Annotated in this window: 26 protein-coding genes and 9 pseudogenes; 21 read left to right on the top strand and 14 right to left on the bottom strand. The window is 73.5% G+C overall.

Annotated features, from left to right (window positions below):
* The coding region (locus tag KYY02_RS30150; protein ID WP_371243502.1) for a non-ribosomal peptide synthetase at nt 1–14,521 on the bottom strand (14,521 nt) is incomplete at its 3' end.
* Nucleotides 14,522–15,049: 528 nt separating this feature from the next.
* Between KYY02_RS30150 and KYY02_RS30145 the strand changes: the two genes are divergently transcribed.
* Nucleotides 15,050–16,666 (top strand): MFS transporter, encoded by a 1,617-nt coding sequence (locus KYY02_RS30145; protein ID WP_371243500.1) that lies wholly within the window; start codon nt 15,050–15,052, stop codon nt 16,664–16,666.
* A gap of 187 nt (nt 16,667–16,853) precedes the next feature.
* Here KYY02_RS30145 and KYY02_RS30140 read toward each other — a convergent pair whose 3' ends face one another.
* Both KYY02_RS30140 and KYY02_RS30135 read right to left on the bottom strand, forming a co-directional pair.
* Nucleotides 16,854–19,022 (bottom strand): MMPL family transporter, encoded by a 2,169-nt coding sequence (locus KYY02_RS30140; protein ID WP_371243498.1) that lies wholly within the window; start codon nt 19,020–19,022, stop codon nt 16,854–16,856.
* Nucleotides 19,023–19,048: 26 nt separating this feature from the next.
* Nucleotides 19,049–19,597, bottom strand: coding sequence for a TetR/AcrR family transcriptional regulator (locus tag KYY02_RS30135; protein ID WP_371243496.1), 549 nt, complete (start codon nt 19,595–19,597; stop codon nt 19,049–19,051).
* Nucleotides 19,598–20,035: 438 nt separating this feature from the next.
* Here KYY02_RS30135 and KYY02_RS30130 point away from each other — a divergent pair.
* Nucleotides 20,036–20,385: pseudogene (locus tag KYY02_RS30130) on the top strand (hypothetical protein); the annotation flags it as partial.
* An 80-nt stretch (nt 20,386–20,465) separates the two neighbouring features.
* Here KYY02_RS30130 and KYY02_RS30125 read toward each other — a convergent pair.
* Nucleotides 20,466–20,564 (bottom strand): annotated as a pseudogene (locus KYY02_RS30125) (TetR/AcrR family transcriptional regulator); the annotation flags it as partial.
* A 264-nt stretch (nt 20,565–20,828) separates the two neighbouring features.
* Here KYY02_RS30125 and KYY02_RS30120 point away from each other — a divergent pair.
* Complete coding sequence (locus tag KYY02_RS30120; protein WP_371243494.1) at nt 20,829–21,701, top strand: SGNH/GDSL hydrolase family protein; 873 nt, start codon at nt 20,829–20,831, stop codon at nt 21,699–21,701.
* Nucleotides 21,702–21,833: 132 nt separating this feature from the next.
* Here the strand turns inward: KYY02_RS30120 and nadE are convergent, their stop codons facing one another.
* A complete protein-coding gene (gene nadE / locus KYY02_RS30115; protein ID WP_371243492.1) occupies nt 21,834–22,664 on the bottom strand; it encodes an NAD(+) synthase in 831 nt (276 codons plus the stop codon).
* Between the two features lie 176 nt (nt 22,665–22,840).
* Between nadE and KYY02_RS30110 the strand changes: the two genes are divergently transcribed.
* The 6 genes and pseudogenes from KYY02_RS30110 to KYY02_RS30085 form a co-directional block, all read left to right on the top strand.
* Nucleotides 22,841–23,044 carry a hypothetical protein gene (locus tag KYY02_RS30110; protein WP_371243490.1) on the top strand — a complete coding sequence of 68 codons (204 nt, stop codon included), beginning with the start codon at nt 22,841–22,843 and terminating at the stop codon, nt 23,042–23,044.
* A 490-nt stretch (nt 23,045–23,534) separates the two neighbouring features.
* On the top strand, nt 23,535–24,107 hold the full coding sequence (locus KYY02_RS30105) for a hypothetical protein (protein WP_371243488.1): 573 nt from the start codon (nt 23,535–23,537) through the stop codon (nt 24,105–24,107).
* A 135-nt stretch (nt 24,108–24,242) separates the two neighbouring features.
* Nucleotides 24,243–24,767 (top strand): SigE family RNA polymerase sigma factor, encoded by a 525-nt coding sequence (locus tag KYY02_RS30100; RefSeq protein WP_371243486.1) that lies wholly within the window; start codon nt 24,243–24,245, stop codon nt 24,765–24,767.
* Nucleotides 24,767–25,477, top strand: a complete 711-nt coding sequence (locus KYY02_RS30095) for a hypothetical protein (protein WP_371243484.1) — start codon at nt 24,767–24,769, stop codon at nt 25,475–25,477. Before KYY02_RS30100 ends, KYY02_RS30095 begins: the two co-directional genes overlap by 1 nt.
* A 449-nt stretch (nt 25,478–25,926) precedes the next feature.
* Nucleotides 25,927–26,292 (top strand): annotated as a pseudogene (locus tag KYY02_RS30090) (oxygenase MpaB family protein); the annotation flags it as partial.
* Nucleotides 26,287–26,502, top strand: a pseudogene (locus KYY02_RS30085) (aldehyde dehydrogenase family protein); the annotation flags it as partial. The pseudogenes KYY02_RS30090 and KYY02_RS30085, both read left to right, overlap by 6 nt.
* Before the next feature lie 32 nt (nt 26,503–26,534).
* On the opposite strand, the gene KYY02_RS30080 reads toward KYY02_RS30085, so the two are convergent.
* Entirely contained in the window at nt 26,535–27,161 is a 627-nt protein-coding gene (locus KYY02_RS30080) for a TetR/AcrR family transcriptional regulator (protein WP_371243482.1), read from the bottom strand.
* Nucleotides 27,162–27,289: 128 nt separating this feature from the next.
* Here KYY02_RS30080 and KYY02_RS30075 point away from each other — a divergent pair.
* The 3 pseudogenes from KYY02_RS30075 to KYY02_RS30065 all read left to right on the top strand — a co-directional run.
* Nucleotides 27,290–27,685: pseudogene (locus tag KYY02_RS30075) on the top strand (acyl-CoA dehydrogenase family protein); the annotation flags it as partial.
* Nucleotides 27,686–27,901: pseudogene (locus KYY02_RS30070) on the top strand (NAD(P)-dependent alcohol dehydrogenase); the annotation flags it as partial.
* A 168-nt stretch (nt 27,902–28,069) separates the two neighbouring features.
* Nucleotides 28,070–28,276, top strand: a pseudogene (locus KYY02_RS30065) (helix-turn-helix domain-containing protein); the annotation flags it as partial.
* A gap of 189 nt (nt 28,277–28,465) precedes the next feature.
* On the opposite strand, the gene KYY02_RS30060 reads toward KYY02_RS30065, so the two are convergent.
* From KYY02_RS30060 to KYY02_RS30050, 3 genes and pseudogenes are all read right to left on the bottom strand, one after another.
* On the bottom strand, nt 28,466–30,679 hold the full coding sequence (locus KYY02_RS30060) for a S9 family peptidase (RefSeq protein WP_371243480.1): 2,214 nt from the start codon (nt 30,677–30,679) through the stop codon (nt 28,466–28,468).
* Nucleotides 30,680–30,777: 98 nt separating this feature from the next.
* A pseudogene (locus KYY02_RS30055) lies at nt 30,778–31,774 on the bottom strand (Tn3 family transposase).
* A gap of 280 nt (nt 31,775–32,054) precedes the next feature.
* The gene (locus tag KYY02_RS30050; RefSeq protein ID WP_371243478.1) at nt 32,055–33,248 is read right to left on the bottom strand and encodes a PP2C family protein-serine/threonine phosphatase; all 1,194 of its coding nucleotides are present in this window, start codon (nt 33,246–33,248) and stop codon (nt 32,055–32,057) included.
* A 554-nt stretch (nt 33,249–33,802) separates the two neighbouring features.
* On the opposite strand from KYY02_RS30050, the gene KYY02_RS30045 reads away from it, so the two are divergent.
* From KYY02_RS30045 to KYY02_RS30035, 3 genes are all read left to right on the top strand, one after another.
* The gene (locus tag KYY02_RS30045; protein ID WP_371243476.1) at nt 33,803–34,435 is read left to right on the top strand and encodes an ABC transporter ATP-binding protein; all 633 of its coding nucleotides are present in this window, start codon (nt 33,803–33,805) and stop codon (nt 34,433–34,435) included.
* Nucleotides 34,432–35,205 carry a hypothetical protein gene (locus KYY02_RS30040; RefSeq protein WP_371243474.1) on the top strand — a complete coding sequence of 258 codons (774 nt, stop codon included), beginning with the start codon at nt 34,432–34,434 and terminating at the stop codon, nt 35,203–35,205. The genes KYY02_RS30045 and KYY02_RS30040 overlap by 4 nt, the downstream gene beginning before the upstream one ends.
* A 287-nt stretch (nt 35,206–35,492) precedes the next feature.
* Nucleotides 35,493–36,071 carry a hypothetical protein gene (locus KYY02_RS30035; protein WP_371243472.1) on the top strand — a complete coding sequence of 193 codons (579 nt, stop codon included), beginning with the start codon at nt 35,493–35,495 and terminating at the stop codon, nt 36,069–36,071.
* A 183-nt stretch (nt 36,072–36,254) separates the two neighbouring features.
* Here KYY02_RS30035 and KYY02_RS30030 read toward each other — a convergent pair whose 3' ends face one another.
* Genes KYY02_RS30030 through rpmG form a run of 3 tightly spaced genes read right to left on the bottom strand, consistent with a single transcriptional unit; the run spans nt 36,255 to nt 36,889 of the window.
* Nucleotides 36,255–36,380 carry a ribosomal protein bL36 gene (locus KYY02_RS30030; protein WP_371243470.1) on the bottom strand — a complete coding sequence of 42 codons (126 nt, stop codon included), beginning with the start codon at nt 36,378–36,380 and terminating at the stop codon, nt 36,255–36,257.
* A 7-nt stretch (nt 36,381–36,387) separates the two neighbouring features.
* Nucleotides 36,388–36,675 (bottom strand): type B 50S ribosomal protein L31, encoded by a 288-nt coding sequence (locus KYY02_RS30025; RefSeq protein WP_371243468.1) that lies wholly within the window; start codon nt 36,673–36,675, stop codon nt 36,388–36,390.
* A 49-nt stretch (nt 36,676–36,724) separates the two neighbouring features.
* Entirely contained in the window at nt 36,725–36,889 is a 165-nt protein-coding gene (gene rpmG / locus KYY02_RS30020; RefSeq protein ID WP_371243466.1) for a 50S ribosomal protein L33, read from the bottom strand.
* 289 nt (nt 36,890–37,178) lie between these two features.
* Here rpmG and KYY02_RS30015 point away from each other — a divergent pair, with 289 nt between their 5' ends.
* From KYY02_RS30015 to KYY02_RS30005, 3 genes are all read left to right on the top strand, one after another.
* On the top strand, nt 37,179–37,490 hold the full coding sequence (locus tag KYY02_RS30015; RefSeq protein ID WP_371243464.1) for a hypothetical protein: 312 nt from the start codon (nt 37,179–37,181) through the stop codon (nt 37,488–37,490).
* 140 nt (nt 37,491–37,630) lie between these two features.
* Nucleotides 37,631–38,911, top strand: a complete 1,281-nt coding sequence (locus KYY02_RS30010) for a cytochrome P450 family protein (protein ID WP_371243462.1) — start codon at nt 37,631–37,633, stop codon at nt 38,909–38,911.
* A gap of 379 nt (nt 38,912–39,290) precedes the next feature.
* On the top strand, nt 39,291–39,782 hold the full coding sequence (locus KYY02_RS30005; RefSeq protein WP_371243460.1) for a hemerythrin domain-containing protein: 492 nt from the start codon (nt 39,291–39,293) through the stop codon (nt 39,780–39,782).
* Between the two features lie 436 nt (nt 39,783–40,218).
* Here KYY02_RS30005 and KYY02_RS30000 read toward each other — a convergent pair whose 3' ends face one another.
* Nucleotides 40,219–40,302: a hypothetical protein gene (locus KYY02_RS30000; protein WP_371243504.1), complete on the bottom strand. Its 84-nt coding sequence runs from the start codon at nt 40,300–40,302 to the stop codon at nt 40,219–40,221.
* Nucleotides 40,303–40,320: 18 nt separating this feature from the next.
* Between KYY02_RS30000 and KYY02_RS29995 the strand changes: the two are divergent.
* Nucleotides 40,321–40,692: pseudogene (locus tag KYY02_RS29995) on the top strand (hypothetical protein); the annotation flags it as partial.
* Nucleotides 40,693–40,843: 151 nt separating this feature from the next.
* Here KYY02_RS29995 and KYY02_RS29990 read toward each other — a convergent pair.
* Nucleotides 40,844–41,908, bottom strand: coding sequence for an MGDG synthase family glycosyltransferase (locus KYY02_RS29990; RefSeq protein ID WP_371243458.1), 1,065 nt, complete (start codon nt 41,906–41,908; stop codon nt 40,844–40,846).
* Nucleotides 41,909–42,271: 363 nt separating this feature from the next.
* Here KYY02_RS29990 and KYY02_RS29985 point away from each other — a divergent pair, with 363 nt between their 5' ends.
* Together KYY02_RS29985 and KYY02_RS29980 are read left to right on the top strand one after the other, a co-directional pair.
* Nucleotides 42,272–43,174 (top strand): DMT family transporter, encoded by a 903-nt coding sequence (locus tag KYY02_RS29985; protein WP_371243456.1) that lies wholly within the window; start codon nt 42,272–42,274, stop codon nt 43,172–43,174.
* Between the two features lie 49 nt (nt 43,175–43,223).
* The gene (locus KYY02_RS29980; RefSeq protein ID WP_371243454.1) at nt 43,224–44,015 is read left to right on the top strand and encodes a polysaccharide deacetylase family protein; all 792 of its coding nucleotides are present in this window, start codon (nt 43,224–43,226) and stop codon (nt 44,013–44,015) included.
* The last annotated feature ends 10 nt before the right edge of the window (nt 44,016–44,025 follow it).

Genomic DNA, 44,025 nt, shown 5'->3' with positions numbered 1-44,025 from the left:
CCCAGACCAGTCCGCCCGCCGTCCGGGTCAGCCGCAGCCGCAGGGCGTCGTGATGGTCCAGCAGCGCCTGCACCGCCGCCGTCAGCCGCTCCTCCCCCAGCCCGGCCGGGACCTGGAGCAGCACCGACTGGTGGAAGGCGTCGACGGGTCCGCGGCGCTCGCGCAGCCTGTGGACGATCGGGGTGAGTTCGACGGGTCCCGTCCCGTCGTCCTCGGCGCGGACGTCGGGCCGGTCGTCCGCGCGCCCGCTGATCCGGGCGAGTTCGGCCACCGTCTGGTGGGTGAAGACGTCGCGCGGGGTGAGGACCAGACCGGCCCGCCGTGCCCGGCTGACCAGCTGGATCGACATGATGCTGTCCCCGCCCAGCGCGAAGAACCCGTCGTCCCTCCCCACGCTCCCGGCACCGACCCCGAGCAGTTCGGCGAAGATGCGGCAGAGGATCTCCTCGGCCGGGGTGCGCGGCGTGCGTCCTCCGTCCGCCGTGCCGGCGGGGTCGGGCACGGGCAGGGCCGCGCGGTCCAGCTTGCCGTTGGGGGTGACGGGGAGGGCGTCGAGCACCACGATCTCGGCGGGGACCAGGTACTCGGGCAGGGTGTCGGCGGCCCGGCGGCGCACCTGTGCGCCGTCCAGGGTGCGGCCCCGCTCGGGCACGACGTAGCCGACCAGGCGCCGGCCGCCAAAGGGAGCGTCGTGGGGCACGACCGCTGCGGTGCTCACCCCCTCCTGCTCGCCGAGTGCGGCCGCGGCCTCACCCGGCTCGACGCGCACACCGCCGACCTTGACCTGGTCGTCGACACGGCCCAGGTACTCCAGTTCGCCGTTGCCCGTCCAGCGGGCGAGGTCGCCGCTGCGGTACATCCGGGCGCCGGGCGGGCCGAAGGGGTCGGCGACGAAGCTCTCCGCCGTGGCGCCCGGGCGGCCCAGGTAGCCGCGGGCCAGCTGGGCGCCGGCGATCCACAGCTCGCCGGAGGCGCCCGGCGGCACCGGCTCCAGGGCCGCGTCGAGGACGTACAGGCGAGTGTTGGCGACCGGGCGGCCGAGCGGCGGCGGGCCCTCGGGGTCCGCGGGGCAGCGCCACCAGGTGACGTCGATGGTGGCCTCGGTGGGACCGTACTGGTTGAACAGGGCCACGCCCGAGACGCCGAGCACGTCGTGGAAGCGCCGTACGAGGTCGGCGGGCAGGGCCTCGCCGCCAGAGAACACCCGGCGCAGCCCGGTGCAGCCGACGGCGGCCGGCTGGTCCAGGAAGGCGCGCAGGACGGTCGGCACGAAGTGCGCGGTGGTGACGGAGCGGTCCCGTATCAGCTCGGCGAGCCGGGCGGGGTCGCGGTGCGCCTCGGGCCCGGCGACGACCACGGCGGCGCCGGCGAGCACCGGCCAGAACAGCTCCCACACGGAGACGTCGAAGCCGGTGGAGGCCTTGTGCAGCACCCGGTCGTCGGACCGCAGACCGTACTGCTCCTGCATGCCCCACAGGCGGTTGACGACGGCCCGGTGCGGGACGGCGACGCCCTTGGGGCGCCCCGTCGAGCCGGAGGTGTGGATGACGTAGGCGGCGCTGTCGGGGTGCGGCGCCGCGAACCCGGCGGAGGGCCCGCGGACGTCCTGCGGTCCGGGGGGCCCGTCGAGCGGCAGGACCGGGGCCCGCACGGCGGAGGGCAGCAGACCGCGCGTCTCCTGAGCGGTCACCACGCACACCGGGTCGGTGTCGGCGAGCAGCAGGGCGATGCGTCCGGCCGGGAGGTCGGGGTCCACGGGCACGTACGCGGCACCGGTGCGCAGCACCGCGTGCAGGGCCACGGGCAGGCCGGTCGAGCGCGGGACGAGCACCGCGACGCGGCGCTCCGGCCGGGCCCCGAGCGCGCGCAGACGGCGGGCGAGGGCGTCGACGCGGGTGTCCAGCTGCGCGTAGGTGAGCCGGTCGGCCCCGCAGACGACGGCCTCGGCGTGCGGGGTGCGCGCGACGCGGTCGGCGAGGAGTTCGGGCACGGTGGCGGACGGGACGTGCATGGCGGTGTCGTTCCAGTCGGTGAGTACGCGTCGGCGTTCGTCGTCGGCGGTGGTGGCGGCCCGGGACACGGTGAGGTCCGGGTCGCCGGCGAAGGACTCCAGGAGCCGGGTCCAGCGCCGGGTGAGGAGCCGTACCGTCTCGGGGGTGAAGCGGTCCGCTCGGTATTCGACACGGCAGTCGATCCCGTCCGGAGCGCCCTCGGGGGTGCGGTGTTCGGCCGCGTTGAAGGAGAGGTCGAAGCGGGCGGTGGCGGCGCCGACGCGGATCGGCTCGGCAGTGAGACCGGGGAGCTCGACGGCGTCACGGGTGAGCTCGGGCTGGGCGGCCAGCATCACCTGGAACAGCGGGTTGCGGTCCAGTGAGCGGGGCACGCCCAGGTGGTCGACGAGACGGTCGAAGGGCACGTCCTGGTGGGCGTAGGCGGTGAGGTCGGTCTCCCTCACCCGCCGCAGCAGCTCGCGGAAGTCCGGGTCGCCGCTGGTGTCGGTGCGCAGGACGAGCGTGTTGACGAAACAGCCGACGAGGTCCTCCAGCACCTCGTCACCGCGCCCGGCCACGGCCGTGCCGAGCGGGATGTCCGTACCGGCGCCGAGGCGGGTCAGCAGCGCGGCGAGGGCGGCCTGGAGCGTCATGAAGACGGTGGCGGAGTGCTCGCGGGCCAGCTCCGTCAGGCGGGCGTGGAGCGGCGCCGGGATGCGGAAGAGGTACGAGCCTCCGGGTGCGGTGCCGGTGGTGTCACCGGGCGCGGCGGCGATGGGGTCCACGGGCAGGTCGATGCGGTCCGGCAGGTCCGCGAGCCGCTGCCGCCAGTACGCGAGCTGGCGGCCCGTCGGCCCGTCCGTGCCGTCGTCGGCGAGCAGGTCGTGCTGCCACAGGCTGTAGTCGGCGTACTGGACGGGCAGCGGAGCCCAGTCGGGCGCCCGCCCCCGCGTACGGCTGCGGTAGGCGGTGGACAAGTCGGCCGCCAGCGGTCCGAACGACCAGCCGTCGGCGGCGATGTGGTGCAGCACCAGTGCGAGGACGTGGTCGTCCTCCCCCAGTTCGAACAGGGCCGCCCGCAGTGGGATCTCGGCGGCCAGGTCGAAGGGCCGGCGGACGGTCCGCTCCAGTTCGGTGGTCAGGTCCGCCTCCGTGACGCGGACCACCTCCGGTTCCGGGCGGGCCCGCTCGGCGTCGGCGTCCAGGATCTCCTGGCGGGGACGGCCGTCGACGTCGGGGAAGACGGTGCGCAGCGCCTCGTGGCGGGCGGTCAGGTCGGCGAGCGCGAGGCGCAGCGCGGGGAGGTCGAGGGGGCCGCGCAGTCGCAGTGCCACCCGCATGTGGTAGCCGTCCGCGGCGCCCTCGGCGAAGCGGTGCAGGAACCACAGGCGGCGCTGGGCGGAGGACAGCGGGATGTCGTCGGGCCTGGTGCCGGCGGCGGGGCGGGGCCGGGGCGGGGCGCCTGCGGCGGCGGTGACGCGTTCGGCGAGTTCCGCGACCGTGGGGGCCTCGAAGACGGCGCGGACCGGCAGGTCGGCACCGAGCGTGTTGCGTATGTGGGCGACGAGACGGGTGGCGAGCAGCGAGTGTCCGCCCAGGTCGAAGAAGCTCTCGTCGATGCCGGTCCGGTCGGCGCCGAGGAGCCGTGCGTACAGGCCGCACAGCACTTCCTCGAGCGGTGTGCGCGCCTCGCGGCCGCCGTCCGCCGCGCAGCCGTCCGCGGCGCCGGGGTCGGGCAGGGCGCGTCGGTCGACCTTGCCGTTGGGGGTGAGCGGCAACCGGTCCAGGACGACGAACGCGGAGGGCACCATGTAGCCGGGCAGGCCGGCCGCGGCGTGGCGGCGCAGCTCGGCCGGGGCGGGGGCGTTCCCGGGCCCTGCCACGGCTCCGGTCCCGGTCTCCGGGACGACGTAGGCCACCAGTCGCAACTCGCCCTCGGGCGTGTCCCGGCGTGCGTCCGCGACGGCGCGGGCGACCGCCCCGTGGCTCTCCAGGACCGCCTCGATCTCGCCGAGTTCGACGCGGTGGCCGCGCACCTTGACCTGGTGGTCGGCGCGGCCGAGGTGGTCCAGGCGGCCGTCCGCGGTCCAGCGGGCCAGGTCGCCGGTGCGGTACATGCGGGTGCCGGGCCCGCCGTACGGGTCGGCGAGGAAGCGCTCGGCGGACGCGCCGGGTCGGCCCGCGTAGCCCCGGGTGACGCCGGGACCGGCCAGGTAGAGCTCGCCGGGTGTTCCGGCGGGGACCGGGCGCAGCCGGTGGTCCAGGACGTAGGCGCGGACGCCCGGGCGGGGGCGGCCGATCAGGAAGCGCCCGCCGGACCGCCGCGCCCCGGGCTCGCCCACCGCCTGGAAGGTGCTGCTCATGGTCGCCTCGGTGGGCCCGTACTGGTTGACGACCAGCGGGTTCCCGAGGGCGGCCGTCTGCTGGAGGTGGCTTTCGGTGAGCGCCTCGCCGCAGGTCATCACCGACCGCGGGGAGGGGCGTTCGCCGACGGGCAGCTGCGCCGCCTCCTCGTTCAGGGCGGCCAGCAGGGAGGGCACGACGGAGAGCAGCACGGTGACCCGGTGGCGGCACATGGCGCGGACGAGGGCGCGTGCGTCGTTGGCCTCGTCGGGCGGCACCATGACGACGCGTCCGCCGGCGGCCAGGGTGCCGAGGATGTCGCGCACCGAGGGGTCGAAGGAGACGGACGCCAGGTTGAGCACGGCGTCGTCGGGGCCGAGCCGGGCGATCCCGGACGTCAGGTACGAGAAGTAGGCGGCGACCCCCCGGTGCGGCACCACGACCGCCTTGGGCCGCCCGGTGGAACCCGAGGTGTGGATGACGTAGGCCGGGTGGTCGGGCCTCAGCGGCGCGGTGCGCTCGTCGTCGGCGGGGTCGCCGTCCGGCAGGGCGCGCAGCGCGTGTCCGGTGTCCGGGTCATCGAGCCGCACGGCGCCGGAGCGGACGTCCTCGGGGAGCGACGCGGCCGCCCCGGTGGTGGTCAGCACCGTCACCGGCCGGGCGTCGTCGAGCATGTACGCGATGCGGTCCGCCGGGTAGCCGGGGTCCACCGGGAGGTACGCCGCGCCGGCCTTGAGGACCGCCAGCAGGGCCACCACCAGGTCCGGGGAGCGGGGCACCGCGACGGCGACGGTCCGTTCGGGCCCGGCGCCCCGGGCGATGAGCAGGCGGGCGAGGCGGTTGGCGCGGGTGTGCAGTTCGCGGTGGGTGAGCCGTTCGTCCCCGAAGAGGACCGCCGGGGCGTCGGGGGCGGTGGCCGCCCGCTCCTCGAGGACGCCGGTGACGGTGCCGGCCGCCGCGGTCCCGTCCTGTGCCCCCTGCCAGGCGGTCGACAGGTGGCCGCGTTCGCGCGGGGTGAGGACCCCGGCGCGGCCCGCGGGCCGCTCCAGGCCCTCGCCGAGCTCCTCGAAGAGGCGCACCAGCCGGTCCATGAGCGTTTCGGCGGCGGCCCGGTCGTAGGCGGAGGTGTGGTGGCCGAGGGTGAGGTGCAGCCGCTCGCCGGGGGTGGCGAGCAGCCGCAGCGGGTAGCTCGTGGCCACTCCGCCGTCGACGGCGGAGACACGTATGCCGTCCGCCGGCCGGAACGCGTCCGGGTCCAGCGGGAAGTTGAGGAACACCACCATCGTGTCGGCGAGCGCTCCGGCACCGGTCTGCCGGAGGATCTCCGGCAGACCGAGGTGCTGGTGTGCGGCGAGACGGGACTGCTCGTCCTGCAGCCGGCGCAGAACGGCGGCCATCGGCCGCACCGGGTCGAGGCGCACCCGCACCGGAACGGTGCTGATGAACAGACCGATGACGGACTCCACGTCCTCGACGTCGGCCGGGCGGCCCGCGTGCGGGGCGTCGAGGACGACGTCGTCGCGGCCCGTCAGCGCGCCGATCAGGGTGGCCCACGCGCCCTGCACCAGGGTGGCGGGTGTCAGGCCGTGGCGGCGGCAGTGCGCGGTCAGGCGGGACGTCAGGTCCGGGGACAGCAGGCGCTCCACGGCCCCGTGCCCGGGCGCGTGCGCCGGGCCGCCGGTGGCGTCGTCCGCCCGGCTGCGGGTCACCGGCGCCACGAGGGTCGGTTCGGCGCCGTCGAGCGCCTGCCGCCATGCCTGCCGTGCCGCGTCCTTGTCCTGCCGGGCGAGCCAGGCCAGGTAGCGCTCGAACTGGGGCGGCGCCGGGGAGAGGGAGTCCGGCTCGGCGTAGGCGGTCAGCAGTTCGTTCAGCAGCAGCGGCTGCGACCAGCCGTCGAGCAGGATGTGGTGGTAGGTCACGATCATCGTGTACCGGTGCGGGGCCAGCCGGGCCAGCGCCACGCGCAGCAGCGGCGGCCGCGCCGGGTCGAACGGGGTCTGTCGCTCCGCGGTCCGCAGCTCGGCGAGCCGCGCCTCCCGCTCCGGCCCGTCGGCCGTGGACAGGTCCGTCTCCCGCCAGGGCGGTGCCGCCTCGCCGGAGACGATCTGCACCGGGCCCGCGTCCGCGTCGTGCACGAAGGCCGCCCGCAGGCTGCCGTGCCGGGCCAGCAGCCGGGTCCAGGCGGTGCGCAGCCGGACCGGGTCGAGAGGGCCGTCCAGCGTGAGCGCCAGCTGGACGGTGTAGTCGTCTTCCCGGGCCCGGGCGTCCTCCCCGTCCCGCGGAGCCTGCGCGGCGGCCAGGGACTCGAAGAGCAGCCCCTCCTGCAGCGGTGTCAGCGGGAGGATCGGCATGTCCGCCGGACCCGGGTACGGGGCGGTCAGCCGCTCCCGCACCGGCGCCGGTACCGGCAGCAGGGGTCCCTCGCACGCCCCCTGCGGCGGTCCGGTGACGTCGGTGTCCCCGGCCTCCCGCGCCAGGGGGGCGAGGGCCGCGACGGTGGGGTGCGCGAAGACGTCACGGACGGCCAGGTCGATGCCCGCCCGGCGTACGGCGCCCACCAGCCGCATGGCCAGCACGCTGTCGCCGCCCAGTGCGAAGAAACTGTCGTCGATGCCCACGTGCGGGACGCCCAGCAACTGGGCGAAGGCGGTGCACAGGGCCTGCTCGGTCGCGTCGCGCGGCGCCCGGCTGTCCGGTGCGGCCGCGAAGTCCGGCGCCGGAAGGGCGGCGCGGTCCAGTTTGCCGTTCGCGGTCAGCGGCAGCTCCGCCAGCACCACGAAGGCGGCGGGCACGAGGGCCTCCGGCAGGGCGCGTTCGGCGAGGGTCCGCAGTTCGGCCGGGAGCCCGGCGATCCTGCGGGCGAGGCCCGGGTCGTTGGTGTTCCGCGCCGAGGCGGGGACGGACTCCGCGGCGGGCCGGTAGGCGCACAGCACTTCACCGGTCGGGGAGTCCGAGGCGTCCGTGCGCCGGAAGACGGCGTCCACCGCGCCGGGGCCGGCCGCCGACGGTGCCACGGCCACGCGGTAGCCCAGTTCCTCGGCGAGGGCGTACAGGTCCTCGGGGTCCACCGCGCCGGGCACCGGGACGTCGTCCGCGAGGAGGCGCGCGGCACGGGCGGGTTCGGCGCCCTCGTCCAGCCGCCGGACCGCCAGGACCTGCCGGGCGGTGCGCTCGTCGGGGAGCCCCGGCACGCGCAGTCGCGCCGGGCGCGCCGTGGACAGGGTGTGCCGCAGTCCGTCCAGGTCCGTTCCGTCGCCGGCGGCGTCGCCGTCGGCCGGCGACGCCGCCGCCGGGGCCGTGTGCAGGACGACGTCGTAGCGGTAGCGGCTCAGTTCGTTGCGGTACCCGCCCCGCTTCACCTGGACGTCCGCGACGGCGAAGGGGCCGCCGGGGCCGGTCCGGCCGGTGAACCAGGCGGGGTCGACGAGGAGTTCGTTCTCGTTCAGCAGGGCCCGGCCTATGGACCGGCGCAGTGCCGCGGTGCCGGTGTGCCGGCCCGGGGGGAGGCGGACGAGGTGCTTCTCCGTCTCGAGGACGCGGGCGGCCCGCAGGTCCCGTACGTCACCGACGAAGACCCGCCCGCCGGGTGCCAGCAGCGGCACGACGGCGCGGATCACCCGGTCCAGGTAGCCGGCGTCCGGGAAGTACTGGATCACCGAGTTCAGCACGACGGTGTCGAAGAATCCGGTGGGCAGGCCCCCGGTGTCGTCCGCCGCCTGGTGACGCAGGGTGACACGGTCGGCGAGGTGGCCGGGCATCCGGTCACGCAGCGTGCCGACCACCGCGGCGGAGAAGTCGGTCGCCCAGTAGGTCTCGGTGTCCCCGGCGAGCCGCGACAGCAGCAGGCCCGCGCCGACGCCGATCTCCAGCAGGCGTACGGGACGCAGGGCGCGGATCCGCTCCACGGTCGCGTCGCGCCAGCGGCTCATCTCCCGGTGCGGGAGGGGCCGGCCGTCGTAGCTGCTGTCCCAGCTGGAGAAGTCGTCGCCGAAGGCGGGGGCTTCGTCGGTGGCGGACGGTGCGGACGGCCCTGGGGCGGCGGGCGCGTAGACCGACTCCCAGACGGCGTTCCACTCCCGCACCTGTGTCCGCTCGGATCCGGACGCGTCCGCGTCGCGCCCGTGGAGGGCCGGCACCACGTAGGCGGTGAGCTGCCGTCGGCCCGGCTCGTCCTCCCGGACGACCACTGCGGCCCGGCTCACCGCCGGGTGCCCGACGAGCGCGGCCTCGATCTCGGTGGGCTCGGCGCGCACCCCCCGGATCTTGATCTGGTGGTCGGTGCGGCCCAGGTACTCCAGCGTGCCGTCGCCGCGCCACCGCGCCAGGTCGCCGGTGCGGTACATGCGGCTGCCCGCGGGACCGAAGGGGTCGGCCACGAAGCGGAGCGCGGTCGTCCCGGGCAGGGCCGGGTAACCGCGGGCGAGCTGGCGCCCCGCCAGGTACAGCTCACCCGCGACGCCCGGGGCGACCGGCCGGAGCGCCGCGTCGAGCACGTACACCCGGGTGTTGTCCACCGGACCCCCGATGGGGACCGTGCCCGCCCCGGCGTGCGCCGCGGTGTCCGTCCCCGCCGGGACGCAACGCCACCGGGTGACGTCGATGGCCGCCTCGGTCGGCCCGTAGAGGTTGAACAGCGGAACGCCGAGGAGGCCGAGGCAGGCGTCGGCGAGTTCGGCCGTCAGCGCCTCGCCGCTGCAGATCACGCGCCGCAGCCCGGTCCCGGCCGCGACCGGCTCGTCGAGGGCGTCGAGGAACACCCGGAGCATCGACGGGACGAAGTGCACCGTCGTCACCCGGCGGGTCCCGACGACCGCCGCCAGGTACTCCGGGTCGCGGTGCCCGCCGGGGCGTGCCACCACCACCGTGGCGCCCGTGGTCAGCGGCCACAGCAGCTCCCACACGGACACGTCGAACCCGACGGGCGTCTTGTGCAGCACCCGGTCGTCGGCGGTCAGGGCGAACTCGCGCTGCATGCCCAGCACCCGGTTGGCGATGGCCTCGTGGGAGACGACGACGCCCTTCGGGCGGCCGGTCGAGCCCGAGGTGAAGATCATGTACGCGGCCGAGCCGGACGCCACGGGGACCGGCGAGGACAGGGCCGCGCCGTCACCGGCGGGTGTGCCGTCCCCGAGGAGCACCGTGTCCGGGCCGCCCAGGCGGGGGAACCGCTCGACGAAGCCGCGCGTGGTGAGGACGCAGGCCGGTGCCGCGTCGTCCAGCAGCAGCCCGATCCGCTCCGCCGGCAGGTCCGGGTCCACCGGCACGTACACCGCGCCCGCGCGCAGCACGGCGTGGACGGCGACGAGCAGGTCCGCCGAACGCGGCACGGCGACCGCCACGCGGGTCTCGGGCACGGCCCCGCGCTCGCGCAGCAGCGCCGCGAGCGCCGCCACCCGGGCGTCGAACTCGGCGTACGTCAGCTCCTCGGTGCCGTCCCCGCCGTCCCCGTACACCACGGCGGTCGCGTCGGGCGTGGCCGCGGTCTGTGCCGCGACCAGTTCGGGCACGGTGACGGGCGGCACCGGCACGGCGGTGTCGTTCCACTCCGTCAGCACCTGCCGCCGCTCCCCGGGGAGGAGCACGTCGACGGAGCCGACGGTCCGGACGGGGTCGGCGACCGGCCCCTGGAGCAGCCGCACCAGCCGTTCGCCCACGAGGGCGATGTCCTCCGGTGAGAAGGCGCCGGTCCGGTAGCCGAACCGCAGGCTGAGTCCGGCGGCCTCCGGCACCACCAGCAGGGTCAGCGCGTAGTGGGTGCCCGCGTGGACGTGCGGACCGGTGATGCCGAGGCCGGGGCCCGGCCGGAAGGCGGCCGGGTCGACGGGGAAGTTCTCGAAGGTCAGGACGGTGTCGAAGAGCCGGTCGAGCCCGGTCGGGCGGGTGATGTCCGGCAGGCCCAGGTGCGCGGCGGCCGTGAGGCGCGACTGCCGGCGCTGCATCCCGCGCAGGACGCCGAGCAGGTCGTCCGCCGGACGCAGCCGTACGCGCACGGGGACGGTGTCGACGAACAGTCCGACCATGGACTCGGACCCGTCGATCTCGGCGGGGCGGCTGGCGACGGTGGTGCCGAACACGACGTCGTCGCGCCCGGTCAGTCCGGCCAGGAGGAGGGCCCAGGCGCCCTGGACGACGGTGTTGAGGGTGAGGCCGTGCGCGGCGGCCAGGTCCCGCAGGGCCTCGGTGGTACGGGCCGGCAGGTCGACGGTGTACCGGCCCTGCGCCGGTCCCGCCGTTCCGGCGGCGTCCGGCACGAGGAGCGTCGGTGCGTCGAGCCCGTCGAGCGCGGCGCTCCACTCGGCGCGGGCCGCGTCACGGTCCTGCCTTCCGAGCCAGGACAGGTACGCGCGTGGCGGGGTCGCCGGCGGCAGGGGCTCGTCGTGGTACAGCGCGAACAGCTCACGGCCCAGCAGGGGCAGCGACCAGCCGTCGAGCAGCATGTGGTGGTGGGTGAAGAGCACGGTGTGCCGCTCGGGGGCGAGCCGCACCAGGGCGATCCGCAGCAGCGGGGGGCGCGCCAGGTCGAAGCGGCCGGCCCGCTCCTCGGCGGCGGTCTGCCGCAGTCGCCGGTCCCGTTCCCGGTCGTCGGTGTCCGTGGGCGGCTGTGCGAGGTCCACGTCGCGCCAGGGCAGCTCGACGTCGTCGAGCACCACCTGCGCCGGCACGTCGGCGGCGTCGGCGACGAACGCGGAGCGCAGCACGGGGTGCCGGCGCAGCAGGGCGTGCCAGGCCGCGCGCAGCCGGTGCCCGTCCAGCGGGCCCTCGACCGTGAAGCCGAGCTGCACGGTGTAGTCGTCGTCCCCGGCGGCCTGCGCGTCGTGCAGGGACTGGAACAGCAGGCCCTGTTGCACGGGGGTCAGTGGCAGGGCGTCGCAGAGCCGCGGGTAGCGGGCGCGCAGGCGCCGGAGTTCCGCCTCGGCGAACGGGGCGGCGGGCGAGGGCTCCGGCGCCGGGGAGGCGTCGCCCGTGGCGTCCTCCCGCGGGGCCGCGCGGGTGGCGAGGTCCGCCACGGTCGGGTGCTCGAACACGTCGCGCAGGGCGATGGTCAGCCCCTCGCGGCGTGCGGCGGCGACCAGACGCATCGCCGAGACGCTGTCGCCGCCGAGGGCGAAGAAGTCGTCGTCGATGCTCACGTCCGGTGCGTCGAGCAGGTCGGCGCAGAGCCGGCCGAGGGTCTCCTCGACCTCGTTCCGAGGCGTCCGGCCGCCCTCGCGGACGGCCGCCGCCGGCGCGGGCAGCGCGGCCCGGTCGAGCTTGCCGTTCGCCGTCAGGGGCAGCTCCGGGAGGGTCACGAAGGCGGCGGGCACCATGTACGGGGGGAGGCTCCGCGCCAGCGCCGCGGCCAGCTCGTGTCCGTCCGCCACCGGCTCCGTGCCCGGGACGAGGTACGCCGTCAGCTGCCGCCGGCCCGGCGTGTCCTCCCGGAGCACGACCGCGGCACGGTCAACGCCCGGCTGCCGCGCGAGCACGGCCTCGATCTCGCCCGGCTCGATGCGGTGTCCGCGCACCTTGACCTGCTGGTCCGCCCGGCCCGCGTAGGCGAGCCGGCCGTCCCGCGTCCACCGTACGAGGTCGCCGGTCCGGTACATGCGGGTGCCGGGGGCGCCGAAGGGGTCGGCCACGAAGCGCTCGGCCGTCGGGCCGGGCCGTCCCGCGTACCCGCGCGCCAGTCCGGCGCCGGCGATGTACAGCTCGCCCACCACGCCGGGCGGCACGGGCCGCGCCGCTGCGTCCAGCACGTACACCGCGGTGCCGGCGATCGGCCGTCCGATGGTGACCGTCGCCGCTTCGGCGTCCTCGGCCGACAGGCCGGCCGCGGTCGACCAGACCGTCGTCTCCGTAGGTCCGTAGACGTTGGTCACCGACGCGGCGGACGCGACGAGTTCGCGCGCCAGTGCGGCCGGCAGCGCCTCGCCGCCGACGAGGACCCGGACGCCCCCGAGGACGGGGGCGACCTCCGCGGACACCGCCTGCCACAGGCTCGGCGTCGCCTGCATCACCGAGACGCCCTCGGTCAGCAGCAGTCGCCGCAGCCGTGCCGGGTCGCGCGTCTCGTCGGGTCCGGCCACCACCACCGCGGCACCGGCCACCAGGGGCGCGAGCAGCTCCAGGTTGGCGATGTCGAAGCCCAGTGTGGTCACGGCGAGCAGACGGTCGCCGCCGCCGAGGCCGGCCCGCCCGGCCATGTCCAGCAGCAGGTTGGCGAGGCCCGACCGGGGGACGACCACGCCCTTGGGCCGTCCTGTCGACCCCGAGGTGAAGACGACGTACGCCGCGGCCGAACCGGGCACCGCGGCGGGCGGCGCCACGGCGTCGGCCTCCGCGGGGGCGTGGGCACGGGCATCGGCGGGGGCGGCGTCCCACGGCCCGTCGGCCAGCACGTGCCGCGGGCCCCGCGGCACCCGCCCGGCCAGCTCGGCCGTCGTCAGGACGACGGCCGGCCGTGCCTCGGCCACCATGAGCTCCAGCCGCTCCGCCGGGTGCGACAGGTCCAGCGGCAGATAGGCGGCGCCGGAACGCAGGCAGGCCAGCACACCGGTCACCAGGTCCACCGAGCGTGGCAGCGCCAGCGCCACGCGGTCCTCCGGTCCCACTCCGTGACCGGCCAGGACGCCGGCCAGCCGGGACGCCCGGCCGACCAGTTCGCCGTACGTCAGAGACGCTCCCTTGGCGGTCACCGCGACGGCGTCCGGGGTGCGGGCCGCCTGTGCCGCGACCAGCCGCCACGGGTCGCCCTCCGGGGCGCTTTCCAGGCCGCCCTCCGAAGAAGTCCTCGCCGGAGCGCCTTCCGCGTCGCTCCCCCCGGTGGGGGCGACATCGCCGGTGCCGCCGGACCAGCCTCCCAGCACGCGCCGGCGCTCGTCCTCGTCGAGCAGGTCACCGTGGCCGACCGGCCGCGCGGCGGCGTCGTCCCCCGCGGTGAGCCGCTCCAGCAGCCGCAGGAACCGCTCGTGGTGTCCGGCCAGTTCACCGGCCGAGTACAGCTCGGGGTTCCCGTCGACGACGACCTCGATCGCGCCGCGCTGCCCCGGGCGTCCGCCGTAGCAGGCGACCGACAGGTCGGCCACCGGCCCCACGGCCAGACTGCGCAGGGTGCCGTGGAGGCCGCCGAAGGCGAAGTCCTGGCCGAACGGCATGACGTTGACGACCGGCCCGTAGAGCCGGCCACCCGCGGAGAGGCCGAGGTCGCGGGCGAGGTCCGCCTCCGGATAGCGCTGGTGGCGCACCGCGTTCCTCATCTCGGCCGCGACCCGGGCGGTCAGCTCGCCGTACGTCAGGCCGGGGTCCACGCCCAGCCGCAGCGGGACGACGTTGGACACCATGCCGGGGACGGCCTCCGCGACGGAACCGACGCGCGCGGTGACCGGGAAGCCCAGCACCAGGTCGTCCGCCCCGGTCATCCGGTGCAGATAGGCGGCGACGCCCGCGATGAAGGCGGCCGGCCAGCTCGACCGGCCGCTCCGCGCGACCTTCCGCATCCCCGACTCGGTCCCGGTGCCCAGCCGTGAGGTCCGCCGGTGCACCGGGGCGGAAGGCGGCGCGGACCGCTCCGTCAGTCCGGTCGGCGCCGGCCGGCCGGCCATCCGTTCCAGCCAGTACGCCCGGTCGGCGCGGAAGTCGTCCGAGGCCCGGTAGGCCGCCTGCTCGTCCAGCAGTTCCCGGAGCGGCCGCAGGGCCCCCTCCGCGGGGTCGCGCCCCTCGCAGAGCGCGGTGTAGAGGGCCGCCGCGCGCCGTACGGCGATCCCGGCGCCGAACCCGTCGCTGATCAGATGGTGGATGCCCGAGTACCACCAGTGGCGCTGCTCGGCGACGCGGATCACCGCGCTCGTGAGGTTCGGCGGGTGGCCCTGGAGGCGCGGGCGGGCCATGTCGGCCTTCATCCAGGCGCGTGCCGCTGCCTCGGGGTCCTCCTCGGCCGACACGTCGACGAAGAGCTGCTCCCACGCACCGGTCGGCTCGACCCACTGGCGCAGTTCGCCCTCGTGCTCCCCGATCCGGACGCGGAACCCGTCGGCCTCGTCGAGGAAACGACGTGTCGCCTCGGCCAGCAGCGCGAGGTCGAGCGGGCCGGTGATGTCGACGTAGACGCCGAGGTTGTAGGCGCGGCTCTGCGGTGCCAGCTGCTGGCCGAACCAGATGCCCGACTGTCCGGGGGTGAGCGGCAGGCCACGAGGGTGGTCGTCTAGCACGTGCGTAACTCCCAGGCATACGGATGAACGGCGAGCGTGGCCCGGCCTCGGTGGGGACCGGGAAACCCCTGGTGACCACGGCGATCACCATGTCGGCCGACCCGGGGCAGCAATGATCACCTGTCACCTCGGTGTCTAGCACGGCAAGTTGACCGGACGGGATGCCCGCGCGCGGAAAATGATCTTCAGGTGAACTGTCCCCGCACCGGGCCGGACCTGCGCGGCGGTCGACTCCGTGCCGGGAACCGCGCGGTGCGCCGGTGACGCACGTCCGGCATTCACCCCGGCATCACGTACGGGCATCCCTCGTTCACCCGGCTGAACTTTCCCCCAACTGCGGTGACGTGGACGGTCCGGACCGGCATCCGCCGTCCGCGGCCGGATGCCATCATCGAGTCGTCGCGGCGCCTTCCCGGTTCCGCGTCCCCGGGCCCTCCGCCGGCACGCGCCGCGCTCCTCCCGACCCCTTCCCGGTGCTTTCCCGACCCCTCCTGCCGCGCCGTGCGGCGGCGACCCCCGAGGACCCTCATGGCGCAGTGCCGGCACCCCTCGATGAGCCCTGCCGAGACCCGCCGCGCCTTCCGCGCCCTGCTGCTCGGCCTCTTCGCCGGCCTGCTGGCCGGCACCGTGGTCGTCACCGCGCTGCCCCGCGTCGTCGCCGACCTGGACGGCAGTCAGGCCGCCTTCACCTGGGTCGTCGCCGCCACGACGGTCTCCTCCACGCTGAGTCTGCCGCTCTGGGGAAAGCTCGCCGACCTCGCGGACCGCAAGACGCTGATCCAGTGCTCGCTCGGTCTGTTCGCCCTCGGGTCGGCGTGGTGCGCGCTGGCCGGTGACGTCGGGCAGCTCATCGCGGGCCGGGCCGTGCAGGGGCTGGGAGCCGGCGGGGTGAACGCGCTGGTCCAGGTCGTCATGGGCACGCTGGTCCCGCCACGGGAGCGCGGCCGGTACAACGGCCGCATCACGCTGGTCATCACGGCCGGGACGGTCGCCGGTCCCCCGCTCGGCGGCCTCCTCGCCGACACCCCCGGGGTGGGCTGGCGCGGCTGCTTCCATCTGGGCGTGCTCCTCGCGGCCGGCGCCGGACTCACCCTCCACCGGACGCTGCGGCTGCCCGAGGCCGGTTCCGGGCGCGCGGCGCGCGGCTCCCACCTCGACTTCCGGGGCGCGGCCCTGCTCACCGCGGCGGTCGGTACGCTCCTCCTCGCCGTCACCCGGGCCGGTGACGGCGTCCCGTGGATGTCCTGGCAGGCCGCGGGAGCGGCCTGCGCCGTGCTCGTCCTGGTCGCCCTGTTCGTCCGTCGCGAGTCACGGGCCGCCGATCCGCTGGTGCCGTTGCGCCTGTTGCGCGACCGCACCGTCGCCCTGTCGGCGCTCGCCGGTTTCGCGGTCGGACCGGCGCTGTTCGCCGCCCCCGCCCTGCTGGGTCAGTACTTCCAGACCGCCCGGGCGCAGTCGCCGGCCGTGTCGGGCCTGCTGACCCTGCCGATGATCGTGGGTCTGCTGGTGGCCTCCGGCGTCGTCGGCCGCCTGATCGCCACGCGAGGCCGCTGGAAACACCTCCTGGCCGCCGGTGGACTGCTGCTCGTCCTCGGCTTCTCGCTCATGGGCACCGTGGAGGCGGAGACCCCGCTCCTGCTGGTGGGCGCCGCCCTGTTCACGGGAGGCGCGGGCATCGGCATCGTCTCGCAGAACCTCGTGCTGATCGCCCAGAACGCGGCGCCGCCGGACGGTCTGGGCGCCGCCACCACCTTGGTGGTCCTCTTCCGCAGCCTCGGCGGTGCACTCGGGCTCGCCGCACTCGGCTCCCTGCTGACCGCCCGCGTGGACGACCTGTCCTCCGCACACGCCGCGGTCGGCGCCGGGCTCGACGGCGGCCTGCCGGACCTGGGCACGCTGTCGCCCTCGGCCGTGGAGAGCGTCCGGGCGGTGTACGGACAGGCTTTCGGCGACGTGTTCGCCGCCGCCGTGCCCTTCGCCCTGCTCGCGCTGGCCGCCGTCCTGCTGATGCGGGAGACGCCCCTGCGCACCGCGCACGGGGAGCCCGGTCATGGGCCGGACCACACCCCGGAAGCAGGCGCCGCACCCCGTACGGGACCAGGACGCGGACCCGCGCGAGGGCCCGGACCAGAACCTGGTCCCTGACCCGCGCCCGCCCTGGTCCTGACTCTCCGTGGTCCGGCTTCGGGAGTCCGTCCGGAGGACGAGGACGGGAACAGGGACGGGGCGGCCGGCCGATCGTTCCGTGCAGGACGGGGGGACGGGAGAGGGCGGGGACCGCTGTGCGGGCCCCGCCCTCTGGGGGTGCGCTCCGGGCCGGCCGGTGCGCGGGTCAGACCACGACGGGGGGCTCGTCGCGCGTCTCCGCGGCCAGCTGCCGGTTCAGCTTCTCGCCCTCGATGTCGAGGTCGGGCAGGACCTTGTCGACGGGCCCCGGCAGCCACCAGGCGGCACGGCCGAGCAGTGACATCACCGCCGGTACCAGCGCCATGCGGACGACGAAGGCGTCGATGACCACGCCGACGGCGAGGGCGAACCCGATGGATCTGATGATCGGGTCGTCCATCAGGACGAAGCCTCCGAACACGGACGTCATGATGAGCGCGGCGGCCGTGACGACGCGGGCGTTGTGACCCATGCCGCTGACCATGGCCGTCTGCGGGTCGGCGCCGTGGACGAAGTCCTCGCGCATACGGGAGACGAGGAAGACCTCGTAGTCCATGGCGAGTCCGAACAGGATGCCGATGAGCAGGATCGGCAGGAAGCTCACCAGCGGACCGGGGGTGTCGACGCCCACCAGGCCGGCGAGGTGCCCCTCCTGGAAGATGGCGACGGTGATGCCGAAGGTCGCGCCCACGGTGAGCAGGAAGCCCAGGGCCGCCTTCAGCGGCACCAGGACCGACCGGAAGACCAGCATGAGCAGCAGGATGGACAGGCCCACCACCAAAAGCAGGTACACCGGCAGGGCGTCGGCGAGCTTCTCCGAGACGTCGATGCCCAGGGCGGTCGCGCCGGTGAGGGCGATGTCGGCGCCCTCGATGTCCGCGACCCGGTCGCGGATGTCGTGGACGGCGTCCTCGGTGGCGACGGCGGTGGGGCCGGCCTCGGGGATGATGGTCAGCAGGGCGGTGGTGCCCTGCTCGTTCAACTGCGGCGGGGCCACGGTCAGGATGCCTTCGGTGTCCTTGATGAGGGCGGTGGCCTTCTCCGCGGCCGCCCCGGTGGACTGCGCGTCCTCACCGTTGACGACGGCGACGAGACGGCCGTTGAAGCCCTCGCCGAAGCCCTCGGACGTCAGGTCGTACGCCTCGCGTGCCGGGGTGCCCTCGGCGGCGGTGCCCGCGTCCGGCAGGGCTATGCGCATGTCCTGGGCGGGGAGGGTGAGCGCGCCCAGGCCGAGGATGCCGGCGACCAGGAGCGGCACGCGCAGCTTGGTGACGAGTCGGCCCCAGACGAAACCGAAGCCTTCGGCGGCGGCGCCGTCCCTGGCGGCGTTCCCGTCCGCGTGGCGCTGCTTGCGCGGCAGGATCTTCCTGCCGGCGAAGGAGAGGAAGGCCGGCAGCAGGGTGAGGGCGACCAGCACGGCGACGGCGACGGTGCCCGCCGCGGCCAGACCCATCACGCTCAGGAAGGGGATGCCGACGACGGAGAGGCCGGCCAGGGCGATGACGACGGTGGCGCCGGCGAAGACGACGGCGGAACCGGCGGTGCCGGTCGCGCGGCCGGCGGCCTCCTCGGGCCGGAGGCCCTCGGCGAGGTACTGGCGGTAGCGGGAGGTGATGAAGAGCGAGTAGTCGATGCCGACGGCCAGGCCCAGCATCAGCGCCAGGACGGGGGCGGTGGAGGTCAGCTCGATGACGCTGGTCAGGGAGAAGAGACCGGCCATGCCGACCGCGACGCCGATCAGCGCGTTCAGCAGGGTCATGCCGGCGGCGACCAGCGAGCCGAAGGTGACGACCAGGACCACCGCGGCGACCAGGACGCCGAGCGCCTCGGTGGAGCCGATCTCCACCTCACCGCCCATGACCTCGCCGCCGTGCTCGACCCGCAGGCCCTCGGCGTCGGCGCCGACGGCCTCGTAGGCCGACTTCTGCTCGTCGGTGACCTCGTCGGCGGCCTTGTCGAACTGCACCTGGATCAGTGCGTAGCGGCCGTCCCGGGAGACGGAGCCGCTCCGGAACGGGTCCATGGCGGCGATGACGCCGTCGACCTCGGATGCTTCCTTCACCACGGGCGCCACCGCGGCGGGGTCCAGCTTCTCGCCCTCGGGCGCGGCCAGGACGATGGCCCCGGTGGCTCCGCCGGCCTGCGGGAACTGCCGGTCGAGGTCGTCCAGTGCCCGCTGGGACTCGGTGCCCGGCATGGAGAACTTGTCGCTGGTCGGGCCCATCAGGGTGGCGGCTCCGACACCCAGCAGGATCAGCAGGAGCAGCCAGACCGCGGCTATTCGGCCTCTTCTGCGGAAGGAGAACCGCCCGAGCCGGTACAGCAGAGTCGCCATGGAGGAGGGGTCTTTCCGTTGAGGGGTCAACTGGGGGTGTGGTCAAGCGTCCGCAGCGCGCTGCGGATCATTTCGGCGCGCAGCACCTCGTCCGGCGCCACCTCGTCATCGGTGGCGCTGGTGATGAAGACGGCGCCCAGCACCATCCACGCCGCCACCCGCGCCGGCGCCCGTCGCGAGCGGCCGGCCAGCGCGTCCCGCAACCCGTTCGCCAACTCCATGACGTTGAGGTCCTGGTGGCAGGACATCTCGGCGATGTCCTCGAAGAGAAGCCGGATCTCGCGGCGGAACCGCAGCGCCAGGTCGACGTATCCGGTGACGGTCTCCTCCACCAGCCGGCCGCCCTCCAGTCCGGTCACGCGGTCGAGCAGCGTGGCGAGGGCGTCCCGGGCCGGGGTCAGCAGCTCGGTGAGGATCTTCTCCTTGCCGGCGAAGTGGTAGAGGAGCGACGCCTTCGAGCATCCCGCGTCGGAGGCGATGTCCTGCAACGAGGTGCCGCGGAAGCCGTGCACGGCGAACAGTCGCAGTGCCGATTCCAGGATCTGACCGCGCATCGCGGAGGCGGAGCGTGCCATTCCTCAACCATAACTGTCCGATCGGTCAGAACTGACCGATCGGACAGTTATGAGTATGTGACTTGCGCCACTTTCCCGGTCCGGGTGTCGCACAGGGCGTGCACGGTGGCTCCGCCGGCCCGCGCGCGAAGAGCGCCGGATCCCGCAGAGCACGACGCTGCGGGCGGTTCGCCTCGTCCGCAGAGCCCAGGGCGCCACGCGGCAGCGGCTCCGCAGAAGCGGGAGACGGCCTTCGCGCCGGCCGTGGAACACGGTGTTCCCGTGACGGGCCGTGCCAGGCCGTTGACTCGACGCCGCCCTGGGGGCCGGGGACGGCGGCCCGGGGGCACCCGGCCGGACCACCCGTGAGGAACGGGTCCGGTGAGCACGCCACAAGCGGGAACCGGGGAAGGGGAAACTTCTGCGCGCCGGCCCGCACACCTCTGCGATCATCCCCGGATGGCGCACAGTCTCGAATCGCTGGTCGTCCGGCACACCCACCGCCTCCCCCTCCCCCGGGACTCCGCAGGCGAGGGAGCCGCCGCCGTACGACAGTTCGACGCGGCCTTGGCGTCCGTGGGCTTCAAGCTCCCGGCAACGCTGCTGGAGCGGCTGTCCGGGCTGTCCGGGGCCGCGGTCGTGCACACCGCCAGGCGGACGCCGCTCACCGTGAGCGCGATGGCGGGCGACCACGTCCGGCACACTCGCACCTCATCGGCTTCCCGGCGAACGTGCCGGACACCGAGGAGTCCTGGATGCGGTGCGTGACGCAGGCACTCGGCGACGACACGGCGCGGGAGAACGTCATCGTCTCCGGGAACAGGAGTTCTTCGCTCCTGGAACGGCGGATCACCAGTACGGGGTCCGTGCCGGCCGCCGCCGCGATCCGGCGGACGGTGGTCCTGGAGAAGCCCTGGTTCCAGGAGAGCCGGGCGGCGGCCGAGTGGACGGCCTCGCGGGTCGCGACACCGGAGCCGGTCTGCGGCATGCGGGACAGGACAGGGGGCCGATCGCTTCGCAACCGCGGGTTCGCGTGTCCGCAGGAGCCGGCCGGGAGCTTTCGTGAGCATCCCGAGAAGTCCGGTCGACAACATTGACTCCCCGCCGGAGCGCCTGCACATTACTTGACGGTAAAACCGTCCGGTAACTGCGCAGCCCGGTCCTTCCCCCGCTCCGGCCACTCCGTTCCCGCCGGCGGCACACCCCCGTCGACCGCCGCACCCGCCGCTCCACCTCCGAGAAGAGGGATCACATGCCGAAGCACGCTCCGCGAAATGTCATGGCCACATCATGCGCACTCGTCAGTGCGCTCGCCCTCAGCCTCACGGGCGGCGCCGCCCACGCCTCCGCGTCGCTGGACTACGTCGCCCTCGGCGACAGCTACAGCGCCGGTTCGGGCGTGCTGCCCGTGGATCCCACCAATCTGCTGTGCCTGCGCTCCATCGCGAACTACCCCCATGTGATCGCCGCCCGGACGGGCGCCCGCCTGAAGGACGTGACCTGCGGCGCCGCCCGGACGAAGGACTTCACCACATCGCAGTACCCCGGGGTCGCGCCCCAGGTGAACGCACTCGGCGCGGACACCGACCTGGTGACGCTGACGATCGGCGGCAACGACAACGGCACCTTCATCAACGCCCTGGCGGCCTGCGGCACCGCGGGTGTCCTCAGCGGCGGCAAGGGCAGCCCCTGCAAGGACGCGCACGGCACCTCCTTCACCGACCAGATCGACGCGAACACCTATCCCGCGCTGAAGAGCGCCCTGCGGGCCGTACGCGCCAAGGCGCCCGACGCCCGCGTGGCGGTCCTGGGTTACCCGTGGATCACGCCGGCCGAGGCCGACCCGTCCTGTTTCGTGAAGCTGCCCGTCGCCACCGGTGACGTGCCCTACCTGCGGGGCATCCAGGCACACCTCAACGCGGCGGTCGAACGCGCCAGCGAAGAGACCGGCGCCACCTATGTGGACTTCTCCCGTGTCTCCGAGGGCCACGACGCGTGCGAGCCCGGCGGCGCCCGCTGGATCGAGCCTCTCCTCTTCGGCGGCAGCCTCGTACCCGTCCATCCCAACGCCCTCGGGCAACGGCGCATGGCCGAGCACACCATGAGCGTCCTCGGCCTGAGCTGACGGCGGCGCGCTTCGCCCTCGGCGATCGGTCCGCCCGTGGCTTCGCTCCCTCGACGGCGTCGCCCGATCCGGCCACCGCCCGGACAGGGACCTTTCGCCCGGTGGCGCCCCCTGCGGGGTGGGAACTCCCCGTCAGGGGGTGACGGGCATCCGGCGCTTGTGGTCGGTGCGGCGGTAGTGGCGGACGATCGTTTCGAAGGCCTGCTCGTCCACCGGCCCGCCCTCCAGGAAGTCGTCGATGACGTCGTAGGACACCCCGAGCGCGTCCTCGTCGGCCTTGCCCTCGTCGAGGCTCTCCAGATCGGCCGTCGGGACCTTCCGCACCAGGTCGGCGGGGGCGCCCAGCGCTTCCGCGACGGCGCGCACCCGGCGCTTGGTCAGGCCTGCCAGCGGGACCAGGTCGGCGGCGCCGTCGCCGAACTTGGTGAAGAAGCCGGTGACCGCCTCGGCGGCCTGGTCCGTGCCGACGACCAGGCCGTCGTACGTGCCGGCCACCGCGTACTGAGCGATCATGCGCTGACGCGCCTTGATGTTGCCGTGCACGAAGTCCTGGTGGTAGGCGTCGTGGAAGCTCACCCCGGCGGCCAGCGCGGCCTCGAGCGCGGCATCGCCGGCGGGCTTGACGTCCACGGTCAGCACGTGGTCGGCCCGGATGAAGGCGAGCGCGCGCTGGGCGTCGTGCTCGTCCGCCTGGACCCCGTAGGGCAGGCGCATCGCGTAGAACCGCGCTTCGTGTCCGTCGGCCCGCGCCCGCTCGACGGCGAGCTGGCACAGCCGGCCGGCGGCGGTGGAGTCGACGCCACCGCTGATGCCGAGCACGAGGGCACGCCGGCCGGTGGAGGTCAGCCGCTCGGTGAGGAAGGCCACCCGGCGCTCGATCTCCCGCTCCGCTTCGAATGTCTCGGCGACACCCAGTTCCCGGGCGATCTCCTGCTGCAGGGCGGTGGACGCCGACTCGCTCACGTCTGCTCCTCGTTCCGGCTCACGGTGTGCTGTCGCCTCCCCGGCTACCCAGGAGTCCTCCGGGAAATCCGGACGGGGAGGGACTGCGCCTCCAACAGCTGAAGCGGCCCTGCGCCGGGGCGGGGGGCCGCTCGGGACCGCTACGGAAGCACGAGGAGAAGGAAGGGACGCCGCTGATGGGGAACGGCCGGCCGGAACGCTTCCTCGGGGTGCTCGGCGAGTCCGCCGCCTCGATCGCCGGCCGGCGAACCCTCGCGGTCCGACGGTCCTCGGGGGCCGACGGAACGGAAGGGGAACGGGTGGCGGTCGATCCGGCCGGGTTCCTCGGCGTGGTCCTGGTGGCGTACGCGGTCCCCGCCCTGATTTCCTCGTGGTGGTGAGACCGACGGGGGTGGATGCGGACGGTCGGTTCCGTATCCGGATCCTTGTCGGGTGCGAACGCCACCGGGAAGGCGGCCCCGGGCGCGTGCGTCCCGTGGTCCTCGGTCCGCCCGGGTACCGCCTCGCCCGGCTCCACGGCCCAGGCGTCGTCGGGCAGGGCGTAGGGGAACCTGAGGGCGTAGCGACGACCCTCAGGTTCCCCCGGTCCGGCCGGCACGGTGGCAGGCTGCCACCGTCGCGAGGTCCGGGAGTCGGCGATTCCGGCGGGCCCACCGGTGCGCGCGGGCGCTGCGCCGGGGAGCCGGCCGCACTCCGCTCGGAACGTTCCCGGGCGTCGCGGCCCCTCGTGCCGCGCGGCACGCCCCGGCGGTCCTCCCGGAATCGAGCGGCGGACCATGTCATCGGGATGCGGGACGGACGGCGTTAGAAGGGGTGGAGAGGCGCCCTCCACCCTGTCCGATCGGAACGATCCGCAAGGAGTCCCACTTCATGACACGGATGACGGTAACGAACAAGTGCATGGCCGCCGTTGCGGTCGCGGTTGCGCTGGCGGGAGCGCCGGGCGCGGCGCAGGCCGTCACACCGGCGCAGGCGCCGGCCGCGGCGCCCGCTCACCACCGGATCGGCGAGTCGGCTTCGGACACGTCCGGGCCGGTGCGGGTGGTGGCACCGGGTGAGCGCGTGCGGGCCGGGGCGGGTGTCGAGCTCTGGCTGACGGAGGAGGGCAAGCACTGGTCGACACCGGAGATGGACCACCAGTTCCGGAGCGTGGTCGACGGCAACATCGATCTGCGCACCCCCAGCATCGGCCTGATGGCGGAAACCCTGGGTGACCGCTACTTCCTTTCCGGCATCCACGTGACCGGGCACCACTCGGTCCGGGTCGTCGTCGACACGAGCGACGGGGCGGTCACCGCTTCCGTGGTGCGGCTTCCCGGCACGCCCGGCTGGGGCGTCTGGTACGCGGACGTCCCCCTCCACGAAGGCCTCACCGTCGACGGCGTCACCCTCTACGACAGGCACGGGAAGGAGATCGCCTCACTGACCCCCTCCCGGCCGTAGCCACCCCGGCAGCCCCGGCGGTTGTCAGGAGGTGACCCGCGGGCGTGGGCCGGCCCCGCCCGGCCCACGCCCCGTCCGCCCCCGTATCCGTACCCGTTGACTCTCCCCGCCCCCGAACCCAAGGAATCCATCGTCGTGACGCACGAGAGCCACGCCGACTTCGCCGAGTTCGCCGCCGTGGCCTGGCCCCGTCTGGTGCGTACGGCTCACATGCTCACCGGCGACTTCCACGAGGCCGAGGACCTCGTTCAGACCACGCTGGCCAAAATGTACGCGCGATGGCGGAGGATCCCGCGCCACGAGGTCGACCTCTACATGCGCCGGGCTCTGGTCAACAACAACATCAGCCGGGTGCGCAAGAAACGCATAGCCCACTTACTCGTGCCGTTCCTGCCCGAGTCGGTGCACCGGACGCATGGCGGGCACGCCGAGGCCGTCGAGCGGAGCGCCGTCCTCGTCGAGGCCCTTTCGGTCCTGTCCGCCCGCCAGCGGGCCGTCGTGGTGCTGCGCTACTGGGAGGACATGAGCGAGCAGGAGATCGCCGCAGCGCTGAACTGCTCCGTCGGCACGGTCAAGACGCACGCCCGGCGCGGTCTGGAGGCGCTGCGCGCCCATCCCCTCCTCACCCTCCACCTCGTCGACCAGGAAGCGAAGCGCTGATGTCCCGGACTTCCCGGCCCTCCCCGCAGCCCCGGCACGAGATCGAACGGCTGCACGACGCATTCGGTGAGGTGGCCGACGGCCTCACGCCTTCCCCCGTTCCGCTGGCCGCCATCGAACGGGCAGGTCGTGCCCGACGGCGTCGGCGCACCGCCGGCCTGGTGATCGGTTGCGGCCTGTTGCTGGCTCCGCTGACCGCCGTCGCGGTCCGCGCCGCCCTCCCGGACCACAGCCCTCCGGAGCGGAACGAGGTCGCGGCGACGCGTCCGACGCCGCCGGGCACGCCGGACACGGCCGGGCCGGTGCGGGTGGTGGCGCCGGGTGAGCGCGTGCGGGCCGGGGCGGGTGTCGAGCTGTGGCTGACGAAGGAGGGCAAGCACTGGTCGACACCGGAGACGGACCACCAGTTCCGGAGCGTGGTCGACGGCAACGCCGACCGCCGTCACCCCACCGTGAGCCTGATGACGGAAACCGTGGGCGACCGCTGTTTCCTGTCCGGGTTGTACACGGGCACCGTCGACGCCGGTCGCGTCGTCGTCGACACCGGTCGCGGCAGGGTCACCGCCTCGGTGGTGCGACTGCCCGGTAAGCCCGACTGGGGCGTCTGGTACGCCGATGTCCCCCTCCACGAAGACCTCGTCGTCGTCGGCGTCACCCTCCACGACAGGCACGGGAAGGAAATCGCCTCACTGGCCCCCTCCCGGCCCTGAGTCCGTGTCCCGCGTGGCACCACCCGGGCGGGCGACCGGTTCCCGGTGCCCCGTCACCTTCCGCGGCGCTTACGTGAGGTGACGGCGCGAGCGGAAGCCGGGACGTGACCACGGGCGCTTCTGCGCCTGCGTCACGTCCGGAGTATTGACGCCCGATGATACAACTCAATAGTTCCAGTATCTTCGACTCACGCAGAGGGTGCTCCCCATGGGACTCGGCACGGCCGGCACCACCACGCTCCGCTCCGAGGAGGGCCGTACGCGCCGGAGACGCGGTGCCGACGCGCCCGGACCGAGGAGCGCCCGCGCCGTCCGGACCAGGAGCGCCGACTCCCGACCACCACACGGCTTCCGCAGCCGGAGGTGACCGTGGTGGGGCCGTCCGCTTCTCCGGCGTGACCGCTCGCACCGCGAACCGGTGGCCACGTTCCCGACAGGAGGGATCACCCATGGGCCGCTACAGCCGCCTCCGCCGCATCCAGCAGATGGATCCGCAGCAGGACTTCGAGCAGATCTACCGGTGGATCACCCACTACGAGTTCCCCCGCGACTACCTCCACGGGACGTCGATCGCGTTCCTGCGCGACTACGGCGCCCCGCGCATCTCCCGGCTCCTGGACCGCACCCAGGAGTTCGAACGCGCCGGCCAGGAGCGGTACGACGACACGGTACTGATCACGTACGAGATGGTCCGCGAGGGGATGGACTCGGAGCACGGCCGGGCAGCCGTCCGCCACCTGAACCGCATACACGGCCGTCACCGGATCCCCAACGAGGACTTCCTCTACGTCCTGGCCACCACGGTGGTGGGTCCGACGGCGGTGCCGGCGCTGCCGTTCGGTGGTTCGCGGGACTCCGGATTCGGGCGGATCCACGGTGCGGAAGGGCTGCGCGCCTCCACCTCCGTGCCGTCGACGACGGTGCAGCGGTTCACCCCGCCGATCGGGCTGACCTCCTTCGGGGTGCCGGCCGCCACGCGGCAACGCGCGGTGCGGCTGGCGCGGGCGCTGCACCGGTGCCGCTGAACGGCGGCGCCTCGCCTGCCGGGCCCGGCCGGTCAGGCGTCCAGCAACGGGGCCAGGTAACGGCGCGCGAAGGCCCGGGCCTGGTCCTCGTCCTCCATCTCTATGCAGCCGGCGGGGTTGAGCAGGAAGGAGACGGCGACCCGCACCATCAGCTCGGCGACCGGACGCGGGTCCTCGCCGGGACGGCCCTCGGCCTGTTGCGCGCGGCGCAGATGAACCGTCAGGTATTCGACGGTGGCGGAGAGCGAGGAACCGCCCTGGACGGTCAGGTAGGGCAGCACCACCTCGGGTTCGATGCGCAGCAGGCCGCCGAAGAGCGGATGGGCGCGGGTGTGGCGCAGGGCGGCCACGAAGCCCTCGACGACCCGCTCCTTCATGGTCGGCAGTGCAGCCACCGCCGCGTCCAGACGCTGGAAGAACCGGCTGAGCTCACGCAGCAGGGTGCCCTCGACCAGCTTGTCCTTGGTCTGGAAGCGCCGGTAGACGGTGACCCGGGAGACACCGGCCCGCTTGGCGACGTCGTCCACCGAGGAGCGGCGCAGCCCCAGGAGGGTGAACTGTTCCAGTGCCGCGTCGAGGATCCGCCGCGCCGTGTGGTCCTCCGGCTCCGGCGGGGCGAGGGCCCGGTCGAGCCACGAGTCGTTCGTGTCAGTTCTCATGGTGCTCCTCACGATACCGGCGAACGACCCCCTCAGAGACTTTGAAACATTTATCGCATCTCTGTAACGCAGCTGCTTGCCCGACCTTGACCGAGCCGCCGACCGGCACCCGGATCCCGGAGGACCTGATGGGCAGTCGACTCACTGAGGAACAAGCCGCTTTCGCCGCGGCCGTACGCGATTTCGCCAAGCGCGAGTGCGGTACCCGGGAGCAGCGTGACGCGCTGACCGGGGGCGGCCGCGAGGCCCACCACCCCGGGCTGTACGGAAGGCTCGCCGACCTGGGCTGGCTCGGGGTGTGCCTGCCCGAGGAGTACGGAGGTTCCGACGGTGGGCTGGCCGATGCCTGTCTGTTCCTGGAGGAGACCGCGTACGGCATGGTTCCGTGCGGAGGTTTCGTCACCACCGTCATCACCGCGAAGGCGTACGAGCGGTTCGGCACCGAGCGCCGACGGCGGGAGGTGCTGGCCGGTGCCGTGCGTGCCGACGTCCTGTCCATCGCCATGTCGGAGCCGGGAGCCGGGGTGATGGCCCTGCTCGCCAGAGGTGTTCGCCTGCACGGGGTGATCGAGGGGGACTCCGATCCCGGCCGCTTCGTGCCCGAACTGATCGACCTGCGCCGCCGCGGCCGCTTCCCCCTCGACGCACTGGTCAGCACGTTTCCGTTCGAGGAGATCGGCGCGGCCGTGGCAGCCATGGGGGACGGCAGCGTGGTCAAGCCGGTCCTCACCTTCACCTGACCGGGCGGACCGTCCGGGCACCGCGCGCACCGTCGGTGGCGGCCGTCGGCCTGCTCGACCGTCGGGTGGGTGGGTCGTCGGCCGTCGGCCCTCAGCGGCATGTCGGAGGTCGCGGTCGCCTCCCGCGCGGTCCGCACGGAGGACGCCCGACGCCCTGACCGCGTGTGATTGACTAATCGGTATGGCTCCCGCCTCCCCGCCCGTCCGGCCGCGCCCGCCGGACCGGCCACGCGGCCCCGCAACCGCAAGCAGCTGATCGTCGAGGCGGCCGGGCGGGTCTTCAGCGAGCGCGGTTACCACACGGCCTCCATGGAGGAGGTCGCCGCCGGCGTGGGCATCTCCGCGGCCGCTCTGTACCGCCACTTCCCGAACAAGTAGGTCTTTGGAGGAGATATCCGCGAAGCGGCCCCCGCGGGGGCCGCTTCGCGGATATCTCCTCCAAAGACCCCGGGCCTTGCTGTTGGTGGTGTCCCCCGCCTGGCGAATACACAGAGCGATGGCAGCCAGGAAGACCGTGGGGCAGGTGCCAATTGGCACCTGTCCGTAGCTTCGGGAGTATCGGGCCTAGCAGGGCACCGTGGCGGGGCAGCCGGCCAGGTGCCGCTGGAGGAATTCCAGTTGGTGCCCCAGTAGCCGGGCGAACATGTCGTTGGTCGGTGCGGCATGTGTCATCCCGCTTAGCGGCAGCACCTCGTGCGGCTTCCCTGCGGCCAGCAGAGCGTTGGAGAGTTGCAGCGTACTGGCCACGAAGACGTTGTCGTCTGCCAGTCCGTGCATCAGGAGCAGCGGGCGGCTGAGCTTTGGAGCGTCGGCAAGAAGCGAAGACAGCTCATAGTGCTCCGGGTATTGGTCGGGCAGACCGAGGAAGCGCTCTTTCCAGCATGCATCGTAGAGATGCTGGTCGGTGAGCGGAGCGCCGGCCACTGCGGCGTGGAAGGTGTCGGGTCGGCGCAGCACCGCGGCGGCGGCCAGCGTCCCGCTGAACGACCAACCGCGGATGCCGACCCGGTCGAGATCCAGCTCCGGGTGGCGCTCGGCGGTCGCGTGCAGCGCGGCACCCTGGTCGTCCAGGGTCGGGCCGATCAGGTCACCGAAGATCTCCTTCTCCCAGCGCGGCCCGCGTCCGGGCGTGCCGGCGCCGTCCGTCACCAGCACTGCGAAGCCCTGTTCGGCGAACCACTGCGAGACGAGGGTGTGAGAGGTCTGTTCGGCCATCACCTTCTGCATTGCGGGGCCGCCGTAGGGGTCGACCAGTACCGGCAGCTGGGCATCACCGGCCTTGTGCCAGGACGGCAGGAAGAGGTGTGTGCGCAGTTCACGCGGCCCTACGGCGGCGGATTCGACACGCAGTTGCAGCAGCGGGCGTTGGGCGTGCGAGCTGATTTCGACGGGCGCGGGGCCATCCGGTTCCCGTCGGCCGTCCCCGGTCAGGCGGTGCACGGCGGTGTGCGAGCCCGGCAGATCCAGCGTGCGCGTGGTGTGTACAAACGTGCCGCCGCAGAATGCGCCGGAGTGCACCCCCGGCTGCTCGGTCAACCGGTGTATACCCCGGCCCGGACGGTAGTTCCACACATGACGCTCGGTGGGCTCGGCGGAGGCCACGAAGAACACCGTCTCGCCGTCCACCGCAAGCACCTCGTGCAGCTGCAGGCCGTCCGGCGTGACCGGCGTGCCGTCGATACTCAGGTGCCGGGTCTCGTTCCGGTCGAGGTAGTCGACGAGCAGGCCGGTAGCTGTCCGCGCGGGCACTCCGGGCACCAGCAGCTCCACCCAGCGCTCATCGTGCCGCTCGGCCAGGAGGCTGGTCGTACCGTCTGCCGGGTCGACGGCCAGTACCTGGAGCGTGCGCTGGTCGCGGCTGAGTACGGCGGCGAACGGACCGTGCCCGTCCCAGCCGGCCGCGGGCAGGTATTCGAAGCCGGTCCGGTCCCAGCGGACCTCGGTGCGGTTGCCCGCCAGATCGGCCATCCAGAGCGTGACCTCGGCGTTGGCAGTACCGACCTGCGGGTAGCGCATCGTGCGCGGCGGCTTGGCGGGGTCGGCCGGATCGGTGATGTACCACAGCCTGACCTCGCGGTTGTCCACCCGGGTGGTCAGTATCCGCTCCCCGTCCGGTGCCCACCAGTACGCCCGGTAGCGGCCCATCGACTCGCTTGCCACATGCTCCGGCAGGCCGAAGAAGACGTCCGGACCTTCCGCCGGCTCGGGCGCGGCCACCGCTCGGTCGCCACTACCGTCGGCGCCGATCACCCGGAGCGCGCCGCCGGAGACGTAGGCGATGTTCCGGCCGTCCGGGGACGGGCGCGGGTCCACCACCGGCTGCCGGGCGGGCAGTTGCCGTACGGCGCCGGAGCCGGTATCCACCACCCACAGCTGCCCAGAGAGGGCGAACGCGGCCACCTGGGCGGCTGTGTCGGTGGCGTAGTCGGTGATCCCGGCGGCCTGCTGCCGGGCGCGTTCGCGCCGGATGCGCTCCTCCTCCGGCACCTCATCGGTCGCGTCGCCGAGCAGCCCGGCGGGGTCAGCCAGCAGTCGCTCCGCGCCGGTTGCCAGGTCGAGCGTCCACAGGCACCCGACCGGATCGTCCCCGGCCCGGCTCCGAAGGAACAGGACACAGGTACCGTCCGGCGCCACGGTGAAACGGGCGGGTGCACCGAGGGTGAAGCGGCGGGTGCGGGCGAGCTGTCGGAGAAGTGGGGATGTCACCATGCCTGGCACTGTGTCATTCGTTCGGTATAGCAGCATGGGAATATCGAGATCGTTCACCGTGGACTTCATGATGCCGACTCGCTCGTGACCGGCTCAGACAGCCGTGCCGAAGCCGGTGACAGCCCGGCACCAGGCGTGTTGAATCAACCGGGGATCTGAGCAGACTGTCAGAAATCGTCCGCAGGAAAGCGAAGCGCGCTGTCGTACGGCCCGGGCGGAATGTGGAGGGTGGCGGTGTCGTAGCCGCCGAAGCGCAGCACGTTGTCCCTGCGGTGCGGGCTGAGCACGGCGATGTCGTCGGGGCTCAGCTCCCAGCCCTGGGCGGCCATCTGGCGCAGTGTGTCGGTCATGTCGACGGTGGTGGAGAAGATGATGCTGTTGGCCATCAGGTCGAGGAACTTGACGGCCTTCTCCTGGAGTTCGGGAGCGCAGATAGCCGTCCCCGCCGAAGTGCAGCCACTTCGTGTACCCGTTGTATGCCTCGGCCTTGTTCGTCGCCCTTGTGATCTGTTCCCGCAGCTGTGGGTCCGACAGGTAGCGGAGCAGAACGATCGTCCGCACGGCGCGGCCGACCTCGCGGAAGACCCTGTAGATCTGGTTCTTGTGGGAGTGGTTGTTCATGCGCCGCAGGAGGGTGACGGAGGACACGGTGCCTTCCCGTACCGATAGGCCGACCTGTATGAGGTCCCTCCAGCCGTTCTCGATGAGCTGCCAGTCGATGCAGGTACGCGGATCAGCGGAGAACAGCGCGTCGATATGCCGGTAGCGTGCTCGCGGATCAGGGCGGTGGAAGGTGAGGTCCTGGAATTTCCGGATCCGCGGCAGCAGGTCGATACCGAGCAGGTGGGCGAGCCCGAAGACCGGGAAGGACTGCCCCTGAGTGTCGGCGTGTACGGCCTCCGGCTTGACCTCCGGCTCATTCGACAGCAACGCGTCGATGAGATAGACGGCCTCCCACACCCCGCACGGGATGAACCGGGAGAAGAGCGCAACGTAGGTGTCAGAGACGAGATGGTGGGCGATCCCGCCGTAGCCGCCATAGCGGATCGAGGTCTCGGCGAGGAGGTTGTCGATGACGGTGTCCATCATGGTGCCGTCCACCGCCACCACCGACCCGTCACCCCATGCCGCCGTCAGATCCAGGCCGGCATGGGCGTTGACCACGTCAGCTCCGCACCGGTTGAGGACCGGGACGGTGAAGTGGCGCTTCGCGATCGCGGCCGATGACGCGCCGGGGCGTCACGGAGGGCGCCGGTCCCACGGCCTGTGCGCGAAGTGCGGACCGGACCGGTCCACGTGGTGGCGGTCGCGTGGCCCGGCGCCCGCGGGTCCGGCTGCTTCCCGGTGTGCCCGGACGGGACGTGCACGACGCCGGACGCGCCCTCCCCGGCCCGCTCCCGCACCGGGCGCCCGGCGTCGGGGCTCGTACGGCGGTCGTCGCGGCTCATGGCTGCGAGCCCTGTCCGGTGTCGGCCGGTCCGCGACGTCCGCCGTGCCAGTCCAGTATCAGGACGGTGGCGTCGTCCCTGAGGTTGCCGTGACAGGCGTCGAACACCGCGCCGGTCAGGCTCTGTACGGCTTCTCTCGGATGCAGCGGACGGGTGTCGCGGGCGAGCGCGGTCAGGTCGACGGCTGCGGCGCCGCGCTCCTGCATTCCGTCGGTGAGCAGGATCAGGCGGTCACCGGGCCGCAGTTGCAGCTCCTGCAGACGGTAGGGGATCGGCGCCGCCACGCCGAACGGCAGGTTGACGGCGAGTTCGACCTCCTCGACGGTGCCGTCGCGCAGCCGCAGCGGCCGGGGGTGGCCGGCGTTGACCAGTTCGCACAGACCTGTCTCGAGGTCGACGCACAGCAGTTGTCCGGTGGCCAGGCCGCGGCTGTGGCTCAACAGGGCCTGGTGGGCGTGCTCGGCTTGTCTGAGGGCGTCACAGCCGCTGCGGCGGGCCCGTCGCAGCGCGCCGACCAGCAAGGTGGCCAGCAGGGCCGAGTTCGTGTCGTGGCCCATGGCGTCGGTGATGGACAGGTGCAGGGTGTCGCGGTCGAGGGTGTAGTCGTAGGTGTCGCCGCCGATGTCGTCGGCCGGGACCAGTCCGGCGGCGAGGGTGAACTGGGCCGCCTCGCAGCAGGGGGCCGAGGGGAGCAGCTGGTGCTGGATCTCCGCGGCCAGGCTGGTCTCGGTGGTGCGCCGGCCCAGGTGGTAGAGGTCGGTGAAGCGGCGGTCCGTGACGATGATGTAGGCCAGCGCGTGGGCCGCGTCGTGGACCTGCCGGAGCACGGTGTCGTCGGCCGACTGCAGGGTCGTCTCCAGCACGCCGATGCAGTCGCCGCGGTTGGTGACCGGCGTGATGATGCGCAGACCGCCCTGGCGGCCCGGTTCCACGTGCTGGCGCTGGCTCCGCAGTACGCGGTCGTAGACGGTGTCCTGCAGGTCGATCGGCCCGTCGGAGGCCACGGCTTCGGCGTCGGGCGCGGTGAGCCGTACCAGCCGCCGACCGACCAGGTCGACGAACAGGAAGGACACGCGCTCCGCACCGAACCGCTTCCGCAGATCGTGCGCCACCACGTCGACGGACTCACTGGGCGGCGCCGCCTCCGCGGCGGCCAGCAACTCGCCCAGTTCCACGTCTCCACCCTTCACAGCAACCTCCCGTCGGCTGCCGGATCTTTTTCCCCGAGTTTTGGCGACCTCACTCGGAGCACCCGTCCTGGCTGGTCAGGGCAGTAAGCCGAGTCGCTGCGAGGAGAACCCCGCTTCGCCGGGCGGCGTCCGCGGGCGACCGGACGGCCGGTGCGCCGGCACGAGGTGAAGGGGACCGCCGCCCTGGCTCCTTCCCCCGTACCGGCTCGCCCCCGGCCCCGCAGCGCGCCGGAGGCGTTCGTGACGTGTCCCGGCGGGGCCGTGCGTCGTTGGCCGGTCGGAACCCGTGCACCCCACCGCTCCCGAGGAGCCCCCGTGGCCAGTCCGAGCCCGCCGTCCGTCGAGCAGGACGAGGGCGCGCCGCCCCTCCGGTGTCCGTTCTCCGAACGCGCGCGCGCCCGAGCCAGCGGCCTCGACGAGGCCTTGCCACAGCGTGCCGACGGGGCCGTCTCCCACAGCGGCGCCCCCTCCTCGCACCGGAGGTCCGGTCACCGCCGGGTCCCGTGGGTCCCGCGGGACCGGCGGCGCGCGGGCTCGGACGTCCGGGTCCGGGCATGAGGCGCCGGGCGGCGGTGGTGCTGCGCGTCACGGCGGTCCGCAAGGGCTTCGGGGCCCGGCAGGTCCTGCGCGGGGTCAGCTTCGAGGCGCGGGCAGGGCAACTGGTCGGCATCGTCGGGGAGAACGGCGCCGGGAAGACCACGCTGCTGCGCGTCCTCAGCGGCGACCTGCGCCCCGACGCCGGACGTGTGGAGCTGGCGGGCACATGGGGCTACTGCCCGCAGCACCCGGTCCTGGACGAGGAGCTGACCGTGCGCCAGCACCTGCGCCTCTTCCAGGTCGCCTACCGTCTCCCGAGTCCCGGCCGCGCGCTCCGGCTGATCGACACGCTCTCCGCGACCGACCATCTGGACACGCCGGTGAAGGTTCTCAGCGGTGGCACCCTGCAGAAGCTGAACCTGATCCTGGCCTTGATGCACGACCCGGAGGTCGTGCTGCTCGACGAGCCGTACCAGGGCTTCGACTGGGAAACCTACCTGCGGTTCTGGGACCTCGCCCAGGAGCTGAAAGGCCGCGGCCGTACCGTGATCATCGTCTCCCACCTCGCCCACGACACCGGGCGCCTGGACGTCCTGCACCGTCTGCGCGACGGCCTCCTCGACCCCTCCCCCACGGCGGGCCCCGCATGAGCGCTTATCTGGTCGCCTGCCGTTACGCCCTGCTGGCCCTGGCGAAGAACCGGCTGGCCGCCGTGCTCCTGATCGCCTTCATCCCGCTGTGGATCACCGTGGCGAAGACCCTCACCACGCCGAGGACGTTCCCCTTCCGGCTCCGCGCCACCGGAACCTGGCTGCGCGCCGGCGGGGACGAGATCACGATGATCAGCGGCTCCCTGAACGCGGTGTCCCTCCTGGTGGGATTCCTGATGTTCAGCGCCGCACGCCGCACCAGGGCCTTCGACCGCCGCCTCACCGCGTCCGGCTACCCCCGGGCCGCCCTCGCCGGTGCCAAGCTCACCACGCTCCTGATCGCATCAGCACTGGTCAGCACCTACGCCACTGCCTGGATGCTGCTGTTCTGGTCTCCCCTCCAGCCCTTCCTCCTCGGCATCGCGGTCCTGGCGATCTGCCTGGTCTACGGGGCCATGGGCATGTGTCTGGCCCTCTTCCTGCGCGGCGAGGTCGAGGGACTGGTCACGATCATCATGACCAGCATCATCGACCTCGCGCCGCAGAATCCCGTCGCCAGCACCGCCGCAGACAGGGCCCTGGTCGCGCTGCTCCCCGGCTACGGCTCCCTGCAGACCAGCCTCGCCGCAGGCTTCACCCGGAACACCACCCTGAGCCCTCTGATCCACAGCGCGGTCTGGCTGACCGCCATGACGACCACCGCACTCGCCGCCTTCGCCCTCCGCACCCGCAACCACCGGCCGCCTCGTCGGCGCCGGCCCCCGTCGTAGTCGTGCGGCCGTGATCGGTGCAGTCGTGCGGCCGTGACCGGTGCAGTCGTGCGGCCGTGACCGGTGAGGAGCGTGTCGGGCCACCGCCGGGGGAGCAGAGGTCCGACCGGGTCACCGAGCGTCGCGCCGTGCGGCGGACCCTTGTGCCCGGAAGCGGGAACCATCCGGCCGGGGGGACTCGTCATTGATCATTGCCGCCGCCCGGAGCGGCGGGGAACACCCTGGACGAAGCGACAACGGGGGGCGCAGTGAAGTGTGGGTCTGCGGCGAGAAGGGGCCTGACGGCCGTGGCGGTACTGGCGATGCTGACGATCAGCGGCTGTCGGGAGGACGACGCGGGGCTCCCCGCCGTCTCCCCGAGCGAGCGGGGCTCCGCGTCACCGGCGCCTTCGGCGGAGCAGAACAATCCGCGCGCCTTGGTGGACGCTCCCAGGGCGGGTGGCCTGGACAAGTTGACCGGGGACGGAGCCCTGACGGACGTCCCTGTCGACCCCGGCGAGATGCGGGACGGCATGACACTGGTCACCGGCACCTACGGAAAGCCGGACGGGCAGGGCGCACCGGTGCTGTTCGAAGGCGTCGATCATGTGCCCGACGACACCAACGAGCGTCGTGAACACCTGTTCCGGGGCATGCTCGAGTACATCCAATGGGATCCGGAGCTGGGGCACCCCGAAGCTCAGCCGGTGGAGCCGGGACCGCTCGGCGGCTCGGTGGAGTGCCTGCTCGCCTCGCTGAGCGAGGACGGCAACGTCATCTGCGGCTGGGCCGACGAGGGCACGGCGGCCGTCGCGCTCTTCGAGGACAGCACGCTCGCCGACGCGGGGAAGCTCTTCGTCGAGATGCGCGCGGACCTGGAGCGCTGACCGACCGGCGGAGGAGAACGACGTCGCAGGCCGAGCGGTGAGCGGGAGGGAGGCGGCGCCGCACGGTGGCCGGCGCGGACACGCCGTCTCCCCGTCCCGGCCGGACGACGGTTCACGGGACGCCGTGCCACGGCCCGGTACCGCAAGCGCGGTACCGGGCCGTCCGGCTGGTGGGGCCGCTCGTCAGCCCCGGCGGGCCTCGAGACGCGGATCCCTCCTGTTGATCGCATACGTCGCACCCCGCCGACGCACCACCCGGGCACCGGGCCTGAGCTTCGACGAACGGAGGGACTTGCGTACCTTCGTCACGCTCTCCCTACCGCGGGGCCGGACGGGGACGCCGCGGTCGGCGGCGAGCCCCGGCGGTGCCGTGGCGCCGCTCGAACCGTTCCACCCGGCCCGCGGGGTCGACGAGCCGCGAGGTACCGGTGCAGAACGGGTGGCCGGGCGACGAGATCTCGACGTCGACGACCGGGTAGGTGGCGCCGCCGTCCCGCTCCACCGTGTGCCGTGACTCGATGGTGGAGCGGGTGAGCAGCTGAAAGCCGGACGCACGGTCGCGGAGGACGGCCGGGCGGAAGACGGGGTGGATGCCGTGCCTCACGGCAGGTCCTTCCTCGGACGCCTCCGCCGCGGGGCGGCAAAGGCGGGTCTCATCGTTCCTCGCGGAAGAGGACGTGTTCGCCGACGACCGCGTCGTACTTCCGCAGGACCAGCCGGTCGGGGTCGTTCAGACGGTTCTTGCGGGTCACGTAGGTGACCCCCGTACCGGCTGTCGACTTCAGCCTGACGACCGGCCTCGCGGTGCCGCGTGTCATGAGGTGCTCCTTCCGTCATCACCCGAGCAAGTTGATTCGGGCATGTCATGCAAGAGGTGCAACAGCACCGGCGGGCTCCGTATTCCGACGGCCCCGTTCTCCGCGGATTCAGGGCCGGCGCTCGTTCCCGAGCAGCGCGTCATCTCCGGCGTGCCCGCCCGTGCACCGGAAGCCTCACGGGCCGCGTGGTGCGGGCGGGGGACGGTCCCGCGGATCGATCACCGTCGGACACGACTCCGGTATCCCGTTCGGGACGTTGCCTGAGCTGGTCGGTTTCGTTGTTCCAGACATGGTGGAAACAGACGAGTCCGGTGTACGGGCCGGGGAGCCGGAGCCGGTGTGCGCGCGGACCGCCGGCTCCGGTGGAGCGGGAGGGCGACCGGCCGAGCACCTCGGCGTCCCGGAGGGCGTCCTGATCGCGGACAGCAGCGGCCGGCGGACGGGGACCGGTGCCGTGCCGGTCCCCGGACCGGCCGGAGCCGACCATGCCCCGGTGCTCGGCCCGTACCCCGGTGCGTACGTGCTTCACCACCGCACGCACCTCGCGCCCGGCGCCGACGCCCGCTCGCGGACCGGCCGCAAAAGCGCTGCCCTCGGATGATCCCCATTCCCCCCGGACGAGCCTCTTCCCTGGGGCCCCACCTCGTCGTGCGGGCGCCGGCCGCCCTCCCCGTCGCCTTCTCCGGGACGGAACCGGCGTAGGCCGGCCTCACCAAAACCACCCATCTCCGGAGGTCCTGCATGGAACTCATCGAGCCCTGGCTCCCCGACCGCCTCCCCGCCCCCCACGAGCTGGAACTCGCCCGCCCCCTCTACCGGATCGATCCCCTGGGGCGCGACTTCCCCGGCGAGGGGCGCGCCCTCCAGGCGCTCGGCCCGATCGTCCCGGTGAAGCTCCCCGATCCGGTGGTGGCGTGGGCGGTGACCCGGCGCTCCGAGGCCGACCAGTTCCTCACCCACCCGGACATGCGCAAGTCGCCCAGGTACTGGCGGGCGTACCGGGACGGCCTGGTGCCGAAGGACTGGCCGATGCTGAAGATCCTCACCGCCGAGACCATGCTCGTCCGGGACGGCGAGGACCACACACGCCTGCGTCAGCCGCTGCAGCGTGCCTTCACCGCCCGCCGGGTCGAGGCCCTGCGTGGGCGCGTCGAGGACATCACCCGCGAACTCCTCGATGCCCTCGCCGCCACTCCCCCCGGCGAACGGATCGACTTGCGGGCCACGTTCGCGTTCCAGCTGCCGGTGCGCGTGATCTGTGAACTGTTCGGGGTCGACGATGACGACATGCGCCGACAGCTGGCCGTCGACACCCGCCTCCTGATCAGCAGTACGGCGCCACCCGGCGAGCGTCTCGGAGCCCAGGCCGACATCTTCAGCACCATGGCCCGCTTGATCGCCTCCAAGCGCGCGGTGCCCGGGACAGATCTCACCACCGCCCTCATCCACGAGTTCGACGGCGGCCGGCTCAGTGAGGAGGAGCTGGCGGGAACCCTGTTCCTGATGCTGGTCGCGGGCCATGAAACGACTCAGAACCTGATCACCAACACGATCCGGCGCCTGTTGCAGCACCCCGACCAGCTCAGCCTCCTCCTGGCCCCTGACCGCGACGAGGACCCCTGGCCGGCAGTGGTGGAGGAGTCCCTGCGGTACGACGCTCCCGCCGCCACCACGATGTTCCTCTACGCGGCACGCGACGTGACGGTCACGGGAGTCACCATCCGGAGGGGTGAGCCCGTCATGATCCACACCGCCGCGATCGGCCGCGACGACGAAACCTTCACTCACCCGCACGCGTTCGTCGCGGACCGGGCCGACGCCCACCGGCACCGCGCCTTCGGTCACGGCGTGCACTACTGTCTGGGCGCCCCCCTGGCCCGTCTTGAGGCTCACATCGCGCTGCGTGCCCTGTTCGAGCGGTTCACGATCACTCCGGGGGAACCGCTGGACCGCATCGACGAAGTGGACTCCCTCTCCAGCAACGCCCCCGTGCGGCTGCTCGCCCGTATTCGGGAGCGCTGACCGGTCGCGGTCCGACTCCCGACCCGGCTCCGCGGCGCGGTGGGCGCGTCGGGGCCACAGGCCCCGCGCTCGCCACCTCGGCGCTCGGAGCACTGGTCAACGCCATGATCATCGGCTGGTGTGCCCGAATGCCGCGCCGCGAAGGCAACCCGGACACCGCCCGCCTGACGACGGACGCCGCACGGCGCGGCCGGCGCCCTCGCAGGAAGCCGCGGGCACCACCGTGCGGCACCGGACGGCGGCTTCCGCTCGACGCGGGCCAGGGCGGGGGCGGACCGGATGCCGCCGGTGACCGGCACGAAGTCGGAGGCACTCAAGTCGGCGGGAGCGGGCAAGCGGTAGTGGCACCACTTCCCGCACATGAAGGAGTCCGCGTCCCATGACCGAGACACAGGACGTCGTCGAACTCATCCTCCAGGACCACCGGCGCATGGAGGATCTCTTCCGTGAGATGCGCAGCGTCGAAGCCGACCGGGCGGCCGCACTGCGGGAGTTCGCCGGCCTGCTGATCGCACACGCGCTGGCCGAGGAGAGCAAGGTCTACCCCTCCCTCAAGCGGTACAAGAACATCGACGACGAAGAGGTGGAGCACGGCGAGCACGAGCACGACGAGGGCAACCAGGCCCTCCTGGAGCTCCTCGAGGTCCAGGACATCGGCTCCGAGGAGTGGGACTCGAAGCTGGAGGCACTCGTGGAGGCCGTCACCCACCACGCCGACGAGGAGGAGCGGACCATCCTGAACCAGGCGCGGGAGAACGTGGCGATGCGGCGGCGGGAGGAGCTCGGCGCGGCGTTCCGGGAGGAGCGCGAGCGCCTGCTGAAGGCCGGGTGCGGCTCCGTGGACGACGTGCGCCGGATCGTCGGGGACTGATCCGCCGGACGTGCCCCCGGCACCGGTGGGCCGCACTCCGTCGCCGTCCCCCATGAGACCGTGGCGCATCGCCCCGGCACCGGCCTCCGGTCCCGTCGTGCGGGACCGGAGGCCGTGAGGTCATGCTTCCGGTGCGCACGCGGTCGAAGCGGACCGGATCGAAGAACCCTCGGCGGCCCGGCCCCCGGTGCCGGTGCACCCGGCTTCGGCGACCAGGTCGCCGACCGTCGCGCACACCAAGGTCTCCGAGACGTCTGCGGGGCCGGGGAACAGCCGGCGGTGGGTGCCCGGAGCCCGCTCCTGCCCGGCGCTCCCGCGGGCCGTCGCCGGGAGCACCCTTCCACCGGACGTGAGTCCGGCCGCTTCCGCGTCAGGGGCGGGGTGCAGAAGGTCGTCCTCGGTGCGGGCGACGGTCGACCGTACGTGCGGGGGACGGTCAGCGGGAGCGCCGGCGTCGGCCGACGAGGACGACGGCGCCCAGCAGCAGTACGGCTCCGGCTCCTGCCCTGACGAGGAGCACCGTGCGGGCCGCGCCCGTGGCGGGGAGCGTGCTGTCGGCTGGTGGCACCTGTTCCCGGGCGTGATCGTCACCATGGCGGGCCTGATCGGTCTGCGGGCCTTCTCCCACTTCGTCTTCACCCCGCTGATCATCGACAACGCGATCAGTTACGGCACCGTCGGCGTCGTCCTCGTCGTCGAGTCCTGGCTCGTCGGCGTGGGGTCCGTCATCTTCGGCGGCTCCCTCTTCGGCCGCCGGCTCCCCCACCACCACGGGCACCGGCTCGCCTTGGCCCTGCCCCCGCCGCTCAGGACGGAACCGGCCGACGACGACCGACGGCGCTCGCTCCCCGCTCGTGGCCGCGGCCCTGTGGAGGGGCGGGGTCCGGCACCGCCGTGCCGGCCGACGTGACGGAGGGCCCCGGCTTCGGCGGAGTGCACGGCGCCCGCCCACCGCCGTGCCGCCGCGATCCGGCCGGAGAAGGCGCAGCGGACCGCGCGTGCACGCGTCTCGCTCCCGGCGGATCGGCACCCGGCCGACGGCGCCACCGCCTTCCGGCGGATCACACGGGCGCCGCGTCGGCGAGTGCGGCCACCCGTGCCAGGACGTCCCCCCGGAAGAGCTCCCGCCCGCGGGCGATCCGGTGCTCCCGGTACGCGCCGTCCGCCGACAACCGCCGCAGGGCACGCAGCAGGGCGGCGGCGTCCGCGGCGATCTCCGAGACGCCGAGCGCAGCCATCCGGCGTACACCCTCCGCTCCGTGACCGGGCAGCGGACGGTAGCCCACCACGGGCAGCCCGGAGGCCAGTGCCTGTACGGCGGTCTGACCGGCGGCGTTGTCGACCAGGACACGGGCCGCGCGCAGCAGGCCGGGCATGTCGGTGACCCAGTCCGGCACGAGCGTGCCCGGCAGCCCGGTCAGTCGGGCCCGCAGCCGTTCGTTCCGGCCGCACAGCACGACCGGGAGGAAACCGGCGGCGGCGAGCAGCCGCGCGGTTCCGTCCAGCTCCGAAGCCGCGCCCCAGGCTCCGGCGGACAGCACGACGGGCGGGCGTCCGCAGGCGTACCGCTCGAAGCACTGCCGCCACTCCGCCGCTCCGGCGGCCGGCGCGAAGAAACCGGGTGCCACGACCGGTCCGGTCGTCTCGACGGAGGCCGTGATGCGCCGGACCACGTCCCGCGCGGCGTCGTCGGTGAGGCAGAGATACAGGTCGTTGCCTGGATGGAGCCACTGCCGGTGGACGGCGAAGTCGGTCACGAAGACGGCGCTCGGGGACCGCAGCCGCCCACGGGACCGCAGGTGACCGGCCAGCTGAGCGGCCAGGTGGAAGACGGGTACCACCACGTCGGCGCCCGTGCGCTCCACGAGGTCCGTCAGACGGCGGCCCGCCAGCCGGGCGAGGGGGACGCCGCTGGGGCGGTACCGCGGGCCGGGACGCAGCAGTGCGCGGTAGAGGCCCGCGTACGCCCAGGGGAAGTGTCGTACCGAGGACCGGTAGAAGAGGCGCAGACCGGTCCCCAGGCCGCACGGAAGCAGTCGCAGGAGGTCCACGACCTGTGCGTCGTGGCCCTGTTCCCGGGCTCGGCGGACGAGTTCGCGGGCCACCGTGTCGTGTCCGGCTCCCATGCTCGCGCTGACGATCAGCAGTCGCGGCCCGCCGGCCGCCGACGTGTTCCGGCGGGGCCCCGAAGACGGTGAGTGCACGGGGTGGTGTGTCTCCTTTCGCTGCGCCGGTGAAACCCGCTTCCCGCGTTTCGGCGGCCGGGCCGGGGATACTCCGGGGTGCCCCTCCCTTCCGAACGCCGGGGGCGGCCGCGGACGGCGGTCCCCGGGCGTTCACCCTCGCAGCCGAGGTACAGCCCATGTCTCACGCCTCCCCCGCCGGCCCGGTCGACGTGTCGGCGCCCCGGGCGTCCGTGACGTCGGCCGACGCGGTGCCGGGCCCGTACCGGCAGCTCGCCGCCGTGTCCGGCTGAACGGCGTCACGGCGTGCTGGTCGTCGTCCTGGCCCTGCTGGCGGCGCTGTCCAACGCCGCGGCCTCGGTGCTGCAGCGACGGGCCGCTGCGGACGAACCGGAGGGCGGCGCGGGTGTGCGTCAGGCCGTTCGCTGGCTCGGGCGTGTGCTGCGGCGGCCCTACTGGGTCGCGGGTGCCGGGATGCTGGCGCTGTCGACCGTTCTGCAGGCGGCGGCTCTGGGTGCGGGCAGTCTCGCGCTGGTCCAGCCGCTGATGGCCGCCGAGTTGCTGTTCACCCTCGTCGTCGGCAGCCTGGTCTTCCACCGTCGTCCGGACCGCAGGACCTGGCTGGCGTTCGCCGCCCTGGCCTGCGGACTGGCGGCGTTCCTGACCTCGGTCGCCCCGGCCGCCGGCCGGTCCACGGCCCCCACGGGGCGTTGGATCGTGGCCGCGGGGGTGGTGCTGGGTGCCGTGGTGGCGCTGGCGGCGACGGCCCGCGCGGTGCGGGGCGCACCGCGCGCGGGGTTACTGGGGCTGGCGTCCGCCGTGTCGTTCTCCCTGACGGCGGCGTTGCTCAAGGAAGTGACCGGCAGGATTCCGGACGGGGCGGGCGCCGTGCTGGGGACGTGGCCTCTGTACGCCACCGCCGTCGCCGGAGCCCTCGCCTTCCTGCTGCTCCAGAGCGCCTTCCGGGCCGGGACGCTGGCGGCGTCCCAGCCCGCCCTGACCCTCGGTGACGCGCTGACGAGCGTGGCACTGGGGTGGGCGCTGTTCGGGGAGCAGGTCACGCTCGGTGTGCGGGTGGTGCCCGCGGCGATCGGTGTGGCGCTCATCGGGGCGGGGACGGCGGGGCTGGCCCGCGCCCCCTCGGTCTCCGGGAGCTGGGACGCGGCGTCGCGGAGCACGGACGGCGACTCGCCCCGGCCGGGGCCGTAGGCGTCCCCGACCGGTGCGGCCACCTCACACGGAAAGGAACCGGAAACCGATGCCCACGTCTCCCGTCCACTCCCCCGCCCGGCGCGCGGCAGCCGTACTGGCTCCGGTCGCCGTCGTCGCCGCGGCGCACATCGCCCCCGCCGCGACCTGGCTGCCCGTGGTGCGCCGTCTTCTCCCGCGTCTCGCCGGTGTCGGACACCCCGCTCATGTCGCCCTGACCTTCGACGACGGGCCGGACCCCGAGTCCACTCCGCGCTTCCTCGACGCGCTGGGGGAACTCGGGGTCCGGGCGACCTTCTTCGTCCTGGGCGACGGCGTCGTACGGCACCCCTCCGTGGTGCGCGAGACCGTCCGCCGCGGACACGAACTGGCCGTGCACGGCTGGAGCCACGACCGTCCCTGGCGGCCTGCCCCTGCGGACGAGGTGCGTGCCCTGCTGCGGGCGGCCGACGCGGTGCGGGAGCTGACCGGCCTGCACCCCCGCTGGTACCGGCCGCCCTACGGCATCCTCACCTCCGGGCGCTGGGCCGCCGCCCGTGCGGCGGGCCTGCGGCCGGTGCTGTGGACCGCCTGGGGCAGGGACTGGACGGCCGGGGCCACCCCCGCGTCGGTACGGTCGTCCGTCGCAGCCGGGCTGCGCGGGGGCGGCACCGTCCTCCTGCACGACACGGACAGGATGTCGGCCCCGGACTGCTGGCGGGCCGCGCTGGGCGCCCTGCCCGGCATCGTGGACGGCTGCCGGAAGGCGGGCCTGTCGGTCGGTCCGCTCGCCGACCACGGGCTGCCCCCGGCACCGGCCGGCCGCTCTGTCGCACACCGGCACGGTTGTCGTATCGGCTGACCCATCAGTA

It is taken from the genome of Streptomyces pimonensis (assembly GCF_041380215.1).
Lineage (GTDB): Bacteria > Actinomycetota > Actinomycetes > Streptomycetales > Streptomycetaceae > Streptomyces > Streptomyces pimonensis.
The sequence above is the reverse complement of the archived record's forward strand: the minus strand, read 5'-3'. Positions and strand labels throughout refer to the sequence as shown.

Coding starts and splice junctions, on each gene's coding strand:
- KYY02_RS30145 (WP_371243500.1), top strand. CDS start 15,050: ATGGCGCAGTGCCGGCACCCCTCGATGAGCCCTGCCGAGACCCGCCGC.
- KYY02_RS30140 (WP_371243498.1), bottom strand. CDS start 19,022: ATGGCGACTCTGCTGTACCGGCTCGGGCGGTTCTCCTTCCGCAGAAGA.
- KYY02_RS30135 (WP_371243496.1), bottom strand. CDS start 19,597: ATGGCACGCTCCGCCTCCGCGATGCGCGGTCAGATCCTGGAATCGGCA.
- KYY02_RS30120 (WP_371243494.1), top strand. CDS start 20,829: ATGCCGAAGCACGCTCCGCGAAATGTCATGGCCACATCATGCGCACTC.
- KYY02_RS30110 (WP_371243490.1), top strand. CDS start 22,841: ATGGGGAACGGCCGGCCGGAACGCTTCCTCGGGGTGCTCGGCGAGTCC.
- KYY02_RS30105 (WP_371243488.1), top strand. CDS start 23,535: ATGACACGGATGACGGTAACGAACAAGTGCATGGCCGCCGTTGCGGTC.
- KYY02_RS30095 (WP_371243484.1), top strand. CDS start 24,767: ATGTCCCGGACTTCCCGGCCCTCCCCGCAGCCCCGGCACGAGATCGAA.
- KYY02_RS30080 (WP_371243482.1), bottom strand. CDS start 27,161: ATGAGAACTGACACGAACGACTCGTGGCTCGACCGGGCCCTCGCCCCG.
- KYY02_RS30060 (WP_371243480.1), bottom strand. CDS start 30,679: ATGAAGTCCACGGTGAACGATCTCGATATTCCCATGCTGCTATACCGA.
- KYY02_RS30045 (WP_371243476.1), top strand. CDS start 33,803: ATGAGGCGCCGGGCGGCGGTGGTGCTGCGCGTCACGGCGGTCCGCAAG.
- KYY02_RS30040 (WP_371243474.1), top strand. CDS start 34,432: ATGAGCGCTTATCTGGTCGCCTGCCGTTACGCCCTGCTGGCCCTGGCG.
- rpmG (WP_371243466.1), bottom strand. CDS start 36,889: ATGACACGCGGCACCGCGAGGCCGGTCGTCAGGCTGAAGTCGACAGCC.
- KYY02_RS30015 (WP_371243464.1), top strand. CDS start 37,179: ATGGTGGAAACAGACGAGTCCGGTGTACGGGCCGGGGAGCCGGAGCCG.
- KYY02_RS30010 (WP_371243462.1), top strand. CDS start 37,631: ATGGAACTCATCGAGCCCTGGCTCCCCGACCGCCTCCCCGCCCCCCAC.
- KYY02_RS30005 (WP_371243460.1), top strand. CDS start 39,291: ATGACCGAGACACAGGACGTCGTCGAACTCATCCTCCAGGACCACCGG.
- KYY02_RS29990 (WP_371243458.1), bottom strand. CDS start 41,908: ATGGGAGCCGGACACGACACGGTGGCCCGCGAACTCGTCCGCCGAGCC.
- KYY02_RS29980 (WP_371243454.1), top strand. CDS start 43,224: ATGCCCACGTCTCCCGTCCACTCCCCCGCCCGGCGCGCGGCAGCCGTA.